Source organism: Caulobacter sp. GW821-FHT11E10, from assembly GCF_058808375.1.
Genome location: NZ_JBXARP010000002.1, coordinates 330,569 through 385,870 on the forward strand (window position 1 = coordinate 330,569; position 55,302 = coordinate 385,870).

The following is a 55,302-nucleotide window of genomic DNA, read 5'->3' on the forward strand; positions in this document are numbered from 1 at the left end:
CGGCTTGCCATAGCGCATCTTGCCGCCGACCAGAACGAACATCAGCCCGACCGGCGCGGCCATCAGGCCAAGATTGCCGCTGTCGCGGAACATCCAGCCCATGCCCAGGAACGCCAGGCCCAGCAGGCCGGAAGCGCCGCGCTTGGGCAGCTCGAAACAGCCCAGCGCCAGACCGGCGGCGGCCAGAACGGCCAGGGGCTGCAAGGTCCGCCAGCCCTGGACCTGCAGGAACAGCAGCAGCGAAAGACGGTCGCCGAGGAGATAGGTCGCGGCGACGCCGACCAGGCCGGCGATCAGCGCGCCAAGGGCCAGCCGGCGCGACGCGCCGGTCAGCAGGAAGGCCGCCGCCGCCACGGTGCAGGCGTGGACCGTCAGCCGGCTCCAGGTGTCGATCGACCAGAGTGAGGGAAATAGGATCGGACTGCGCATCTCGACAACCGCCCGCCAAGCGGGGTCCATCACGGTGACGATGCGGTCGGCGACCGGCAGGCGCAGCAGGCCGGCGGCCGTCAGCGCGACGACCCCGGCCAGACCGGCCCACAGCCAGCGGCGGTCCTCGATGCAGATCGCCACGCCGATGGCGGCCGCTGAACACAGGCCCATGATCGGGTGGAACAGCATGCCGGGAACACAGGCCAGCAGGGCCAGGACCCGCCGCCCCGACAGATAGGCCGCCATCCCCAGCAGGCCCGCCGCTTCGGCCAATCCACGGGGCGTCGCATAGGGCTCGCCAAAGCCGATCACGTCCATCGGACCATACAACGAGGGCAGAGCCACGACGAAGGCCAGCGCCGCCCAGCGCACGGCCGGCGGACGGTCGGCCAGGAAGCGATTGACCAGCAAGACGGCGGCGGCGAACCAAAGGACCAGGGTCAGGGCGACGATCAGCATCGTCCCGCCCGACAGGCCCAGCTCGTGGATCATCCGGGCCAGGACCTTGGTGTAGAGGCTGAACCCGAACTGGCCGTCGTGGACGAACATCAGGTCCTTGCCGACGCCGTGCGGATCCAGCTTGCCCAGAGCGTCGGCGACGTACAGGCGACCGTCGTGGCGGACGCCCTGATAGGGACGGCTGAGCAGGAATAGCCCGAATGCCGCCAAAAGGCCCAGCCAAGGCCCCTTCAGCAAACGGTCGAAGCGGCTCACGACCGCGCGGCGTCGATGCGGGGCGCGCGGAACAGCAGCGCCCTGCGGACGGCGAAATTGAACAGGAAGACGATCCCGGCGGTCGGGATCTTGGCCAGGCCCGGGGTCATGTGCAGCCGCTCGACCCAAAGAGCCATCAGGCCCTGGGTCAGGACCAGGCCGGCCAGGCCCACGCCCAGGAAGCCGATGAACTCGCGGCGACGGTCGGCGATCGGACGATGGTTGAAGACCATCCGGACCGACAGGGCGTAGGCCACGCCGATGCCGGTGGTGAACCCGATGGCCGAAGCGGCGAGGTAGTTCACGCCGAACTTGGTCAGGGCCAGCAGCAGGCCCCAGTCGACCGCCAGGGCGGCGGCGCTGGCGAAGCCGTAGAGGATCAACTCACGCAGCCCCTCGGGCAGACGCCGCCAGAGCTGCGCGAGCAGGTTCATGATCAGGCGGCGACCTTCTTCGGGACGGCGCGTTCGCTGCGCAGGGCCTCGCGGGCCCCGGAAACGCCAGCCTCGCTGTACTCGGCGTCCTCGTTGACCGCCCACACATCGTGGACGATCTCGCCGGCGATGATGTTCTCGGCCGTCAGCAGGCCGGTCATCATCGCGTGGTCCTGATTGTTGTACTTGTGCATGCCGTTGCGGCCGACGAGGTGCAGGCCCGGGAAGTGCAGCTTCAGATCCAGGCGGATCATGTTGATGTGCTCGGCATAGGAGTCGTCATAGACCGGATAGGCCTTGTGCTGGCGCACCACGCAGGCGTCGTAGACCTCGTCGGGGTTCATCAGGCCGATCTTGGCGATCTCGCGCTTGGCCTGGGCGACCAGGTCCTCGTCCGAGGTGGTCCACAGGCCATCGCCCTCGAAGCAGAAATACTCCAGGCCCAGGCAGGTCGAGACGCCGTCCGGGATCATCTCGGGCGACCACGAGCGGAAGTTCTGCACGCGGCCGACCTTCACCGACGGGTCGTGGATGTAGATCCAGTTGTCCGGCAGCTCCTTCTGCGGGCGGCCGATCAGCACGACCGTCAGGAAGTCACGATACATCAGCTCGCCGGCGTGGAAGATGCTGATCGGGGTCGGGCTGACCGCCTGCATCAACTCGCGGATCGGAGCCGAGGAGACCACGTCATTGGCCGTATAGATCTCCTTCTTGCCGTCGGCGCAGGAGACCGAGACGGTCCAGATCTTGGCCAGCTTGTCGTAGTGCAGACCATCGACCTTGCGGCCCATGTGGATCTGGCCGCCCAGGGTGGTGATCTTTTCGGCGCAGGCCTCCCACATCATGCCGGGGCCCTTGCGGGGATAGCGGAAGCTTTCGATCAGGGTCTTGGGCGAACCGTCCCCCGCCTTGGCCTTGACGCCCAGCGAGCGCTTGACGCCGTCGATGATGGCGGCGGCCAGGTCCAGGCCCTTGATGCGCTGGCTGGCCCAGTCGGCCGAGATCTCGTCGCAGCTCATGCCCCACACCTTCTCGGTGTAGGTCTTGAAGAAGATCGAGAACAGCTTCTCGCCGAACTGATTGCGGACCCACTCGTGGAAGGTGGTCGGATTGGCGATCGGCTTCAGCTTGGCCCAGCCGAACGAGGCCATGCACTTGGTCGCCGTCCAGACGCCCAGGTTGGCCAGGGCCTCGAAGGCCTTCAGCGGATAGGCGTAGAACTTCTCACGGTAATAGATCCGCGACAGGCGCGGCCGGTCGATGAAGTCGTCGGGCAGGATCTCGTTCCAGAGGTCGACGATCTCCTTGCTCTTCGAGAAGAAGCGGTGACCGCCGATGTCGAACTTGAAGCCCTTGTAGTCAACGGTCCGGCTGATGCCGCCGACATAGGTCGGGTCCATCTCCAGCACGGTGACGCCACGCCCGGCCTTTGCCAGGGTGTAGGCGGTCGTCAGGCCCGCCGGGCCGCCGCCGATCACCAAGGTTTCCACGTGCTGGGCCATACGCCCCCCTCTCGCGCCACTCGGGCGATCCCATTTCAGTACAGGATGGGGCGGGATGGTTAAGGCGGCCTCCCCGGGCGTGGTGAATCCGCGTTAATTGTGAATCCGGGACGATAGGTCGCGGAGACCGGCGCCGGTACGCCTTTCGATCCTGGGCGGACACTCGCGAAGTCGCCTCGCCGACACTCCCGCGCATCCTTCCGGACGCCGAGCGCGTTGTGACGCCTGAGGGACTTCACCCGGCGAGGAACAAAAATGGCTCGTCTCATCGTTATCGGCCTGGCCATCAGCGCCATGGCCCTTCCGACCTTTACGCCCACCGACGCGGACGCCGCCTCGTGCCGCAGCCGCAAGGCGACGGGCACGGTGATTGGCGGTCTGGGCGGCGCCCTGGTCGGCAATGCGATCAAGCGCGGCGGCACGGGCCTGCTGATCGGCGGCGTCGGTGGCGCGCTGGTCGGTCGCCAAGTCGGCAAGAGCGGCTGCCGCAGCACCCGCACGGTTTACTACGACTCCGCCCCGCGCGCGTCCGCGCCGCGAGCCCAGCCGCAACCGGTGCGCCAAGTCTATTACGACCACATGGGCAATCCGGTCGCCAGCGGCGAGGTCCGGGACGGGACCTTCCAGCAGGTCTCCGCGCCCATGGCCGCGAGCGGCGGCGCCTGCCGCAACGCGACGATCTCGTACTACGACGATCGCAGCCGCCTGACGAAGCGCGACGTCCAAATCTGCCCCCACTGACCTTCGGCGACACCAGGGAAATCAAACGATGATCCGCAAGCCCGTGATGGCCGTTCTCGCTCTCTCCGCCTTCGGTCTGGCCGCGTGCGAGGAGCCGCCCAACGGCATGGCCAATCCCAAGATCTGCGCCGACTTCAACGCCAACAGCAACGCCGGCGCGACGGCGGCCGCCGACCCATCGACGCCGGTGGACGAGTGCACGCGGCGCTGGGCCTATAGTCTGGCCGGCTCGAAGGACAGCGCCGAGGTCGTGGCCGAAGCGGTCATCGCCGCATGCGCCCCCGCCCTCAGCCGCTGGAACCAGGCCTCGCTGGGGCAGGCCGGGCCGTCCAGCGGCGAGCAGGCGCTGAGCCTGACGACAGGCCAGCCGACCAACCCGCTGGCCGAGCACAGCAGCTTCGCCCAGGGCCGCGCCCTGCTCTACGTGGTCCAGGCCCGGGCCGGTCGCTGCAAGCCGCCGCCGGTCACCAACGGCGTCCCGACCGGCCTCTAGGCGCCCGATCTAGGCCGATCTAGGCAAGAGCCGCCCGCTCCCACGCCAGGAACTCTGGCGTCTGCAGGAGGCGCTCGCAGTAGGCGCTGGCCGCGCCGGCGTCGCCATGGTCCGACAGGTCGACGCCATAGGTGCGGAAGCGTGTCGCCACCGGCGTGTAGAAGGCGTCGGCGATCGACCATTCGCCCAGCAGGAACGGTCCGCCCGAGCGCTCGAGCAACAGGTTCCAGCGGTCGACGATCTTGCGCACGTCCTTCTGGACAGCTTCGGAGAGGTCCAGCTTGCGCGGGGCCTCCTCCAGCGCCATCGGGCATTCGCCGCGCAGGGCCTGGAAGCCCGAGTGCATCTCGGCCGACACGGAACGGCCCATCGCCCGCAAGGCCGGATCGGTCGGCCACAGCTTCGCTTCCGGGAACTTCTCGGCCAGATATTCGCAAATCGCCAGCGAGTCCCAGACCACCAGGTCGCCGTCCCGCAGGGCCGGGGCCAGCTTGCTGGGTGAGATCCTGCCGATCTCGGCGGTCGTCACCTCGCCCTGGCGCAGCTCGACCTCGACCTCCTCGAAGGCGGCGCCCGTATGCTTGAGCGCCAGCCATGGACGCAGCGACCAGCTGGACCACCGCTTGGTGCCGATCACGAGTTCCATGGCGCTCTCCTAGGCTCGCCTTCCCTTGGCGCATTTGCCGGGTGGCGTTTCGGCTTAGCGTGCGTCTAAGGTGGCCTCAACGATTAGAACAGTTGTTTGAGGGAGAGAGCTCATGGCGGACACCGCCACGCCGGCGCCGCTCATCGCGCCTGTCTCGACGGCCTATCGCCGCTACGCGCTCTGGGTGCTGCTGATCATCTACACCCTGAACTTCCTGGACCGGCAGGTGGTCAACATCCTAGCCGAGCCGATCAAGCAGGAGCTGGGCCTGGCCGATTGGCAGTTGGGCATGATGACGGGCCTGGCCTTCGCCATCTTCTACACCGTGCTGGGCATCCCGATCGCCCGCCTGGCCGAGCGCAAGAACCGGCCGATGATCATCGGCCTCTCCGTGGCGGCCTGGAGCTTCTTCACCCTGCTCAGCGGCTTCGCCCAGAACTTCTGGCACCTGATCCTGGCCCGCATCGGCGTGGGCGTCGGCGAGGCGGGCTGCACCCCGCCCAGCCACTCGCTGATCACCGACTACGTGCCGAAGGAAAAACGGGCCAGCGCCATCGCCTTCTATTCGATCGGCACGCCGCTCGGGACCTTGGTCGGCATGGCCATGGGCGGGGTGGTCGCCGACGCCTATGGCTGGCGGGTGGCCTTCATGGTCGCCGGCGCGCCGGGCGTGCTGTTCGCCCTGATCGCCGCCTTCACCCTGGTCGAGCCGCGCAAAAAGCTGGCGGCCGACCTCGCCGCCCGCGCCTCGCAGCCGATCAGTTTCGGCGCGGCCCTGGCGGTGCTGATGGCCAAGAAGACCTTCTGGCTGGTGGCCTTCGCCGCGGCGATCAAGGCTTTCATCGGCTATGGCCATGCGCCGTTCACCGCTTCGTTCTTCTTCCGCAACCACACCGCCGAGCTGGCCAGCCTGGCGGCGATGTTCGGGCTGAAGTCGGCGGGCTTCCTCGGACTGGCCCTGGGCCTGATGGGCGGCACGGCCGGGGTGATCGGGGCGTGGCTGGGCGGCGTCATCGCCGACCGCTACGGCGCCAGGGACATCCGCGCCTATGTCGTCGTCCCCGCCTTCGCCTCGCTGCTGGCGATCCCGTTCTACATCACGGCGATCAACCTGCCCCAGGCCGTGCCCGCCATGGCCCTGCTCGTCGTTCCCGTGCTGCTGGGCACCCTGTGGTACGGCCCGGTCTATGCGACCGCCCAGAGCATCGTCGATCCGTCGATGCGGGCCACCGCCTCGGCCCTGCTGCTGTTCATCATCAACCTGGTCGGCCTGGGCCTGGGGCCCGTCGTCGTGGGCCTGATGAGCGATTTCTTCGCCGGGCCGCTGGGCCTGGGATCGGCCGAGGGCGTCCGCTGGGCGCTGATGGTTTCGGCGGGCCTGGGCCTGGTGTCTTTCTGGCTGTTCTGGCGGGCGCGCCACACGATCGCGGGCGACATGGTGAGCTGAAATCGACGTCCATTCGGGAGCGCCGGAGGCCTGAATTTAGCCTCTGGCGCTTCGGCTTCCGCTGCGTCTACAGTCCCTTCAAGAAATAGAACAAATGTTTGAAGGGAGAGTTTCAGGATGGCCGACGCGCGTGCGTCCGGCGGCGAGCCGCCGCTTTATTCGAACGGATACAAGGCGACGGTGCTGGGGCTGCTGCTGGCCACCTACACCTTCAATTTCATCGACCGGACGATCATCGCCACCATCGGTCAGGCCATCAAGGTCGACCTCAAGCTGACCGACACCCAGCTGGGCCTCTTGGGCGGTCTCTACTTCGCCCTGCTCTATACGCTCCTGGGTATCCCGATCGCCCGTCTGGCCGAGCGCTGGAACCGGGTGAGCATCATCTCGCTGTCGCTGGTGATCTGGTCGGGCTTCACGGCCCTGTGCGGCTCGGCCTCCAGCTTCGCCCAGCTGGCCCTCTACCGCTTCGGCGTCGGGGTCGGCGAGGCCGGCTGCTCGCCGCCCAGCCACTCGCTGATCAGCGACTATTACGAGCCCAAGAAGCGCGCCTCGGCCCTGTCGATCTATTCGTTCGGCATCCCGCTGGGCACGATGTTCGGCGCGGTGGCCGGCGGCTGGCTGGCCCAGGAGTTCAGCTGGCGCGTGGCCTTCGTCATCGTCGGCCTGCCGGGCATCATCCTGGCCCTGATCGTCAAGCTGGTGGTCAAGGAGCCGCCGCGCGGCCACTCGGAGATTGTCGAGCGTCCGCTGGAGGCTGAGGACGTCGTGGTCGAACCGGCCGCCAAGCCCGCCTTCTCCCTGGCCGTGGAGTTTGCCGAGCTCTGGGCCGTCACCAAGATCCTGTTCGGCAAGTGGCCGGTGCTGCACATGGTGCTGGGCGTGACCATCGCCTCGTTCGGCTCCTACGGCTCGGGCGCGTTCGTGCCGCCCTATTTCGTCCGCACCTATGGCCTGGGTTTGGCCCAGGTGGGCCTGATCGTCGGCCTGGTCGGCGGTTTCTCGGCGGGCATCGGCACCCTGGTCGGCGGCTTCCTGACCGACTGGGCCGGGAAGAAGAGCCTGAAGTGGTACGCCCTGACCCCGGCCATCGGCCTGATCGTCTGCACGCCGATCTATATCAGCGCCTATCTGCAGACCAACTGGCAGACCACCGCCCTGATCCTGCTGATCCCGGGCATCTTCCACTACACCTACCTGGCCCCGACCTTCGCGGTCGTACAGAACTCGGTCGAGCCGCGCCGCCGGGCGACCGCCACGGCGCTGCTGTTCTTCTTCCTCAACCTGATCGCCCTGGGCGGCGGACCGGTCTTCACCGGCTGGTTGATCGACCACTTGGCCCAGTTCAACTTCAACCACCCGACCTCGAGCGGCATCTTCCCCGCCCTGTTCGGTTCGTTCGGCGATCCTGGCGCGGCCAGCTTCACGACCAGCTGCCCCGGCGGTCTCGCGCCCAAGGGCTCGGCGATGGAGCTCGCCCGGGCCTGCGCCGGCGCCACGGCCCGCTCGACCCAGCAGGGCATCATCGTCTCGCTGTGCTTCTACGCCTGGGCCGGCGTGCACTACGCCCTGGCCAGCATCGGGCTCGTGAAGCACATGAAGGAACGGGCGGGGGCTTAAGCGAACCAAGATCCTCCCCTTTTGGGGGAGGTGGCCCAGAGGGTCGGAGGGGGCAGCGCGGCAGACGTCCAGCTAGCCCCCTCAGTCGCTCCGCGACAGCTCCCCCGAAAGGGGAGCATCTCCCTCGCGCGAGCTAAGTAATAACCCTCTTCCCTTGACTCCCGGGGCGGTCGGGCCGAAACGGCCGCCCCATGATCAGCCGCTATGCCCGCCCCGAAGCCGCCGCCATCTGGTCCAGCCAGACCAAGTACAAGATCTGGTTCGAGATCGAGGCCCACGCCGCCGACGCCATGGCCGAGATCGGGACCATCCCGAAGCTCGCCGCCGAGACGATCTGGGAAAAGGGCCGCGACGCGGTCTGGGACAGCGACCGCATCGACGAGATCGAGCGCGTCACCAAGCACGACGTCATCGCCTTCCTGACCCACGTGGCCGAGATCGTCGGTCCCGAAGCCCGCTTCCTGCACCAGGGCATGACCAGCTCGGACGTGCTGGACACCTGCTTCGCCGTGCAGCTGAGCAAGGCCACCGACCTGCTGCTGGAAGACGTCGACCTGGTCCTGGCCGCCCTGAAGCGCCGCGCGCTCGAGCACAAGATGACCGTCTGCGTCGGCCGCAGCCACGGCATCCACGCTGAGCCGCTGACCTTCGGCCTGAAGCTGGCCGGCTACTACGCCGAGTTCCAGCGCGCCAAGGAGCGCCTGGCGATGGCCAAGTTCGAGATCGCCACCTGCGCGATCTCGGGCGCCGTCGGCACCTTCGCCAATGTCGATCCGCGCGTCGAACAGCACGTCGCCGACAAGATGGGCCTGGCCGTCGAGCCGGTCTCGACCCAGGTGATCCCGCGCGACCGCCACGCGGCCTATTTCGCGGCCCTGGGCGTCGTGGCCTCGTCGGTCGAACGCCTGGCCACCGAGATCCGTCACCTGCAGCGCACCGAGGTCCTCGAAGCCGAAGAGCCGTTCGATCCGGGCCAGAAGGGCTCGTCGGCCATGCCGCACAAGCGCAACCCGATCCTGACCGAGAACCTGACCGGCCTCGCCCGTCTGGTCCGCTCGGCCGTGATCCCGGCGATGGAAAACGTCGCCCTCTGGCACGAGCGCGACATCAGCCACTCGTCGGTCGAGCGCGGCATCGGCCCCGACGCCACCATCCACCTCGACTTCGCCCTGCGCCGCCTGGCCGGCGTCATCGAGCGCTTCAACATCTATCCCGACAACATGGCCAAGAACCTCGACAAGCTGGGCGGCCTGGTGTTCTCGCAGCGTGTCATGCTGGCCCTGACGCAAGAGGGCGTGTCGCGCGAGGACGCCTATGCGGCGGTCCAGGGAAACTCGATGAAGGTGTGGCGCGGCGAGGGTCGGTTCATCGACTTCCTCAAGGCCGACCCGGTGGTCTCCAAGGCGCTGTCCGACAGCGTGCTCGAGGAGCTGTTCGACTACGGCTATCACACCAAGAACGTCGACGTGATCTTCAAGCGCGTGTTCGGGGAACAGGGCTAAAACGCCCAATGGTTCGCAAGGCGGGCTTCCCGGCGGTCGTCGATGCGAACACTCGCGTCCTGATCCTGGGCAGCCTGCCGGGCGAGGCCTCGCTGGCTGTCCAGCAGTACTATGGCAATCCCAGGAACGCCTTCTGGCGACTGATGGAGGGCGTGCTCGGCGCCTCCCTCGTTCCCCTGGCCTACGAAGCGCGGTTGGCGGCCTTGCTGGCCCGTGGCGTCGGCCTTTGGGACGTCATCGCCGAGGCCGAGCGCCCCGGCAGCCTGGATGCGGCGATCCGCGATCCGGCGGCGAATGATCTGCTCCAACTCATTGAGACCCTGCCCGCGCTACGAGCCGTCGCCTTCAACGGCGGCACGGCGGCGAAGCTGGGTGGGCGGCTGATCGGGGAGCGAGTCGCAACGATCGCCCTGCCCTCGTCCTCTCCGGCCCATGCGGCGAGGACGTTCGCGCAGAAGGCCGAGGCGTGGGCGTTCCTAAAACCACTCGTCATCCCGGCCGAAGCGTAGCGTAGAGCCGGGACCCAGGGGCGGCGCGCGAGGCCCCTGGGTCCCGGATCGGCCTATCGGCCGTCCGGGATGACGAGGGATTTTAGCTGGTGGGTTTGGCGGCCTTCCAGTTCACAACGTGATACACCGCATTTCCCGCCCCCATGTTCCGCAGCGCATGCGGGCTGTTGCTAGCGTTGAACACCACTCCGCCCGGCCCGACCTTTTTCCAGACCCCGTCCGACAGCACCTCGACCTCACCCTCGCGGATGATGACCAGCTCCTCGTTGGGATGGGTGTGGGGGGCGTGCGAGCTGAGTCCCGGCTTCAGGGTGGTGACGTGGATCTCCAGCTCGTCCAGCGTCGCGGTCGGCGCACGAACGACCTGGGCGTAGGCGCCTACATCGGTGTCGTGGGGCTTGAGTTCGTCCCAGCGCCAGACCGACGGGCCGATCAGGGCCGGCTTCGGCGCCTGGGCGACGGCGACACTCGCCAAGGTCAGGACGGCGGCGCCGAAGGCGATGGCCAGGTCTCGCTTGGTGATCATAGGCATCCTCCTAGAACGTGTACGGCTTGCGCTGCAGGCGGCTCAGCAAGGCGTTGGCCGCCTCGTCGCCGATGAACCGCTCGGTCTTCGGGTCCCAGTGCAGGCGGCGGCCGGTCTTCATGGCCGCGTGATGCAGCAGGCAGGTCGAGCATCCGCGATGGCCGACCTCGGCGGTCGCGGCCGGCGGCTTGCGGCTACGGATCGAGTCCAGCCAGTCGCCGTGCTGCTCCTCGGACCGGCGCAGGTGGATCTCGTTCGGCCCGATCGTGCTCTCCAGGATCTTCGGATTGCTGGCGCTCAGGCCCGGCGTCGGCTTGGCGCCGGCGGTCGGGTCGCTGCTGGTCACGCCGCTGTCGCGCGTCACGAAGATCCAGCCCTCGGTCCCGATGAACTTCACCCCGTTGGGGAAGTCGCCCGAGATGTCCATGGTCACGCCATTGGCGTAGCGGGCGTGGGTCAGGAACTTGCCGTGCACGTTCCACAGGCCGCTGGTCGGGAACTCGGCCGAGCCCCAGATCTCGACAGGGCCCGAGTGCTCCATGTCCATGCCCCAGTGGGCGGTGTCGACATGATGCGAGCCCCAGCCGGTGATCATGCCGGCCCCGAACTGCTCGCAGCGCAGCCAGCCCGGCCGCTCGAACGAGTCCTGCGGATGCACGCGCATCTCGGTGTAATAGGCCTCCGGCGTCGAGCCGAGCCAGGCGTCGTAGTTCAGGTTGGGCGGGATCGGCTGCCGCGGCGCTTCGGGGCCAGAGGGATCGCCCGGCAGGCCGACCTCGACATGCTTCAACTGCCCGATGCGGCCGTTGCGGACCAGCTCGCAAGCGCGGCGGAACTGCGGCCAGGGTTTGTCCGAACGCTGCTGCGAGCCGATCTGCAGGATGCGGCCGCTGGCGGCGACGGCGTCGGCCAGCTTGCGCCCCTCGGAAATGGTCAGGGCCGCCGGCTTCTGCAGATAGACATCCTTGCCGGCCTTGACCGCGTGGACGCCCAGGATGGCGTGCTGGTGGTCGGGGGTGGCGATGATGACCGCGTCGATGTCCTTGGCCGCCAGAACCTCGTGATAGTCGGCATAGGTCCGGGCGCTGTCCCAGGGGCGGCCGAACTTCTTGGAATAGGTCTCGTCGACCAGTTGCTTGCCCAGCGCCAGGCGCTTGGAGTCGACGTCACAGACGGCCAGGATCTGGGCGTGGTCGTATTTGAAGGTCTCGGCCATGTCGTGGCCGCGGGCGATGCGACCGACGCCGATGACCCCCACATTGATCCGGTTCGACGGCGCGTTCTGGCCAAGCACGGTGGCCGGCACGATGGTCGGAAAGGCGATGCCAGCGCCCAGGACGGCCCGGCGGGAAAGCTTGCTCATGGTCATCGCCCTCACCCCAGGACCGGCTTGGAAGCGGCCTTCTGCGCCGTCAGCACCAACTCGGCGGCCAGCAGGGCCTGATCCTGGTCCTGGGCGGTGGAGGTGCGCTCGACGATGTCGTTGACGAACTGCGGCCCGAACGGCAGGGCGACCTGGTTGCAGTCGATGTAGCGGGCCTGTTTCCGGTCGACGATGAGCAGGTGATTGCCGCCCGGTCGCCCCGTGGGGTCGATGTACTTGCGCAGCTCGATATAGCCCTCGGTCCCGAGGATGAAGAGCCGCCCGTCGCCCCACACGCCCAGGCCGTCGGGCGTGTACCAGTCGACCCGGACATAGCCCGTGCCGCCGTCGCCGACGACGGTCATGTCGCCGAAGTCCTCGAATTTCGGATGGCCGGTATTGGCGAGGTTGCCGACCTGGCTGGCCACGACCTTGGCGGTCTTGCTGCCGGTGTAGAACAGGAACTGGTCGGCCTGGTGCGAGCCGATGTCGGTCAGGATGCCGCCGTAGCGGGCCTTGTCCCAGAACCAGTCCGGTCGCCCCGTGCCGATCCGGTGCGGCGCCAGGTTGACGGTCTGGACCACCTTGCCGATCGCCCCGGACTGGACCAGTTCGCCCGCCTTGATCGCCGACGGGACCTCAAGGCGCTCGGAATACATGATCGCGTACTTGCGGCCGGTCTTCTTCACCGCCGCGCGGACCTGGGCCAGCTGCTCCAGGGTGATGATGCCGGGTTTGTCGGCCAGATAGTCCTTGCCGGCCGCCATCACCTTCAGGCCTAGCGGCGTGCGCTGGTCGGGGATCGGAGCGGCGGCGACCAGCTGGATCGACTTGTCCTGCAGGATCTCGTCGATGCCCCGGGCCACCGGCACGTCGCCATGCTGCTTCTTGAAGTCGGCCAGTTGCTTGGCGTCGCTATTGTAGGCGTAGACCCACGCGCACTCGCCGCCGCCCCGCTTCACCGCCGCCGTCATGCTCATGATGTGGTAGTGGTCGAGGCCGATCACCGCGAACCTGATCTTGTGTCGAGGGGTCACGACCGGGCCGGGCCCAGCCACCTCCCGCACAGCCCCCTGGGTCGCCGTTTGGGCCATGGCCTCGCCTCCCGCCAAAGCGGCGCCGCCGACGCCGGCGGCCATCAGGAAAGCACGGCGGCTCGCGAAATCGTCCATCATTTCCTCCACGCGCCAGCCTGGCCTGACCACTTGTTGAAGGTGATCAGACCACCAAAATGCGACAGTGGAAATACCCCTGAGGTCGTAGGTCCCCACCCTTTGGTCGCTCGAGCGCCCTGTTCTCACATTACGGGAAATTCATCTGCGCCGCCCGCGCGCTTGGTACAGCATCCGCCCTTCTGAGGGGTTTGGGATCCTACACATGCGCATCTTCCTGCTGGCCGCCGTTTCGACGCTAGCTCTTTCTGGGGCAGCGATCTCCGGCGCGGCCTTCGCCGCCGAAAAGCCGATGTACGGCGCCTGGGGCGTCGACCTGACGGCCCGCGACCCGGCGGTGAAGCCGGGCAACGACTTCAACAAATACGCCAACGGCGCCTGGGAAAAGAAGACGACCATCCCCGCCGACCAGGCCTCGGCCGGCGTCGGCTACGACGTCTACAACCGCTCGCAGGACCAGCTGCGCACCCTGATCGAGACGGCCGACGCCTCGACCCCGATCGGCGCGCTGTACAAGGGCTTCACCAACGAGGCCAAGGTCGACCAGGTCGACGACGCGCCGCTGAAGGTCGACCTGGCGGCCATCCAGGCCGTCTCGTCCAAGGCCGATATGGCCAAGTCGATGGGCCAAGCGCACGGCGGCTTCGGCCCCGACCTGTTCTCGCTGGACATCTATCCGGACGCCAAGAACCCCGAGCTCAACACGCTCTACATCGGCCAGTCGGGCCTCGGTCTGCCTGACCGCGACTACTATCTGACCGACGGCTTCAAGCCGCAGCTGGCGGCCTATGCGGCCTTCGCCGAGCGGGCGCTGAAGATGGCCGGCTACGCCGACCCGGCCAAGGCCGCCGCCGACGTCATCGCCTTCGAGACCGCCGTCGCCAAGGTCAGCTGGCCGGTCGCCGAGCGCCGCGACATCGACAAGGTCTACAACCCCGTCAGCATGGCCGAGCTGCAGGCCTATGCGCCGGAAGTGCCTTGGACCGACTATCTGGCCGCCGCCGGCATCACCGGACGCAGCCAGGTCGTGCTGGGCGAGAAGACCGCGGTCCGCGACCTGGCCAAGCTGTTCGCCGACACGCCGCTGGAAACCCTGAAGGCCTGGCGCACCGTGCAGGGCGTCCTGGAGATGTCGCCCTACCTCTCCAAGCGCTTCGTCGACAGCCGCTTCGACTACATCAAGGTCCTGTCGGGCCAGACCCAGCTGCGTCCCCGCTGGAAGCGCGGCGTGCAACTGGTCGACGGCAGCCTCGGCGAACTGGTCGGCCAAGCCTATGTGACCAAGTACTTCCCGCCGTCGTCCAAGGCCCAGATGGTCGAGCTGATCGCCAATCTGAAGGTGGCAATGGCGGCTCGGATCGAGAAGGCGCCCTGGATGGCGCCGCCGACCAAGCAGGCCGCCCTGACCAAGCTTTCGAAGATGACGGTGATGGTCGGCTATCCCGACAAGTGGCGCGACTATTCGGGCCTGAAGCTCGACGTCGACGACCTCTACGGCAATGTCCGCCGCAGCGGCGCGTTCGAGTGGCGACATACGCTGAACGATCTCGGCAAGCCGGTCGACCACGGCAAGTGGGCCATGACTCCTCAGACGGTGAACGCCTACAACGGCGGGCTGGAGAACAAGATCGTGTTCCCGGCCGGCATCCTGCAGGCCCCCTACTTCGATCCGGCGGCTGACGCGGCCGTGAACTATGGCGCGATCGGCGCGGTCATCGGCCACGAGATCAGCCACGGCTTCGACGACCAGGGCCGCAAGATCGACGACACCGGCAAGCTGCGCGACTGGTGGACGGCCGAGGACGCCAAGCGCTTCGACGCCCAGGCCGGCGTGCTGGGCGGGCAGTACGGCGCCTACGAGCCGGTGCCGGGCATGAAGATCAACCCAGCCTTGACCATGGGCGAGAACATCGCCGACCTCGCCGGCCTGCAGGTGGCCTATGACGCCTACCACGCCTCCCTGAAGGGCAAGCCGGCTCCGGTGATCGACGGCATGACCGGCGACCAGCGCTTCTTCCTGGCCTTCGCCCAGAGCTGGCAGGACAAGTCGCGCGACGATTCGCTGAAGCAGCAGATGGCGTCCGACCCGCACGCGCCGTCGAACTTCCGGGTCATCGGCCCGACGCGCAATGTCGACGCCTGGTACGCCGCCTTCGGCGTGAAGCCCGGCGACGCCTTCTACCTGCCTCCGGAGAAGCGCTCGCGGATCTGGTAGGGACCAAAGAAAAGGGCCGCTCCACGGAGCGGCCCTTGTTCGTTCGGCTTGGACGAAAGGCTTATTCGCCGCTCTTGAGCTGCTCGCGAGCCTGGGCCAGCAGTTCGTCCATCTTCATGCGGACCTCGCCCTCGGACACCGAGACGCCCGAGCCCTTGAGGTCCTCGAAGACCTTGCGCAGCACGTCCTCGTCGCCCGGCTGTTCGAAGTCGGACTTCACCACGGCGCGCGCGTACTCCTCGACCGTCGCCAGGCCCATCAGACCAGCGGCCCATTCGCCCAGTAGGCGGTTACGGCGCGCGGTCGCCTTGAATTCCAGTTCGTTGTCGTGAGCGAACTTGTTTTCGAAAGCCCGTTCGCGGTCGTCGAAGGTGGTCATGAAGGCCCCAAAGTCGTCGAGAGCCTGCCGCGGCCAGACAAACCATCTGGCCGCGGCAGGCTCCAATTCTAAACGTTTAGAGCATGATGGTCGCCGAAACCGGCGTCCAAATTCGGCTATCATGCTCTGCAGCGGGCTGCATATCCCGTGCCGGTCTCCGCCGCAATCGGCGGATAAGCCGCAGGCGACGTTTCCGTTCCCGCGCTAGACCAAAAGCCCCACCCGTGTTTGCGCCGCAGCGCTCATTCAGGTAAGTTCCGAAGGATATTTTTTAGTGAGCGGCCTTGAGTCGAACGCCGCGCGCAGCTATCCGCCGCGCGCGCTTTTCGTTTCTCCGGGAGGTTTTCCCGACAAGGGCTGGGCGCGCGCTTACAGAAGGGCCTCGACGAGAGCCATGACGACCCGCCGCAAGAAGATCTACGAAGGCAAGGCCAAGATCCTGTACGAGGGTCCCGAGCCCGGCACCCTAATTCAGTACTTCAAGGACGACGCCACCGCGTTCAACGCGCAGAAGAAGGCCGTCCTGGAAGGCAAAGGCGTCATCAACAATCGGATCAGCGAGTACATCATGACTCGCCTGAACTCGATCGGCGTCCAGAACCACTTCATCCGCCGCCTGAACCTGCGCGAGCAGCTGATCAAGGAAGTCGAGATCATCCCGCTCGAGGTCGTGGTGCGCAACATCGCCGCCGGCTCGATCGCCACGCGCCTGGGCCTGACCGAGGGTCAGCCGCTGCCGCGCTCGATCATCGAGTTCTACTACAAGGACGACAAGCTCGGCGACCCGATGGTCTCGGAAGAGCACATCACCGCGTTCAACTGGGCCGCGACCCAGGAGATCGACGACATGATGGCCACGGCCCTGCGGGTGAACGACTATCTGTCGGGCCTGTTCAGCGCCGTCGGCATCACGCTGGTCGACTTCAAGATCGAGTTCGGCCGCGTCTACGAGGGCGACTTCTCGCGGATCATCCTGGCCGACGAAATCAGCCCCGACAGCTGCCGCCTTTGGGACACGGTCACCAACGAGAAGCTGGACAAGGACCGCTTCCGTCGCGACCTCGGCAATGTCATCGAGAGCTATACCGAGGTGGCCCGCCGCCTTGGCATCATGAAGGAAATGCCGACCGTCATTCAGGGCGGCGTGCACTAAACCTTCATTCGGAAGTATCGCGACGCGGCGCGTCGCGAGGGGAGAGCCTGTCAGTGAAAGCTACTGTCCACGTGTTCCTGAAGCCCGGCGTGCTCGACGTCCAGGGCAAGGCCGTCGAGAACGCCCTGCATGGCCTGGGCTGGCCGTCGGTGAAGGACGCCCGCGTCGGCCGTGTCATCGAGTTCGACCTGGCCGAGACCGACGCCGAGAAGGCCAAGGCCGAGGTCAAGACCATGTGCGAGAAGCTGCTCGCCAACACGGTCATCGAAAGCTACCGCATCGACATCGCCTAGGGCGACGTGACCTACAGGGGCGGAATTTTCTCCGCCCCGCCCCTTTCGATCGCAGCTTGGCCGCACAATGTTCGGCGAGCAGCGACAAGAGGGAGACCGTCGATGAGCGCGAAGTTCCATCTGGCCGAGGTCAATGTCGGACGCCTACGGGCGCCCATCGACCACCCCATGATCAAGGACTTCGCGGACAATCTCGACCGCATCAACGCCCTGGCCGAATCCTCGCCGGGCTTCGTCTGGCGCCTCAAGGGCGAAGGCAACAACGCCACCGACATGGCGATCGGCGGCGATCCCCTGTTCATTCCCAACCTGTCGGTCTGGGAGGACATCCCCGCCCTGGGCGCCTTCGTCTACCGCAGCGGCCACATCGAGATCATGCGCCGCCGCAAGGAGTGGTTCGAGCACATGGACACCTACATGGCGCTCTGGTGGGTACCCGTAGGCCACGAACCGACCGTTGCGGAGGCGCTGGACAAGCTGGCCCTGATCGAGGCCCACGGCCCGACTCCCGCCGCCTTCACCTTCAAGAGCCCCTTCCCTGCCCCGACCGGAGAACCGGTGGAGCCTGAGCTGGACGCGTGCGCGTAGCAGCGCCTTGCGTCCTTCGAGGCTCGCCTTCGGCTCACACCTCAGGATGAGGCATTCAGCAAAAGGTCCTCATCCTGAGGTGCGTGCTCCTAAGCGCGCCTCGAAGGACGCACAGCCCCCTGACATTCGCCACGAACGGTGCTACAGGCCCGCGCCATGAAAGCCGCCGTCGTCGTATTCCCCGGTTCGAACTGCGATCGTGACTGCAAGGTCGCCATCGAGCGCTCCGCCGGAGCCCGTGTCGAAATGGTCTGGCACCAGGAGACGGCCCTGCCGGACGACCTGGACCTGATCGTCCTGCCCGGCGGCTTCTCGTACGGGGACTACCTGCGCTGCGGCGCCATGGCGGCCCAGAGCCCGGTCATGAAGGAAGTCGTCTCGGCCGCCAACAAGGGCGTCGCCGTGGTCGGCATCTGTAACGGCTTCCAGGTCCTGACCGAGGTCGGCCTGCTGCCCGGCGCCCTGCTGCGCAACGCCGGCCTGAAATACGTCTGCAAGCCGGTCGGCCTCGACATCGTCAACGGCCAGACCCGCTTCACCGCCGGCTACGGCGAGCAGCGCCAGGCGGTCATGACCGTCGGCAACGGCGAAGGCAACTACTTCGCCGACGAGGAAACCCTGGACCGCCTCGAGGGCGAGGGCCACGTGGTGTTCCGCTACCAGGAAAACCCGAACGGCTCGGCGCGCAATATCGCCGGCATCGTCAACGCCGGCGGCAATGTCCTGGGCCTGATGCCTCACCCCGACCGCGCCTTCGACGCCGACCTCGGCTCGGAAGACGGCGCGGTGCTGTTCCGCAGCATCTTCCAGAGCGCCTAGAGCGCACGATCAAAAAGTGGGCTGAGGAGCGCTGTTACACTGTAGCAGCCCGAAAATCCCGAGCCTAAGGTGCCCGCCTCAGTAGGAGGGCCATCCATGAGTCTCGTCTCCACCCTGCGCGCTGGTCTGCTGGCCGCCGTGGCCGTTTCGGCTTTCACCGTCGCTGCCCACGCCCAGACCCCGGCCATAACGCCGGACATCGACGGCAAGTACGTCGCCGCCAAGATCAACCACGACTACGAAAAGCGCGTGGTGATGGTCCCGATGCGCGATGGGACCAAGCTCTACACCGTCATCGTGATCCCCAAGGGCGGCAAGAGCCTGCCGATCATGCTGACCCGCACGCCCTACAACGCCGCCAAGCGCGCCGCCCGCGCCGACAGCCCCCGAATGCTGGGCATTCTGCCCCAGGGCGATGAGCCGTTCGTGGCCGACGGCGGCTATATCCGCGTCTTCCAGGACATCCGCGGCAAGTACGGTTCGGAGGGCGACTATGTGATGACGCGCCCGCTGAAGGGCCCCCTGAACTCGTCCGAGGTCGACCACTCCACCGACGCCTACGACACCATCGACTGGCTGGTGAAGAATGTGCCCGAGACCAACGGCAAGGTCGGCATGCTCGGGTCTTCGTACGAGGGCTTCACCGTCGTGATGGCGCTGGTCAATCCGCATCCCGCCCTGAAGGCGGCGGCGCCGATGAGCCCGATGGTCGACGGCTGGATGGGCGACGACTGGTTCCAGTTCGGCGCCTTCCGGCAGGTGAACTTCGACTACTTCACCGGCCAGACCACCGCGCGCGGTTCGGGCGAAGGCGTCCAGCGCCAGGGCTACGACGACTATGCCAACTTCCTGCGCGAGGGTTCGGCCGGCGACTACGCCAAGAACCACGGCCTGGACAAGCTGCCCTGGTGGAAGAAGGTCAGCGAGCACCCGGCCTATGACAGCTTCTGGAGCGAGCAGGCCCTCGACAAGACCATGGAGAAGACGCCGCTCAAGGTGCCGACCATGTGGATCCAGGGCCTTTGGGACCAGGAGGACATCTGGGGCGCCGTGCACGCCTATCCGGCGCTGGAGTCCAAGGACACCGCCAACGACAAGAACTACCTGGTGCTCGGGCCCTGGCGGCACAGCCAGGTCAATTACGACGCCTACAACCTGGGCCCGTTCAAGTGGGACGGCGACACCGCCCTGCAGTTCCGCCGCGACGTGCTCAAGCCCTTCTTCGACCAGCACCTGAAGGACGGTCCGAAGGCCGATACGCCGCCGGTGCTGATCTACGACCCGGGCGCCAACAAGTGGAACCGTTACGCCAGTTGGCCGCAAGGAAAGAGCAGGAACCTCTATCTGGAACCCAAGGGCGGACTCGGCTTCGAGGCCCCTGCGGCGGCCAAGGGCGCGGAGGCCTATGACGAATATGTCTCCGACCCGGCCAAGCCGGTGCCCTACCTGCCCCGCCCGGTGCGCTTCGCCGACAGCGACCGCTGGAAGCAGTGGCTGGTCACCGACCAGCGCGCCGTCGACGGCCGTCCCGACGTCCTGACCTATGTCACCGAGCCCCTGACAGCGCCGCTGAAGATCGCCGGCGTGCCGAAGGTCAACCTGACGGCCTCGACCAGCGGCACGGACAGCGACTGGGTGGTCAAGCTGATTGACGTGTTCCCGGATGAGGTCCCCAGCCAGCCCGAACTGGGCGGCTACCAGCTGGCCGTCGGCATGGACATCTTCCGCGGCCGCTATCGCGAGGGCTTCACCGAGGGCAAGGCGCTGAAGGCCAACACCCCGCTGAAATACCAGTTCATCCTGCCGACCGCGAACTACACCTTCCAGCCGGGTCACCGGATCATGGTGCAGGTCCAGTCCAGCTGGTTCCCGCTCTACGACCGCAATCCGCAGACCTTCGTGCCGAACATCTTCTTCGCCAAGCCGAGCGACTACGTGAAGGCGACGCAGCGCGTGTTCCACGCGGGCGACACGGCCAGCTTCATCGAGCTGCCGGTTGTGGACGCGAAATAGATACAACAAGGGCCGGCGGGTGACCGCCGGCCCTTGCTCTACGGAGAGACATTCAGTCGGTCAGCGTTCGCCGCGCCTGAGGTTCTCATCCTGGTTGGCCTGACCGCCCGGATTGCGGCCCTGTTCGTTCGGGGCGCGCTCCTTCTGGCGCTCCTGGCCCTGCTGTTGCTGCTGGCCCGGCGCTCGGCGCTGTTCGTCGTTCTGCTGTTGCGGGTTCCGGTTGTTGTCAGCCATCGGGCTTCTCCTTTTTCACCGCGCGCTCACTCATGCGCACCCAGACTAAACGAACCCGGACTCGCGCCGTTCCTCCGGCCAAGCCGCCTTATTTCCGGCTAAGCTTCAGGATTCGCACGGGTTTCTCGATGATCTGACCCTTCATGTAGGGATCGTCGGCCTTCTTGACCGTGGGCGTGTCGTGGATGGCGCGGACGACGTCCATCCCCTCCACCACCCGGCCGAAGGCGGCGAAGCCCTGGCCGTCCTTGTTGCGCGCGCCGCCGTGGTCGAGGGCGGGGTTGTCACCCAGGCAGATGAAGAACTCCGAGGTCGCCGAGCCCGGCGTATCCCGCGCCATCGAGATCACCCCGTCCTTGTGCAGGATACCCGTGGCCCTGGTGGTCTCGTGGGCGATCGGCGGCAGCCGCGTCCCGCCATCGCCCAGCCCGCCCTGGATCACGCTGATCGTGGCCGGGTTGTTGTCGTTCTTCGGCGAGACGGTCCGATAGAAGGTCCCGCCGTCCAGCAGCCCCTTGTCGGCATAGGCCAGAAAATTGCCGGCCGTGATCGGCGCGCGCCGCAGGTCCAGGGCGATGACGATCACGCCCTTGTCGGTGACCATCAGGACCCGCGTCTCGCCGCCCGGGCTCGCCGCCATCAGGGGCGTCGCGGCCAGAAAGGTCAGGACGGCGCGGCGCTGGATCATCGAAATCTCCCAATCGATCGCCCCACCATGGCGCCGTTCGCCACTTCGACAACGAAGAAGTCCCCACGAGCTGTGGCGGAATCTGATCGGTCGGGTTAGAAGGCGCGCCCATGAGCACGCCCCAAAAGCCCATGGCCGAATTGGCCGCCGAGTTCGGCCTGAAACCCGCCGAATATGACGTCGTCCTGAAGCGACTGGGCCGAGAGCCCAATCTCGTGGAGCTGGGCGTGTTCTCGGTGATGTGGTCCGAGCACTGCTCGTACAAGTCCTCGAAGAACCAGCTGAAGAAGTTCCCGATCAGCGGTCCGCGCGTGATCTGCGGTCCGGGCGAGAACGCCGGCGTCATCGATATCGGCGACGGCGACGCGATCATCTTCAAGATGGAGAGCCACAACCACCCCTCGTACATCGAGCCCTATCAGGGCGCGGCGACGGGCGTAGGCGGCATCATGCGCGACGTCTTCACGATGGGCGCGCGGCCGATCGCCTTGCTGAACGCCCTGCGCTTCGGCGACCCCAGCCATCCGAAGACCAAGCGCCTGGTCGACGGCGTGGTCGCCGGCATCGCCGGCTACGGCAACTGCGTGGGCGTGCCCACGGTCGCCGGCGAGACCAACTTCCACAAGGGCTACAACGGCAACATCCTGGTCAACGCCATGTGCGTGGGCCTGGCCCGCACCGACAGCATCTTCTATTCGGCGGCGCCGGGCCCGGGCCTGGCGGTCGTCTATTTCGGCTCCAAGACCGGCCGCGACGGCATCCACGGCGCGACCATGTCGTCGGCCGAGTTCTCCGAGGACTCCGAGGAGAAGCGCCCCACCGTGCAGGTCGGCGACCCTTTCGCCGAGAAGCTGCTGATCGAGGCCACGCTGGAGCTGATGGCCACCGGCGCGGTCGCCGCCATCCAGGACATGGGCGCGGCGGGCTTGACCTCGTCGTCGGTCGAGATGGCCGGCAAGGGCGGCGTCGGCATCGAGCTGAACATGGACATGGTCCCTCAGCGCGAAGAAGGCATGTCGGCCTACGAGATGATGCTGTCGGAAAGCCAGGAGCGTATGTTGGCGGTCCTGAAGCCCGGCCGCGAGCAGGACGGCCACGCCATCTTCGAGAAGTGGGGCCTGGACGCCGCTGTCATCGGCTACACCACCGACACCGGCCGCCTGGTGCTGAAGCATCACGGCGAGACGGTCTGCGACGTGCCGCTGGCGCCGCTGTTCGACGATGCGCCGCTGTACGATCGCCCCTGGGTCCAGCCCAAGCTCGACCCACGCCTCGACCCCGGTCAGATCCCCGCCCCGATCAACTGGAACGAAGCGGTCCTGAAGATCGTCGGCTGCCCCGACATGGCCTCCAAGCGCTGGCTGTGGGAGCAGTACGACCGTCACGTGATGGCCGACACCCTGGAGGACAGCGCCACCGGCTGCGACGCCGGCATCGTGCGCATCCACGGCTCGGGCAAGGCCATCGCGGTGACCAGCGACTGCACCCCGCGCTACGTCCAGGCCGACCCCTATGAAGGCGGCAAGCAGGCGGTGGCCGAGGCCTGGCGCAACCTGACGGCCGCCGGCGCCCTGCCGATCGCCATCACCGACAATCTGAACTTCGGCAGCCCCGAAAAGCCCGAGACCATGGGCCAGATCGTCCGCGCCACCGACGGCATGGCCGAGGCCTGCCGCGTGCTGGATTTCCCGGTCGTGTCGGGGAACGTCAGCCTCTACAACGAGACCAATGGCGTCGCCATTCCGCCGACCCCGACCGTCGGCGCCGTGGGCCTGCTGGACGACTACGACCTGCGCACCGGCTTCGGCGGCGTGACCGAGGGCGACACCCTGGTGCTGATCGGCGAGACCCACGGCGAACTGGGCGCCTCGATCTATCTGCGCGAAATCCTGGGCCGCGAGGACGGCGCCCCCCCGCCGGTCGACCTGGCCGTCGAGCGCAAGAACGGCGATTTCGTCCGCGGCCTGATCTCCTCGGGCCTGCTGGCGGGCGTCCATGACCTGTCGGACGGCGGCCTCCTGATCGCCGCGGCCGACATCGCCCTGGCCAGCAAGGTCGGCGTCACCCTGAACGCCACCAGCGCCGCCCACGCCCACCCCTATCTGCTGGGCGAGGACCAGGCCCGCTACCTGATCGCCACGCCCGATCCGGACGCGGTGCTGGAAGCGGCCAAGGCGGCCGGCGTCCACGCCAATGTCGCCGGCGTCGCGGGCGGCGAGGCTTTCGCGTCGACGGGCCTGTTCAGCCTCTCGCTGGACGCCCTGCGCGCCGCGCACGAGGCCTGGATGCCGGGCTACATGAACGCGCCGAAGGCCTAGCGCGGGGCTCTAGCTACGCCGTCGTCCGGCTTAGCCATCCAGCGTGGCGGGGAGCGACCTTGACCCCCGCCACGGCGTGCATAGGGTCGCGGCATGACCCGTACGATCCTCGCCTTGCTCGCCGCGCTCGCCCTGACGATCCCTGTCGCCGCCCGGGCGGCCGAGTGGCCGACGAAGGAAGGCGACTTCACCGTCAGCGGCTTCGTCTTCAAGTCGGGTGAAAAACTGGCCGAGGCCCGGCTGCACTACACGACGCTCGGCACGCCACACCGCAACGCCAAGGGCGAGATCGACAATGCGGTGATGGTGCTGCACGGCACCGGCGGCTCGGGCAGGAACTTCCTCGTCCCGGTTTTCGCCGACGAGCTCTACGGGCCCGGCCAACCGCTCGACATCACCAAGACCTTCGTGATCCTGCCCGACAACATCGGTCATGGCGGCTCATCGAAGCCCAGCGACGGCCTGCGCATGGCCTTTCCGCATTACGACTATGACGACATGGTCGCCCTGCAGCACAAGCTCCTGGTCGATGGCCTGGGCGTGACGCGGCTCAAGCTGATCCTCGGGACCTCGATGGGCTGCATGCACGCCTTCGTCTGGGGCGAGACCTTTCCGGGCTTCGCCGAGCGTCTGGCGCCGTTCGCCTGCAACACCGTAGCGCTGGCCGGCCGCAACCGGATGTGGCGCAAGATGGCGATGGACGCGATCAAGGCCGACCCGGCGTGGATGGGCGGCGACTACACCACCCAGCCCATGGCGGGCATCCGCACGGCGGCCGACCTGCAGATCCTGGCCGGCGCCAATCCGATGGCGCTGCAGGCGCAGTACCCGACCCGCGAGGCGACCGAGAAGGCGCTGGAGCAGTCCTTCGCCCGCATGGTCGGCGGATACGAAGCCAACAACGCGCTCTACTACATCGACGCATCGCGCAACTACGACCCCTCCCCGGGCCTGGAGAAGATCACCGTGCCGGTGCTCTGGGTGAACTCGGCCGACGACTTCATCAACCCGCCCGAGCTTGGCCTCGCCGAGCAGATGGTCAAGCGCATGCCCCGTGCGCGCTTCGTGCTGATCCCGGCCTCGACCGAGACGCGCGGCCACGGAACCCATACCTCGGCGAAGTTCTGGAAGGCCGATCTGGTGAAGCTGCTGGCCCAGTAGGCCGGCCGAAGCCCTAGGCCGCGTGGGTCCGCCCCGACCAGCGGGCCACCGCCTCCAGCAGCTTGGTCGGATTGATCGGCTTGCCGAGGTGATCGTCCATGCCCGCCGCCAGGCAATTGGCGATCTGTTCGGGCAGGACATTGGCGGTCATGGCCACGATCGGCGTCGCCGCGCCGCGCGCGCCCTCCATGGCCCGGATCTCGCGGGTGGCGGTCAGGCCGTCCATCACCGGCATCTGCACGTCCATCAGCACCAGGTCGTAGTGACCCCGGCGCATGGCCTCGACGCCGGCGACGCCGTCATTGGCGGTTTCCACCTCGACGCCGAACGGCTCCAGCATCGCGCGGATCAGCTCGCGATTGACGGCGTTGTCCTCGACCAGCAGCAGCCGCACCCCGGCGTCGGCGTCCAGCGGCGACATCTCCGCCTCGACGGTCGGCGTCAGCTCGGCCAGCGGGCCTCGCACCTCGAACCAGAAGGTCGAGCCCTGCCCTTCGACGCTGTCGATGCCGATCCGGCCGTCCATCCGGTCGATGATCCGGCGCGAGATGGCCAGGCCCAGCCCGGTTCCGCCGAACCGTCGCGACACCGCCGCGTCGGCCTGGGAGAAGCGGTCGAAGATGTTCTCGCGATGCGCGGCGGCGATGCCAATGCCGGTGTCGGTGACCTCGCATCGCAGCATCGCCTCCTCGCCCTCCACCGTCTGGCGCAGGGCGACTGTGATCCCGCCCTGGGCGGTAAACTTCACGGCGTTGGACAGGAAATTCAGCAGCACCTGGCTCAGGCGCGGGCCGTCCAGGCTCATGGGGCGCAGGTCGGCGGGCGTCTCGACCTTCAGGCTCAGCCCCTTGGCCACGGCCCGCTCCTCGACCAGGGCGGCGCAGGACGAGGCCATGGCGGCGGGGTCGAACGGCCCCGGATCCAGCTCCAGCCCGCCGGCCTCCAGACGCGAGAAGTCCAGCACGTCGTTGACCACGCTGAGCAGGGTGTTGCTGGCGTCGAGAATATGGCCGACCTGGCGCGCGGCGGTCTTGGTCAGGTTGCGTGACCGGCGCAGCACCTCGGCGAAGCCGATGATCGCGGTGAGCGGCGTGCGCAGCTCGTGGGTCATGTTGGCCAGGAAGTCGGACTTGGCCGCCGAAGCCGCCTCGGCCAGCACCAGGGCCTTGGCGATATCCAGTTCCAGCTGTTTGCGATCGGTGATGTCGCGCGAGGCCACCAGCAGGTAGTCCGAGCCGTCGCCGAGGCGCGAATAGGTGCTCTCGATCCAGACCGAGCCGCCGTCCTTGCGGAAGCTCTCATAGGCGGCCACCGCGGGTGGGCCGCCGGGCTCCAGCGTGCGCACCAGCCTCTGCACCCGGTCGAAGTCCGCCTGGCTGACGATCGCCGTGGGCGGCAGGGCCATGAACTCGTCGACCGTGAAGCCGGTGATCCGCTCGATGCTGGGCGAGCTGTAGATCCGCTCGCCCTTCGGCGACCAGAGGGCGATGTGATCGGCGAGGTTGTCGGCCAGCAGCCGATAGAGGCGCTGGGCCTCGCTCAGCTTGGCCAGGGCGTCCTCGGCCTCCAGGCGACGCTCGTCGGCGGCCTCGATGGCTGTCTGTTTGGCGTCGACGCTGGCGGTCAGGTCGGCGTGCATCCGCTCCAGCTTCATCCTCTGGCTCGTCAGCCAATAGGCCAGCGGCGTGGCCACGATTAGCGAGATCAGCAGGGTCGAGAACGGCGTGTAGGCGCTGGGGTCGCGCAGCAGCAGGATGTTGACGACATAGTCCATCACCATCGCCGCGCCCACGATGAGGCCCACCGTCGGCGCGGTCCTGAAGATCCGGGTTCTCACGATGGCGAGCTTGATCGCGGGCTCCTCAAGTCGGCGGACTCACGGTGGACTTCGCCAGATTAAGGAGAGATGAGGGCCCGGCGCCACCCCGGCGACAATTCGCCGCGCCGTGGAAATCCCGGTGAAACTTAGGTCTAGCGCCCTGAAGACTTGGCCACGTCGTCCAGGTTCTTTTCCAGCGCCAGGCTCGACTGGACCACGGTCGCCACCGAACGCTTGAAGAAGTCCTGCGGCACGGTCGCGAAGTCGTCGGTGGGCTTGTGGTACTCGGGATGGTCCTCGACCCCGAAATAGATCCACGGCACGCCCTTCTCGGCGAAGGCGTAGTGGTCGGATTGGTTGGTCCAGTTGTTTTCCTTGCCGTCGGCGTCGGTGTCGTGGCCCAGCTTCAGCGTAACCGGCGCGGTCGCCGCGACCTTGACCAGGATCGGCTTAAGGTAGGGGAACGGCCCGGTCCCCGAGACATAAAGCTCGTTCTTCTGGTTCTTGCTGAGCATGTCGAAATTGATGTTCAGCGCTATGCTTTCCAACGGGACAGGCGGCGCGGCCACGAAGGCCTTGGCGCCGCGCAGGCCGCCCTCCTCGGCGTCGACCACCGCGAAGATCACGTCGTGCTTCGGAGGCTTGGCCTTGAAGGCCTCCGCCACCGCCAGCAGGCCCGCCACGCCCGAGGCGTTGTCGTCGGCGCCGTTATAGACCTCGCCCCCCCGCACGCCGAGGTGGTCGTAATGCGCCGAGACGACCAGCGCCTTGCCGGGCTGCGTCCCCTTGATACGCGCCACCAGATTGGTCGCCTGCACCGCGGAGCCATCCCGCTTGGCGAAGCTAAAGGGCTGCTCGAACTTGTCACCGATCGGCGACAGGCCGATTTCGGCGAAGCGCGACAGGATATAGGCCCGCGCCTTCTCCGAGCCCGGCGTGCCGACGCCCCGCCCCTGCATGTCGTCGGCCGACAGCGTGCGAACATCCTCGACAGCCTTGTCGCCCGGTCCGGCGAAGGCCGGCGCGGCAAACGCTGCGGCAGCGACGACGGCGGCGACCAGCGCCAAGGGGCGGAGAGCCGAACGGCGAGAAAGATGGGTCATGGCCTTTACATGCCGTGCGCCGCGCCGCGAATTCAATTAAATCTCCGAAATCTTGTCGCGAAGTCTTGCCGAACGTCTCATCCGCATACGTCGTTCTTAAGGAATCACGGCCACATAGACCCTCCAAGGATCGGAGCCCTTCCCGTGCCCATGTCCCATGCCGAGCTCGAGGCGCGCCTCAACGCCGCCTTTCCTGATTCCGAGATCGTGCTGACCGACCTGGCCGGCGACAACGACCATTGGAAGGCCCGCATCGTCTCGCCCGCCTTCAAGGGCCTGCCGCGCGTGCGCCAGCACCAGCTGGTCAACAAGGCCCTGGCCGACGTGCTGGGCGGCACGCTGCACGCCCTGGCTCTCGAAACCCTGGCCCCGGCCGACTAGAGCATTTTCCGATCCGAACGGATCGGTGGAATGCTCTAGTTATTTGTTTTAACGCATTTTCTGACGACGAACCGGTATCCACTTCGTCGGAAAATGCTCTAGGAGCCCCGGCGTTGCGCTATCGTCCCTTCGGAGCCTCCGGCATGGCGGTCTCGGCGCTCACCCTGCGCCTGGCCGACAGCTCACGCCTCCGGGCCAACGACTGGCGCGCCCTGGTCTTCACGGCGCTGGAAAACGGCATCAACAGCTTCCAGGTCGACGGTGACTCGCCCGAGCTGCTGAAGGGCGCCGGGGAAGCCTTCGCCTCGGTGGATCGCCACCTGCTGTTCCTGACCTGGCGCGTGCGCGGCGACGCGGCCGCGCTGGGCCAGCAGGCCGTGGACGGCATGCTCAATTCCGCCTTCGACGGGCTGTCGCTCAGCTATCTCGACCTGGTGCTGATCAACGATCCGCTGGCCCCCGCCTTGCCGCCCGCCTTCGAGGCCGGGCTGCGCTCGCTGCACGAGAGTCGGGTCCTTCGCGGCGTCGGCGTCGCCAGCCGAGGCGACATCGACCCCCGCCTGTTGGCCAACGAGATGGTCACGGCCATCTCCTCGCCCTTCAACCTGTCGTCCGGCTGGGCCGAGCGCCACCGCATCCGCCATGCCATCAAGCAGGACTTCGCGGTGATCGGCGAGGACTTCTGGCCCCAGGCCCTGCGCGAGGGCGGCGAGATGGCCCCGCCCAAGCCGTCGCTGTGGCGCCGTCGCTCCGACCCGCTGGCCGACGTCGGCGGCTACGAGTTCCTGCACAACACCATGGGCTGGAGCGGCGAGGACATCTGCCTCGGCTACGCCCTGACCGAGCCCTCGCTGTCGTCCGTGCGCATCACCGCCGACACCCGCGCCGAGGTCGAGCGCCTGGCCGCCGTGGTCGAGCGCGACATGCCCAACGGCGTCTGCGCCCAGATCGAAATGGCGCGCTTCTCGGCCCAGGAACGCGAGAAGGCGACTAGTCGCACCTGACCCGCTCCCTCTTGACCCCGGGGCCCACGGCGCCTAGCTGAAAGGCTTACGCCCTAGGACTATCTCCATGACCGACGTCGCCTCCTCCCCCGCCCTGGACTTCATCGCCAAGACCGTCGCCGACCATCCCGTGGTCGTCTTCATGAAAGGCGTGCCGGACCAGCCGCGCTGCGGCTTCTCGTCGGTCGTCGTGCAGATCCTCGACCATCTGGGCGTCGAGTTCGTCGGCGTCGACGTCCTGCAGGACGATGACCTGCGTCAGGGCGTCAAGACCTTCACCGACTGGCCGACCATCCCGCAGCTCTATGTGAAGGGCGAATTCGTCGGCGGCAGCGACATCATCCGCGAGATGTTCCAGTCGGGCGAACTGAAGACCCTCCTGGTCGAACAGGGCGTGCTTTCGGCTTGAGCCGACTCTTCGTCCCGCCTTCGGACGCCTATTCCCTGACCTTCGAGCCCAAGGCGTCGGACATCGACGCCAACGGCCACGTCAACAATGTGGTCTACCTGGCCTGGGCCCAGGACCTGGCCATCGCCCATTGGGAAGCCTGGGCCAGCGCGGACGAGCGCGCGCCGTGGAGCTGGATCGCCCGTCGCCACGAGATCGACTACCGCCGCGAACTGCTGCCCCATGAGGTCGCCACGGGCTACACCTGGGTCGGCGAGCTGAAGGGCCCGCGGTTCGAGCGCTATGTCCGTATCGACGGCCCGGACGGCGAGATGTGCGCCCAGAGCCGCACCGACTGGGTGCTGATCGACATCGCCGCCAAGCGCCCCGCGCGGGTGTCGCCCTGGATGATCGAGCGGTTCACGCCGAAGGGATGACGTTTAGGCCTGCGACTTGGCGGGGCGATAGATCTTCAGCATCCGAAAGTCGCCGCACTTCGAGCATGTGCCGAGCGTGTAGCTGGTCCCGGCCGCGCCGTACCGAATCCCGCCCACCGAGGCGAGCGACTTCTGGTGGCCGCACTTGGTGCATTGGATCTTCCACTCGCGCGACTGCCGCGCGACGTCCTCGAAGAAGCCTTCAATGGCCTTGCGAACCTTCTCGAACATTTTTGTCCCTCAGCGTCGCGCGGTCGATACAGAATTGGCGATGACGATCCGCTCGCCAGCGGTGAGGCCAAGCTCCGCATAGCTGAACACCAGATCGATCGCGGCGCCCGCGCCCTTACAGGTCTCCAGCCGCCGCCGCGCGAAAGCCACCACCGCGTGGCCGTCCCTTCGATCGACCCGGAACGCGAAATCGGCCTTGGTCGCGCATCCCTTCGAAGTCACCCGTATCGTCAGGACCTCGGCCCCCGCCTCCGCCGCCAGCAAAGGCTCCAGCTCGGGCCAAGTCTCGCTGGGCGCCGCGCGCAGCAGCACGGGCGTGGTCGCGCATCCGGCCAGTGTCAGGGCCGCTCCGGCGAGTACAAAACCTCTGCGTGAAACCGCGCCTGTCATCGACCTCTGTACGAACCGCCCGACTTGCGGTGAAGATCGCCCACCGCTGGCGACCTGACCAGCCCTCGGAGCCCTCCGGGCTTCGGTGTTTGAACATTCGGAGCGCGCGCCGCGCTCCAGGGGAGAGTCTCGTGCGTCTTCGGTTCGCTTTCCTGGTCGCGTCCCTGGCCAGCGCCCTGACTACCCCGGCCTTGGCCGCGCCCGGCTACAAGACCCTGGACGCCGAGATCGACCGGCTGATGGCCGCCGGCAAGATCCCAGGCGTCGCCATGGCCGTCGTCGACAAGGGCAAGGTCGCCCATGTCGTGGCCAAGGGCGTGCGTAACGAAAAGGGCGATCCGCTGACGCCCGAGACGATTATGTACGCGGCCTCGATCACCAAGACGACGTTCGCCTACTACGTCCTGATGCTGGTCGACGAGGGCAAGCTGGACCTGGACAGGTCGATCGCCGAGTACCTCCCCAAGCCCCTGCCCGACTATCCCCGATATGCCGACCTCGGCGTCGACGAACGCTGGAAGACGATCACCGCGCGCCGCCTGCTGACCCATAGTTCAGGCCTGGCCGACCAGCGGTTCTATGACCCGGAGAACAAGTTCCGCTTCAACCTCGAGCCGGGCAGCCGCTACGCCTATTCGAACGAGGGCATCAACCTGCTGCAGTTCGTCATCGAGCAGGGGCTGGGCCTGAAGGTCGGGGACGAGATGGATAGGCGGCTGTTCAAGCCGCTGGGCATGACCCGCTCCAGCATGATCTGGCGCGACGACTTCAAGACGAACCTGGCGGACGGCCAGCACGCGGACGGCAAGTGGGAAGCCCACGACGACCGCTCCAGCGTCAAGGCGGCCGGCTCGCTGGACACCACGATCACCGACCTGTCGAAGCTGGCGGCGGCGATGGTCTCGGGATGGGGCCTTTCAGCCAAGGCGCGGGCCGAACTGGCCAAGCCCAGCTTCCCGATCGTCAGCCGGAGCCAGTTTCCGCCGTTCCTGATCAAGGACAATCCCGACAACGCCAAGGCGGGCCTGGCGGCCGGGATCGGCGTGGTGGTGTTCGACGGGCCCCAGGGCCACGCCTTCTTCAAGGGCGGCCACAATGACATCACCGACAACCACATGGTCTGCGTCGAGAAGGGCAAGCGCTGCGTGGTGCTGCTGACCAACAGCGGCGTGGGCCAGAAGGTCTTTCCATCCCTGGTCAAGGCGGCGCTGGGCGACCTGGGGACGCCGTGGAGCTGGGAGTACGGCGAGGTCCCGTCGACCGCGCCGTAGAGCCCCCGCGCCGCGCCGGATCAGTCGAAGATGTCGAAGAGGTCGAAACGCTTCTTCTTGTGATGACCGTACGCGCCCTGGCGGTGACGGTCGTCGTCATCGTGGCGCCGGTGGTCGCTCTTGTGGTCGCCGTAGTGATCGGGACGAGCGTAGGCGCGCGGCTGGCCTTGAGCGGCCTGGGCCTCCTCGCGCTCGATGACCATCAGCTTTTCCAGCTCGCCGCGGTCCAGCCAGACGCCACGGCAGCGCGGGCACATGTCGAACTCGACGCCGGCGCGCTGCACGGCCTGCATGGAGCCGTCGCAGTTGGGGCACATCAGAAGGGGCATGTGGAACCTCCGGTCCAAAAACATGGATCGGGTGTCCTCGACGAGAGGCGGCGCCTTTGGGGAGGGGGGCTAGGCAGCCGGACCCAGACATCGAGAACACCCGATGCGGTCCGACATCACAAGCGCTTGCATCGCTTGCCAGAGGGGCCCGGTCCCGCCTGATCAAGGTGGGATCTGCACAGGAGGCTTTCAAGGGGGCTCCTCCCCTTAAGGGGGAGGTGGCCCGTAGGGCCGGAGGGGGCAGCGCGGCAATGCCGGATTAGCCCCCTCAGTCGGCTTCGCCGACAGCTCCCCCAACAGGGGAGCATCAAACAAAAAGGCCCCGGATCGCTCCGGGGCCTTTCCGTATGGGTTCGGATCCGACGCTTACGAAGCGTAGAATTCGACGACCAGGTTCGGTTCCATCTTCACCGGATACGGAACTTCCGAGAGTTCCGGAGCGCGGACGAAGGTGGCCGACAGGCCCTTGGCGTCGACCGAGACGTACTCGGCGAAGTCACGCTCGTTCGAGGCGACCGCTTCGAGGACCAGAGCCATGTTGCGCGACTTTTCGCGGACCGCGATCACGTCGCCAGCCTTGCAGCGGTACGACGGGATGTTCACGCGCTTGCCGTTCACGGTCACGTGGCCGTGGTTGACGAACTGGCGGGCGGCGAACACGGTCGGCACGAACTTGGCGCGGTAGACGATGGCGTCCAGACGCGACTCGAGCAGCGAGATCAGGTTCTCCGAGGTGTTGCCCTTGCGGCGAGCAGCTTCCTCGTAGGTGCGCGAGAATTGCTTCTCGGTCAGGTTACCGTAGTAGCCCTTCAGCTTTTGCTTGGCGCGCAGCTGCAGGCCGAAGTCCGAAACCTTTTGCTTGCGGCGTTGGCCGTGCTGGCCAGGACCGTACGAGCGTTGGTTGACCGGGGACTTCGGACGGCCCCACAGGTTTTCACCCATGCGGCGGTCAATTTTGTACTTGGCGCTATGGCGCTTAGACATAGGTCACTCTTTTAGTTCGATCCGTGCCGGCTCCCCTCGAAAGAGGTGCGATCTCAACGGCGGCTTCGGGTCAATCCGTCATGCGTTTTCCGCGCCGTCCGGCGAGCCGGCGGCGTGAAGGCGCGGTTTATGAGGGAGAGAGGCCGGGGAGTCAATGTGCTCCCCCCGCCTCCGCCGGGCCTAAGGCCGCGACAACGGATTGCGTACGCGGACCCGGCCGCCGCGCTCCACCCCATGGGCGTCCAGCGGGAAGCGCAGTTCCACGCCTTCCGGCAGGAAGGCCCGGCACATGTCGGGGCGCTTGCGGGTGAAGGTGAAGGCGGTCAGGCCATCGCGGCGGGTGCTCTCGACGGCGAAGTCGTCGGGCTGGGTGCAGCCGTTCGAGGAGACGCGGACCACCAGATCGTCCTTGTCCACCCGCGCGGCCTGCAGCGGCTCCAGTGGTTGGCCGTCACTCCGGGTCACCGAGATGTCGGGATGGTCGTCGGCGTCGATGATCACACAGGCCGAAGTGCTCAGGCCCAGAACGATGATGGCGGCAAGCGGTGCGAACTTCATTGGTTTCCCCTCCCAGTCAGCTTGACCGTGAAAGGAGGGTTCGCCGCCTGAACCCAGGATGAATTACCGAAAGTTCACAGGCGGGCGGCGTGAAACGCCACGTGATCGCCGATGAAGGTCGAGATGAAGAAGTAGCTGTGGTCATAGCCATCCTGCCGCCGCACCGTGACCTTGCGGCCGGCCCTGGCGGCGGCGGCTTCGATCCGTTCGGGCTTCAGCTGGCTTTCCAGGAAGTTGTCGGCCAGGCCCTGGTCGATCAGGATTTCGTCGAAGCTGGCCCCCGCGCCATCCTCGATCAGGGCGCAGGCGTCGTGGGCGCGCCAGGCGGCGCGGTCGGGGCCGAGATAGGCGGTCATCGCCTTGTCGCCCCACGGGCAGTTCAACGGCGAGACGATCGGCGAGAAGGCGCTGACCGACTTGAAGAGGTTCGGATTGCGCAGGGCGATGGTCAAAGCCCCGTGCCCGCCCATCGAATGGCCGAAGATTCCCCGTCGCGCCGGGTCCAGCGGGAAGGCGGCGTCGACCGCCATCAGCAGGTCGCCGGTGACATAGGCGTACATCTTGAAGTGCGGCGCCCACGGGGCCTGGGTGGCGTCGACATAGAAGCCGGCGCCCTGCCCCAGATCGTAGGCCGGGTCGTCGGCCACGCCTTCGCCGCGCGGGCTGGTGTCGGGCGCGACGATCGCCACGCCATGCTTGGCCGCATAGGCGTAGACCCCCGACTTCACCGTGAAATTGTCCTCGGTGCAGGTCAGGCCCGACAGCCAGACGAGATAGGGAAACGGCCCCTCGCCATCCGGCGTCCACACCGTGAACTTCATCGGCGTGCCGGTGCTGGTGCTGGCGTGCCGGCAGTAGCGCAGGGTTCCGCCGTGGACGCGAGAGGTGGAGAGGGTTTCGACGGTCATGAACTAGAACGTCACCACGGTCCGGATGCTCTCCCCAGCATGCATCAGGTCGAACGCTTCATTGATGCGTTCCAGCGGCAGGACATGGGTGATCATCGGGTCGATCTGGATCTTCCCGTCCATGTACCAGTCGACGATCTTCGGCGTGTCGGTGCGGCCGCGCGCGCCGCCGAAGGCCGTGCCCTTCCAGACCCGGCCGGTGACCAGCTGGAACGGACGGGTGGCGATCTCCTTGCCGGCCTCGGCCACGCCGATGATGATGCTCTCGCCCCAGCCGCGATGGCAGGCCTCAAGCGCCTGGCGCATGACCGTGGTGTTGCCCGTGGCGTCGAAGGTGTAGTCGGCGCCGCCGTCGGTCAGGGCCACCAGGTGGGCGACGATGTCGCCGTCGATGGTCTTGGGATTGACGAAGTGGGTCATGCCGAACTTGCGGCCCCATTCCTCGCGATCGGGATTGATGTCGACGCCGATGATCATGTTGGCGCCGACCAGCTTCAGGCCCTGGATGACGTTGAGGCCGATGCCGCCCAGGCCGAAGACCACGGCGTTGGCCCCCGGCTCGACCTTGGCGGTGTTGACCACCGCGCCGACGCCCGTGGTCACCCCGCACCCACAATAACAGGCGGTCTTGAACGGCGCGTCGCGGCGGATCTTGGCGACCGCGATCTCGGGCAGGACCGTGTAGTTCGAGAAGGTCGAGCAGCCCATGTAGTGGTGGATGGTCTGGCCCTTGTAGGAGAAGCGGCTGGTGCCGTCAGGCATCAGGCCCTTGCCCTGGGTGGCGCGGATCGCCGTGCAGAGGTTGGTCTTGCCGCTGAGACAGCTTTTGCACTGGCGGCACTCGGGCGTGTAGAGCGGGATCACGTGGTCACCGACCGCGACCGAGGTGACGCCCGGGCCGACCTCGACCACCACGCCCGCGCCCTCGTGGCCCAGGATCGAGGGGAACAGGCCCTCGCTGTCCAGGCCGTCCAGGGTGTAGGCGTCGGTGTGGCAGACGCCCGTGGCCTTGATCTCGATCAGCACCTCGCCGGCGCGGGGACCTTCCAGGTCGACCTCGACGATCTCCAGGGGCTTCTTGGCCTCGAAGGCGACGGCGGCGCGGGTCTTCATAGCGAGTCTCCTGGAGAGCGAACCGGCGCAATCTGCCGTCGAAGCCGCGCCGGGTCGAGCCCGCAGGCGGCGAAAGCGCCAGCCCATTTTTCCTTCGCCATCGTGACCGCTGTCCAGGCGTGCCCTAGGGTCCGCCCGCCTCGCCGCCGGAGCCACCGATGACCAAGACTCTCAACGTCGCCCTTCTCGGATACGGCATGGCGGGGAAGGTGTTCCACGCGCCGCTGATCGCGGCCACGCCGGGCCTGACGCTGCGGACGGTCGTCACCTCGCGGACCGATGAAATCGCCGCCGATCACCCGGGCGCAACTGTCGTCGCCGATGTGGCCACAGCCTTGGCCGATCCGGCGATCGACCTGGTGGTCGTGGCCACGCCCGACGCGGTCCACGCCGAGCATGGCCGCGCGGCCCTGGCGGCCGGCAAGGCGGTGCTGATCGACAAGCCCTTCGCCACCACCCTGGCCGACGCCCAGGCCCTGGCCGAGCAGGCCCGGCACGCCGGCAAGCTGCTCAGCGTGTTTCACAATCGCCGCTGGGACAGCGACTTCCTGACGCTCCGCGCGCTGATCGCCGACGGCGCCTTGGGCGAGGTGACCCAGTTCGAGTCCCGCTTCGACCGGTTCCGACCGATGGTGGCCGACCAATGGAAGGAAAAGGCCGGCGCCGGGACCTGGTTCGGCCTGGGGCCGCACCTCGTCGACCAGGCCCTGCAGCTGTTCGGCATGCCGCTGGGCGTCTATGCCGATTTCGCCCGCCAGAAGGACGGCGGCCAGGCCGTCGACTACTGCCACGTGATCCTGCGCTATCCGCGCCTGCGGGTCATCCTGCACGCCTGCCAGCTGGCCCCTGTCAACGACCTGCGTTTCGCGGTCCATGGAACGGGCGGCAGCTTCATCAAGTACGGCCTGGATCCGCAGGAGGCGGCGCTGGCTTCCGGCCAGGTTCCCGGCGGCGGGGGCTGGGGCGTCGATCCGCGTCCGGGCGCCCTGTCCCGCGTCGCGGACGGCCAGGCCCGTCCTGCTGAGTTCGAGAGCTTGCCCGGCGACTACCTGGCCTTCTACGCCGCCCTGCGCGACGCCTTGAACGGCGTGACTGAGAACCCGTCGAACCCTGCCGACGCCCTGGCGACCATGACCGTCATGGACCTGGCCATGCGCAGCGCCGAGGCGCGGCGGGAACTGGCGGTCTAGACCTTCACCACCGCCGGGAAGCGGAACGCGCCGCCCAGCATTTCCGGACGCGGCAGATAGGCCCGCAGATACAGGGCGAACGGACCGGACCTGGGCGCGGGCAACCAGTTGACGCTCTTGTCGCCGCCCGGGTCGGCGCGGCCGATCCAGATGTCCAGCGTCCCGTCGGCGTTGCGCTTCAGGCCCGCCGTCCGATCGCCCACCGTGTAGCGCTTGATCGGATTGTCCGTGAAGAAGAACTGGCCATCGGCCGTGGCCTCGTACATCGACAGCGACCAGAAGCCGTCCAGCGGCAGTTGGGCCGGCATGGTCAGGCGGTAGAGGCCGTCGCCGGTGAAGTTGCCGGCTCCGTCGTCCCCGACCGCCTTCATGTACATGGCCTCGGCCACGGGCAGAGCACCCAGGCCCTGCAGTGCGACGATGGCGCGATAGAGGTAGTCCTGGCCGTAGTCGCCGAGATTGGCGCGCGGATAGGACCAGCCGTTTACGAACGTCTGCCGTCCCTTGGCGAAGACGGTGATCATCCGGGCCTCCTCGGCGCCCGCGGCCGCGGCGGCCTCGTCATACGGCCCCGCGCCCAGGAAGGCGGCGGCGCGGCGCAGAATCCTCAGGTCGGTCGAGGGGGCCGGGTCGCTGGCCAGCAGGTTGCGCGCGGTCGCGAAATAGTCGGCCGGCTTGGCGTCGCGGGCGGCATGGGTCGCGACAGGACCGCCGGCGGGACCCTTTAGCACGAAGCCGTCCTGGGCCTTGTGCGCGGCTTCCAGGTCGGCGCTGCCATCGGTGAGCGTGCGGATCAGCAGCCAGGCGTGCGGCGTGGCGATCCGGGTCGAGTTCGGCCCGGTCGACGCTTGCCCCGGCCCGACCAGGGTGAAGGTCCCGCCCTCCCCGCCAACCGTGCGCGAACCCAGGACGACATTGTTGTTGGTGAACATGTCCATCACCGCCACAGAGTAGTAGCGCTTGCCCAGGGCCGGGATGGTCAGGGTCACCGGCCCCTTGGTCAGGTCCAGGAAGGCCGAGGAATAGAGGGTGTCGTTGTTGGGCGTGGTCACCCAGCGGGCCGTGTGGTCCGACAGGGTGCGGGTGTGGTTCAACGTGTTGATCGCCGCGCCCGGCGCCTTCAGCAGCCGCGCCCGCGTGGTGGCCATCTCGATCAGCGGCAGGGCGTAGAGATAGGCGTCCCGTGCACTGGTCGCGTCGCCTTCGGCGGCCTGTGCGCCCCTTGGGGCCAAGGTGGGCGCAAAGCCTAGCGCGCCCGCCGTCAGCAGCAGGTCCCGACGGTTCATCACACCCTCCCCAAACATTTGTTTGGAGTGAGTTTGAGCGCGGGAAGCGCGACAGTTCAAGCCAGCGGATTCAGTCCTCGGTTTTGGCGGCCTTCTGGGCGGCCAGCTTGGCGAGGACGCGGCCTCGCCCCTTGCTCAGCGCGGTGATCACGCCCCGGAAGGTGCGGACCTCCTGATCGCTCAGGCGGGCCCGGGCCAGCGGGACGCGCAGGTTGCGGACCATCGAGGGCTTCTTCTCCGGCGGATGGTAGAAGCCCGCCTTGTCCAGCTCGCCCTCGAGGTGCTCGTAGAGGCCCAGCAGCGTGGCCTGGTCGGCGGGCTCCTCGACATTCTGCTCGAACTTTTTCCAGGGCCGGTCGTCCTGGGTCATCTTCCATTCGTAGGCGTTGATCGACACCGCCTGGGCCAGGTTCAGCGAGCGGAAGCGCTCGTCGATCGGGATCGAGACGATGGCCTGGCACAGGGCGATGTCGTGGGTCTCCAGCCCGGCCCGCTCGCCGCCGAACAGCAGGCCCACGGCGCGGCCCTGGTCGACTTCCTCGGCCAGGTGGCTGGCGCTCTCACGCGGCGTATAGACCGGCAGGCGCGTCTCGCGCGGACGCGCTGTAGTGGCGTAGACCAGCTTCAGGTCGGCGATGGCGGCTTCCAGGCTGTCGAACACCTTGGCGTCGTCCAGCGGCCACGAGGCGCCCGAGGCGCTGGCCCAGGCCCGCTCCTGCGGCCAGCCGTCACGCGGCCGCACCAGGCGCAGGTCGTAGAGCCCGAAATTGGCCATCACCCGGGCCACGGCGCCGATGTTCTCGGCCAGCTGGGGCTCGTTGAGGATCACGCAGGGCGGGACGGGCTTGGCGGCGGCTTCGTCGGTCATCCGCGTCCTTTGCCGCCGAGACGGCGCCGGATGCAAGAGACTCTCTTCGCTCGCCCGGGCAGCCTAACCGCCAGGGCCGCGTTGAACCGGGATGTCCCGCCGCGTCTTCCTGACCGCCCTCCTCGCCCTGCCCGTGCTCGCCGCCTGCCGCGACAAGCCGATGCTGGGCCAGGCGGAGCCGACGATGAAGCCCCAGCGGCTGCGCAAGCGGATCGAGGCCATCGCCGCCCGCGCCGCGCCGGCGGACCTGGGCGTTGCGGTCGAAGACCTGACGACTCGCCAGCTCTGGACCTTCAACGGCGATCGCCCCTTTCCCCTGGCCGGGGCGGCGCGAGTCCCGATCCTGGCGGCCGTGATGGCCGAGGCGGCCGCCGGACGCCTGCCCCCGAGCGAGGTGCTGCCGGTGCGCGATGTCGACCTTTCGCCGCCGCCCAGCGCCGTGGCTGACGCGTGGCCCGGTCGCCAGACCTGGCGCGTCGACGAACTGGAAGCCCTGGCGCAGGCGGGTGACGCCACCGCCCTCGATATACTGGTCAAGCGGATCGGCGGACCGGGTGGTGTCAACGGCTGGCTAGACGTCCAGCGCATCGATGGCATCAGCATCGACCGCTACCAGCGCCAGCTGCGCACCGAGGCCCTGGGTCTGGCCTCGTTCCGCGCCGGCTGGAAGGAAGACGCCGCCTGGACCAAGGCGGTCGGCGCGGTGCCGACGCTCCAGCGCACCCGGGCCGAGCGCGAGCGTCAGGTCGATCCGCGCGACACGGCCACGCCGGTCGGCATGATGAGGCTGCTGGAGGCCTTCAACTATCGCGAACTCTTTCCCAGGCCGGATCGCAAGCGCCTGCTGGGCGACGACCCGGGCTATCTGGCCGCCATCCTACCGAAGGGCGCCGCGCTCTGGCAGGCGGCGGGATCGGCGCGGCCGGATCTCGGAATTACGCCCGCCAGCCACGCCCTGGCCTTCATGGAGCTGGCCGATGGCCGGCGCATCGCCCTGGTGATCTTCCTGGCCGCATCCAAATCCGACGCGGCGCGCAGAGAGGCCTTGATCGCAGACATCGGCCGGGCGGTGCTGGAGGAGTTCTAGCCCCGCCGCACGCGGGCCAGGGCTTCCAGCAGCTGCGCCGGATGCAGGGGCTTGGCCAGATGCAGGTCGGCCCCCGCGGCCTCGGCGGCGGCGACGTGCTCCTCCATGGCGTTGGCGGTCAGCATGACGATCAGGATCGGCGGCTCGCCCGTCGCCTTCTCGCGCGCACGGATGGCGCGGGTGGCGCTCAGGCCGTCCATCACTGGCATCTGCATGTCCATCAGCACGGCGTCGAAGCTGGCGCGGTCCAGCGCATCGAGCGCCGCCTGGCCGTCCTCGACCATGGTCAGGTCCACGCCGAACGGCTGGAGCACGATCTCGACCACCTTGCGGTTGGTCGGATGGTCCTCGGCGACCAGCACCCGCATGCCTTCCAGCGAAATCTCGTGCTCTTCCTCGGCCTTGACCTCGGCGGCCTCGCAAGGGCGCAGCGGCAGCACGACCTCGAAACAGGCGCCCTCGCCCGGGATGGCCTTGGCGGATATCTCGCCGCCCATCATCTCGGCCAGGGCCGCGCAGATCGACAGGCCAAGGCCGGTCCCGCCGAACTGGCGCGTGATCGACTGATCGGCCTGGACGAAGCGTTTGAACAACCGGTCGCGGACGGCGTCGTCGAAACCGACACCCGTGTCCCGCACCGCGAAACGGACGTCCTCGCCGACCCGATCGACCTCCAGCGAGACCTCGCCCTCGGCGGTGAACTTCACGGCGTTGGCCAGCAGGTTGGACAGGATCTGGCTGATCCGGCCCGCATCGCCCTCGTAGGTTCCGGCCGTGTCGGGCGCGACCGCCCAGCGGAAGGTCAGTTGCTTGGCTTCGGCGGCGGCCGCGTGCAGCTCGGCCATGCCCCGCACCAGCTGGGTCAGGTCGAACGGCGCGGGGGTCAACTGGAACTCGCCGGCCTCGATCTTGGAGACGTCCAGGATGTCGCCGAGAACCTGCTCCAGCAGGCGTCCCGACGAGGATACCAGGGCCGCCAACTCGCGCCGGGCCTCCGGATTCTCCTCGTCGGCCAGGCGGTCGCCGATGGCGATCACCCCGTTCAGGGGCGTGCGCAGCTCGTGGGACATGTTGGCCAGGAACACCGACTTGGCCTGGTTGGCGCGCTCCAGCTCGACGGTGCGTTCAGCGACGCGAACCTCCAGCGAGCGGCGGAGCTCCTCGTTGCGCTCGCGCTGGCCGCGCAGCGCGCGGGCCAGGGAGCCGATCTCGTCGGGCCGTTGCTCGATCGGCTCGGCGGCTTCCGGATCGCCGATGCGTTGCGCCTCGGCCAGGGCCTTCAGCGGCGCGGCCACCATCTGGTTGGTCAGGCGGTACAGCAGCAGCACCTGCAAGGCCACGCCCACGAAGCCGAACAGCAACACCCACGAGGCGGTCTTCAGGGAAGACCAGACGATGTCGCCTGACGGGAACGTCATCAGGAACCACCAGCCGGGCTCGATCAAGCGACCATAGGCCACCAGGCGGTCGCCCTTGGGAGACAGCACCGTGCCGACATTCTGCTTCTGGGCGCGGATCGTCTGGACCAGGCGCTTGAGGTCGTTCTCGGCCTCGAACTTGCGCAACACCCCGACATCGACGACGCCGTTGCGGGCCAGGCCCTGGGCCGCCACCAGCTCGCCGTCCTCGGCCACGATCAGGTTCTGACCGCCCGGCAGGGCCTCCGCCACGGCGCGCAACAGATAGGAGTCCAGCGAGAGGCTGGTGCCGAACGCCCCCATGAACTGACCCTTGTAGTAGAAGGGCGTCATGCAGGCCGCGTTCAGGCCGCGACCGCTGGGGTCGGAAATCAGCCGCCGCAGCTTGGTGCATTTCATGACCCGGTCCGGATTGTTCTCCGGCAGGGTCAGGAGGGTCATCTCCTCCTGGGCGATGTTCAGGGTCGGCGGGGCGTCGCGGCGATAGTACTGCAGCTTGTCCAGGCGGTTCGGCCCGAACATCACCAGCCGCGTCTTCGGCGTGAAGAAGTAGAAGTTGTCGTAGTGGCGGATCTCGGCCTCGCCCGTGGCGGCCACGACGTCGGTGGCGGCGACGAACAGTTCCTGCTCAGGCAGGCTCATGGTGTCGGCATAGGGCAGATAGCCGCCGACGCCGTAGACGTAGCGATTGCCGATCCTGGCGCCGTCGAACAGTCCGGGGACCGAACGGCGCGTGCCGTCGCCCTTCTCGGGAAACAGCCGCTCGAACTGTGCATGGATTTCCGGGTCGTCGCCCATGGCCAGGCGGCGTGTCAGGCCCTCGCCGGCCGCGTCGTGCACCTTCACCAGGTCCGAGAACAGGCGATCCTCGGTCTTGACCCGCTCGCCGACATATTCGGCGAGGTGGCGGGTCTGGGTGTCGGCCGCGCTTTCGCGCACGAAGACGAAGGCCGCCGCCGTGGCGACACCCGTTACGGCGATCGACAGGATCGCCACCATGGTCAGCAGCCGCCGCGCCAATGGCGCGGTCACCCCCGTGATCGGTCCTGAACCGTTATTCAAACCTGCTCCCTGGCCCAGCCCCCGGGCCAATGCCGCCTCAAACCGTAACCTCGAAAAGCAAACTTGACGGTAACAGCCAACCGACCCGCTTTTCCGTCGCGACGCAACAGTCTATAGCCTCCCGGTCCGCGCCGCTTCCTGGCCCTGTGCGCCAGATCGCCACAGGCGCGCCACCGCCAGAGGAACATCCCCGCAATGGCCAAGATCAAAGTTGCTAACCCCGTCGTCGACATGGACGGGGACGAAATGACCCGGATCATCTGGAAGCTCATCAAGGATAAGCTGATCTTCCCGTATCTGGATCTGGAACTGGACTACTACGACCTGTCGGTCGAGAACCGCGACGCCACCGACGATCAGGTGACCATCGACGCGGCCAACGCCACCAAGAAGCACGGCGTCGCCGTCAAGTGCGCCACCATCACCCCCGATGAGCAGCGCGTCACCGAGTTCAATCTCAAGAAGATGTGGAAGTCGCCGAACGGCACGATCCGCAACATCCTGGGCGGCGTGATCTTCCGCGAGCCGATCATCTGCCAGAACGTGCCGCGCCTGGTGCCGGGCTGGACCCAGCCGATCATCGTCGGCCGCCACGCCTTCGGCGACCAGTACAAGGCCACCGACTTCCTGTTCCCGGGCAAGGGCACGCTGTCGATCAAGTTCGTCGGCGATGACGGCGAGACCATCGAGCACGAAGTGTTCAAGGCTCCGGGCGCCGGTGTCGCCATGGGCATGTACAATCTCGACGAGTCGATCCGCGACTTCGCGCACGCCTCGTTCGCCTACGGCCTGAACCGCAACTATCCGGTCTACCTGTCGACCAAGAACACGATCCTCAAGTACTACGACGGTCGCTTCAAGGACATCTTCCAGGAGATCTTCGACGCCCACTACGCCGACCAGTTCAAGGCCAAGGGCATCCACTACGAGCACCGCCTGATCGACGACATGGTCGCCTCGGCGCTGAAGTGGTCGGGCGGCTACGTCTGGGCCTGTAAGAACTACGACGGCGACGTGCAGTCGGACATCGTTGCCCAGGGCTTCGGCTCGCTGGGCCTGATGACCTCGGTGCTGATGACGCCGGACGGTAAGACGGTGGAAGCCGAAGCCGCCCACGGCACCGTCACGCGCCACTATCGCCAGCATCAGAAGGGCGAGAGCACCTCGACCAACTCGATCGCCTCGATCTTCGCCTGGACCCGTGGCCTGGCCCACCGCGCCAAGCTGGACGACAACCAGGCCCTGGCCGACTTCGCCCACACCCTGGAAAAGGTCTGCGTCGACACCGTCGAAAGCGGCTTCATGACCAAGGACCTGGCCCTGCTGGTCGGCGACAAGCAAGGCTGGCTGACCACCGAAGGCTTCCTCGACAAGATCGACGAGAACCTGAAGAAGGCCATGGCCTAAGGCTTTCGGGCTCCGGCTCGAACAAGAACGCCCCCGGGGAGACCCGGGGGCGTTTTTCGTTTCGGAGCTGGCGGCCGACGGTGTGAGCGGTTTCGGCGCCCGCCACGCCCTCCTCCAAGAAAAACGAGTCTGTTCTTACGAACAGGCTCAGCGCTGGACCATCGCCCCCGCGAAATCGATCACGCACATCGAGCCCCACTGCCGGTGCCCGCCGCACGAGACGCCGGCGGCGCTGTAGCTGGCCGTGAAGATGTTGCGGCGGTGGCCGCGCCCGGCCACGCGGCTGTCGATGACCAGCTGGCGGACGATCGCCCGGGCGTCGTCATAGCCGTACGAGATGTTCTCCGCGCAGAGGCCGGCGAATACGCCGTTGGCGCGCAGACGCCCGCCCAGGCTGCCACTTGGACCGTGGCCGACGTCTCCACGCGGCCCTTGAGCCTGGGCGTGCTGACGCGCGGCGGCGTCCAGGCGCGGATCGCCCTTCAGCGGCTTCAAGGGCGCCTGGCGCTCGAGGAAGGCGATCGCCTCCTCCACCGCCTCGGGCTCCTCCTGCTCGAACACCCAGTTGGGCGCGCCGCGCAGCTCGCGAGCGTACTCGGCCGGATGGGCCCGGACATAGTTCAGCTCGGACAGCACCGCCTCGTCGAGGTCGGCCGCGCGGGCGAAAGCGGGAAGCAGGAAGGCGGTCGCCAGGATGGTGGCCGCAAAAGCGGCGGCGGCGCGCGGGCGCGTCGCGGGACGGCACAACATGTGTCGCAACTCTCGGCACTGAAACGTCCCCCGAGGGCGTTGATACCAGCGCGGCGCCCGAGGCGCGAGGCGCGGTTTGTCGCGTCTGGATACAATTATCGGGCGATAATTGACATATGCAACCAATGCGAATTCAACTGGGCCCGAGCCGATGCGGCTCATTGGGCTCGAGCATCGCCCAAGATCCGTCGAGAACTCCTCCCCGCCGGATCTCCCTCAGCGCCGCTTCCTTCCCCCAAGGAAGCGGCGTTTTCTTTGGCTGGGCCTGACCGGCGCGAGCACTCTTGCGGCCCGGAAGGAGACCTGATCTATCCCCGTCTGACCTTCGGAGGCGGCATGACCCTGCAGAAGCGGATCTGGGACCTGATCGTGCTGGCGATCTTCGTCTTCGCCGCGGCGTTCGCCACTGCTCCCTGGTTCGCCTTCCGCGCCCTCAAGGCCGCCGCCCAGTACGAGGACGTGCAGGCGATCGGCGAGCTGGTCGATTTCCCCGCCGTTCGGCGCAGCCTCACCGGCCAGCTGGTCGCCGACGCCCCGGCGTCCAGGCCGGAAAGGCCGTCGATCTGGCGCGATCCGCTGGGCGTCTTCAGGAAGGCCATCGAGCCGCTCGCGCCGCCCGAACCCAAGGTGGACCGCTACCTGACCGTGGCCGGCGTCTCGGCCCTGACGCGCGGCTATGCGCCCGGCGCGGCCCCGCCCGCGCCGCCGCGCGACGCCTCGCTGGTCCTCCAGATCCGCGACACCGTCCGTGGGCCCTATCCCAGCATCGTCTATTGGGATCCCGATCGCGTGCGCATCGCGATCAAGCGGCCGGACGGCAGCGGCAAGGTCACGATCTTCACCTTCGAGCGCCGCGAACTGTTCACCTGGAAGCTGGTGCATATCCGCCTGCCCGCCGACGAACGCCAAGGCTGACGCCCGCTCGTGATCACCCTCGTCCTCGACGTCCTTTCCCGGGTCTGGCCGTTCTTCCTGCTGGTCGGCGCCGGCCTGGCGCTTAGCCGCCTGCGCCTGCTGGACGCGCGCATGACCCAGGGCCTGTCGGCCTATGTCTACTGGGTCGGCTTCCCCGCCCTGCTGATCCATTCGCTCTCGCGCCTGGGACGGCCTGGGCCTGAGTTGATGCTGGGCCTGGCCGCCTATGCCGGGGTCGGCCTGGCGGTCATGGCCATCATGGTCGCCACCGGTCGCCTCCTGGGCTGGAGCAAGGCCGAGCGCGCAGGGGCGGCGATGGCCTCGGGCGTCGGCAACAGCGCCTTCCTGGCCCTGCCGATCACCGCCGCCGTCCTGGGCGCGGAGACGGCCCGCTTGGTCGCCGGCGCCGTGGCCGTCGACTTCGTGATCCTGGCCGCCACCGGCGTGGGCCTGCTGGGCTGGGCCGCCGGCCGATCGGTCCCGCGCTCGACGCTGCAAGCCTTCCGCAACCCCGTGGTCGCCGCCGCCCTCGCCGGACTCGCCCTGGCCCTGCTGGACCTAGCCCTGCCCGAGCCGCTGGACCGCGCCGTCGGCATGGCCGCCGCCTCGGGCAGCCCTGTCGGCCTTGTCGCCCTCGGCGCCGCCCTGGGGCTGCGCGAGACCGAGGGCGAGGCCGCGCCACGCGCCGCCCCCGTGATCCTGGCCGCCCTGGCCAAGCTGGCGCTCTTGCCGCTGCTGGCCTGGCTGGTGATCGGTCTGACCGCCGCCCCGCCCGCCTTCCGGGCCGGCGCGACCCTGCTGGCCGCCGCCCCGACGGCGGTGAATGTCTTCATCCAGACCCGCGCCTACGGTGTCTTCGCCCGAGGCGCGGCGCGGACCGTGGCCCTGACCACGGCCCTCGCCCTGATCACCCTGGCCCTCGCCGCCCTGCTGCTGAGCCCGGCCGTCCATCCCTGAATCCCTGGCCTCGTAGGCCAAGTTTCGAACGCGCCGCGTTTGACACCCCTTCCTCGCCTCGGTAGATGCACTTGCGACTCATTATCGTTTGCATAGAGGCAAGCATGTCCCCCTCCCTTCGCGCCCTCCTCCTGGCCACCGCCGCCCTCGCCGGCGTCAGCATCGCCGGCCTCGCCTTCGCCGACGAGAGAGGGGCCGAAGAGAAAGGGGCCGAAGAGACGGGCGCCGCTGACGCCGCCGTTGAAGGCAATCAGGTGGACAAGGTGGTGATCACCGGCGCGCGCACCCGCACCTCGGCGGTCACGGGCCTGGACATGAGCCTGCGCGAGACCCCGCAATCGGTGACGATCATCGGCCAGGATCGGATCAGGGACTTCGCCCTGACCGACGTGAACCAGCTGCTGGCCCAGGTCACCGGCGTCAATGTCGAGAAGGTCGAGACCGACCGCACCTATTACAACTCGCGCGGCTTCGACATCACCAACTTCCAGGCTGACGGCGTGGGCCTGCCGTTGATCTGGGGCATCCAGTTCGGCGAGCTGGACACGGTTCTGTTCGAGCGGGTCGAGACGGTGCGCGGCGCCAACAGCATGATGACCGGCACGGGCAATCCGTCGGCGACGATCAACTATGTCCGCAAGCGCCCGACCAGCGTGTTCAAGGCCTCGGCGGCCCTGCAGTACGGCTCTTGGAACAATTACCGCCTGGAGGCCGACGTCTCGGGCCCGCTGAACGCCTCGGGGACACTGTCGGGCCGGGTGATCTACGCCAACGAGGATCGCGACAGCTATCTCGACCATTACGGCGTCAATCGGAACGTTTACGGCGCGCTGCTGGCTTGGGACGCCACACCGAAGCTGACCGCCACGGTCGGCTGGTCGCTGCAGGACAACCGCGCCAGCGGCAATAACTGGGGCGCCCTGCCCCTGCTCTACACCGATGGCGCTCGGGTCGACTATCCGCGCTCGGCCTCGACCTCGGCCGACTGGACGCACTGGAACGTCCGCGACCAGACCGCCTTCGCCGAGCTGGCCTGGCGCTTCGACAACGACTGGCAGCTGAAGACCATCGGCACGTTCAAGCGCTTCGAAGAGAACGCCAAGCTGCTCTACGCCTATGGCAATCCGGACAAGGCGACCGGCCTGGGCGTCCTGGGCATGAGCGGCGTCTATCCGTCGATCTACGAGAACTACATCCTCGACGCCTATGCCTCGGGCCCGTTCCAGCTGTTCGGCCGCACGCACCAGCTGGTGATCGGCGGCCAGACCTCGCGGTCGCACGGCCATGAGTACGAGGACTTCTCGCTCGACCCGATCGTCTATCCGTCGGTGCGCGACTGGGGCCGCGCGCAGGTGGCCGAGCCGACCTATCCGGGCGCCTACCTGGCTTCGGACCAGATCGATCGCCTGAGCCGGTTCTACGCCGCCACCCACCTGTGGGTGACCGACAAGCTGAAGATCGTGGCCGGGTTCAACGCCCTGAAGCTGAAGTCCAAGGGCTTCTCGTACGGGACCGACACGCCGCGGGATGAGGACAGGGTCAGCCCCTATGCCGGCTTCGTCTACGACCTGACCGGCAACCTGTCGCTCTATGCGAACTACACCGACATCTTCAATCCGCAGTCGGAAGTCGACATCAACCACCAGACCCTCGCCGCCGCGCACGGCAAGAGCTACGAAGCCGGCTTCAAGAGCGAGTGGCTGAACAAGCGCCTCTACCTGACCGGTGCGGTGTTCACCTCCCGCCAGGCGGGCCTGGCCGAGTACGCCGGCGCTTTCCCGGACACGCTCAAGAGCTACTATGCCGGGGTCGACACCAAGGCCACGGGCTATGAGCTGGAGGCGGTCGGGGCGATCAGCGACCAGTGGCGTGTCAGCCTGGGCTGGACCGACCTGAAGATCGAGGACGAGGCCGGCGACGCCGCCCGCCTCTACACCCCGCGCAAGACGCTGAAGGCCTCGACCACCTACACCATCCCCTCGATCCGCAACCTGACCCTGGGCGCCCAGCTCCGCTGGCAGGACGACGTCGAGGGCATGGACATCGCCCCGGTCCGGCAGGAGGCCTATGGCGTCCTCGACCTGATGGCCGGGATCGACGTGACCGAGCACGCGCGCGCCACGGTCAACGTCAAGAACGCGACCGACAAGACCTATCTGAACAGCCTGATGTGGAGCCAAGCCTACTACGCCGCGCCGCGCAGCGTGTCGCTGCGCCTGGACTACGCGTTCTAGGTCCGGCCGATGGACGCTCGCACCCCGCCCCCTCTCGCCAAGGACGGCCCCACCAAGGACTCTGGCCGGAGCTCCGCCCGGCTGGCCGTCCGGCCCGTGCTCGGCTTCTTCCACCGCTGGGTGGGCCTGTTCATCGCCGGCTTCCTGTTCATCTCGGGCGTCACCGGCGCGGTGATCTCGTGGGACCATGAGCTGGACGACCTGCTCAACCCGCACCTGATGCACGCCCGCGCCGAGGGTCCCGCCAAGCCGCCGCTGGAGCTGGCCACGCTGATCGAGGCCCGCGACCCGCGCGTCCAGGTCACCTTCATCCCGCTCGCGCCCGAACCCGGCGAGGCCTACGCCTTCGGCGTCGACGCTAAGCGGAACCCTGCCACCGGCAAGCTGTTTGACCCCGGCTACAACCAGATCTTCATCGACCCGGCGACGGGCGAAGAGCTGGGCCGGCGCGAATGGGGCGCGGCCTGGCCGATCACCAGCGAGACCTTCGTCTCGTTCCTCTATGTGCTGCACTACACCCTGCACATCCCGCCGATGCTGGGGATCGACCGCTGGGGCGTGTGGCTGATGGGGGTGATCGCGGTTCTGTGGACGATCGACTGCTTCGTCGGCTTCTACCTGACCCTGCCCCCGAAAGGCGGCAAGGGCTTCTGGGGTCGCTGGAAACCCGCCTGGCAGATCAAGACCAAGGCCAGCGCCTACCGGATCAATTTCGACATCCACCGGGCCTTCAGCCTGTGGCTGTGGGGCGTGCTGTTCACGGTGGCCTTCACCGCTTTCTCGCTGAACCTCTACACCGAGGTCTTCTATCCGGTGCTGTCCAAGGTCTCGAAGACCACGCCCGGGCCGTTCGAGCTGCGCGCGCCCGCGCCGCTGGACCAGCCGATCATGGCCAGAAAGACCTATGCCGAGGTGATCCAGACGGCTCGGATCGAGGCCCGCGAGCGCGGCTGGACCGACCCGGTCGGCGGCGCGTTCTACGCCCCGGCCTACGGCGTCTATGGCGTGACCTTCCACCCGCCGGGCGGCGACCATGGCGCGGCCGGGGTCGGCACGCCCTACCTCTACTATGACGGCCAGACCGGCCTGCCCGCCGGCGAGCGCCTGCCCTGGGTCGGGACGGCGGCGGACATCTTCGTCCAGGCGCAGTTCCCGCTGCACTCGGGCCGGATCCTGGGCCTGCCCGGCCGGATCCTGATCTCGTTCACGGGCCTGGTCGTCGCCGCGCTCAGCGTCACCGGCGTCGTCATCTGGTGGAAGAAGCGCAAAGCCCGCGTCGCGCGGCGCGCCCGGGGCTGACAGGACCTGGCGGGCTGCTGACAGTCTTCGTCAGCGGCCCGGCTAGTCTGGGGTCAGGAGGAGACCCCGATGATCAACTACATCACCATCGGCGCCAGCGATCTCGATCGCGCCGGCGCCTTCTATGACGCGGTGCTGGGCGCGCTGGGCAGCCAGCGGCTATGGCGGCAAGGCGACTGGATCGGCTACGGACCTGATCCCGAGCACGCCACGGTGATGATCTGCAGCCCGGAGAACGGCCTGCCCGCCAAGGCCGGCAACGGCATTATGGTCGGGCTGACGGCCACGACCGAGGCGCAGGTCGACGCCTTCCACGCCGCCGCCCTGGCCCACGGCGGAGCCTGCGCCGGCCCTCCCGGTCCGCGTCCAGCCTATGGCGAGGGCTACTACCTGGCCTATGTCCGCGATCCGGACGGCAACAAGCTGTCGGCGTTCCTGAAGAGCTAGGGCCGCATCGTCACGCCTTGGCCGGTCAGCAGGCTGGAGGTCGGCGCGCCGCCGGACTTGCCTTGGTCGCCGGCCTTCCAGCCGGCCGGGCACGGACCCAGCCGGTGGTAGCGCCGCGCCTGGACCACCTTGCCACCGGCCATTTGCAGCGGCTGCAGGGCGAAGCGGACGGTGAAGTCGTCCGCCGCCTTGCGCGTCGTCGTCACGTACAGGCCATAGCGCATGCCGCCGGCCTCGCAGCGTTCGACATGCTCGTCGGCGCTGTCCTTGGCGGGCTTGCCATACGGCCGGCAAGCCTCGCCGTTCACCCGGGGCTCGACGCGCGAAAAGGAGCTGACCAGTTCCGGATGCGCGCAGACCTCGGTGGCGCCCGTCTGGCCACCGGTATCCTCGACGATCTCGACCCGCCACAGCGCAGGCGGCGCCAGGGACTGGTCCTTCAGGGACGGCGGCTTGTCCTCGCCGCCCTTCTGTCCGCAGCCGACGAGGGCCAGAAGCAGGCCGGCGGCCAGGACCGCCCGGCCCCATTGGCGCGTGTTGGAAGTCATTCGGCCCTCCGCCATCGAACTACATTCGTAATTCAATTGAGGCGCTACCGGAGGTTTCGTCAAGGGGCGCCCCGGACATGAAAAAGGGGACGCCTTTCGGCGCCCCCTCATCCATTTCGCGACGGTGGCCGGTCAGCCCGCCAGCGCGGCCTTCACGGCGGCCAGCCCTTCCTCGGCCTTGCTGTCGTCGGGCGCGCCGCCCTGGGCGAAGTCGGCCTTGCCGCCGGCGCCCTGGCCGCCCATGGCCAACACGGCGGCCTTGGCCAGCTCGGCGGCGCTGAACTTGCCCGTCAGGTCGGCGGTGACCGCCACGGTGACGGCGGCCTTGCCCTCCGAGGTGCCGACCAGGGCCACGACGCCCGAGGTCAGCTGCTTCTTGAACTCCTCGGCGACGCCGCGCAGTTCCTTGCCGCCGACGCCGTCGAGGACGCGGGCGATCAGCGCCGTGCCGTTGATGTCCTCAGGACCCGAGGCCGCGCCACCGCCGCCCAGGGCCAGCTGCTTCTTGGCTTCGGCCAGCTCCTTCTCGAGGCGCTTGCGGTCGGCGATCAGGGCGTCGACGCGCGCGCCGACTTCGGCCACCGGGGTCTTGAACTGATCGGCCAGCGACTTGGCCACACCCGCCTGGTCCAGCAGGAAGCGGCGGGCCGCCTCCCCGGTCAGGGCCTCGATGCGACGCACGCCGGCGGCGACGCCCTGCTCCGAGACGATCTTGAACAGGGCGATGTCGCCGGTGCGGGCCACGTGAGTGCCGCCGCAGAGTTCGACCGAATAGGCCTTGGCGTCGTCGGCCAGCGACTTGCCCAGCGTCAGGACGCGGACGCTGTCGCCGTACTTTTCGCCGAACAGGGCCACGGCGCCGGCCTCGATGGCCTCTTCCGGGGCCATTTCCTTGGTCTCGGCCGGGACGTTCTGGCGGATGACTTCGTTGACCTCGGCCTCGATGCGGTCGAGCTCGTCGGCGGTCAGCGGGCCGCCGTGGCTGAAGTCGAAGCGCATGCGCTCGCCATCGACCATCTGGCCCTTCTGGGCGACGTGCGGGCCCAGCACATGGTGCAGGGCGGCATGCACCAGGTGGGCGGCCGAGTGGTTGGAACGGGTGGTGTGGCGGCGATCAGCGTCGACCGAGGCCACGACCTGGTCGCCGACCTTGAGGTCGCCCGACAGCTCGACGCGGTGGACGTAGAGCTCGCCGGCCTGCTTCTGGGTGTCGATCACGCGGCTCTCGCGGCCATTGGCCTCGATCACGCCCGTGTCGCCGGCCTGGCCGCCGCTCTCGGCGTAGAAGCTGGTGCGGTCCAGCAGGACCTCGGCGGTCAGGCCGGCCTTGGCCGACTCGACCTCGACACCCTCGACGAGGATCGCCTTCACCACGCCCGTGGTCTCGGTGTTGTCATAGCCGACGAAGTCGGTGGCGCCGGCCTTTTCCTTGATCGCGAACCACGCCGCGGCGCCGGCCTGCTGGCCCGAACCGGCCCAGTTGGCGCGCGCCATTTCACGCTGCTTCTGCATGGCCGCGTCGAAGGCGTCGGTGTCGACCGTCAGGCCCTTGGCGCGCACGGCGTCCTGGGTGAGGTCCAGCGGGAAGCCGTAGGTGTCGTAGAGCTTGAAGGCGGTCTCGCCGTCCAGCACGCCGCCGGCGGCCAGATTGGCGGTGGCGTCGTCGAGCAGGCCCATGCCGCGGCCCAGGGTGACGCGGAAGCGCTCTTCTTCCTGGCGCAGGGTCTCGACGATCGAGGCCTCGGCGCGGCGCAGTTCCGGATAGGCCTGGCCCATCTCGGCCACCAGGGTCGGCGCCAGGCGGTGCATCAGAGGCTCCTGCGCGCCCAGCAGATAGGCGTGGCGCATGGCGCGGCGCATGATCCGGCGCAGGACGTAGCCGCGGCCTTCGTTCGACGGCGTGACGCCATCGGCCAGCAGGAACGAGGACGAGCGCAGGTGGTCGGCGATCACGCGGTGCGAGGGGGCCTCGGCGCCCTCGGCCTTGACGCCGGTCAGCTCGACGCTGGCGGCGATCAGGCTCTTGAACAGGTCGACGTCGTAGTTGTTGTGCACGCCCTGCAGCACGGCCGCGACCCGCTCCAGGCCCATGCCGGTGTCGATCGAGGGCTTGGGCAGGCTGATGCGTTCGCCGCCAGCCAGCTGCTCGAACTGCATGAACACCAGGTTCCAGATCTCGATGAAGCGGTCGCCGTCCTCATCGGGGCTGCCAGGAGGGCCGCCGGCGATGTGGGGACCATGGTCGAAGAAGATCTCCGAGCACGGACCGCAGGGGCCGGTGTCGCCCATGGACCAGAAGTTGTCGCTGGTCGGGATGCGGATGATGCGGTCGTCGGACAGGCCGGCGATCTTCTTCCACAGGTCGGCCGCCTCGTCGTCGGTGTGATAGACCGTGACCAGCAGCTTTTCCTTGGGCAGCTTGAATTCGCCGGTCAGCAGGGTCCAGGCGTGGTGGATCGCCTGTTCCTTGAAGTAGTCGCCGAACGAGAAGTTGCCCAGCATCTCGAAGAAGGTGTGGTGGCGGGCGGTGTAGCCGACATTGTCCAGGTCGTTGTGCTTGCCGCCGGCGCGGACGCACTTCTGCGAGCTGGCGGCGCGCGGATGGGCCGGCGTCTCGGCGCCCGTGAACACGTTCTTGAACGGCACCATGCCGGCGTTGACGAACAGCAGGGTCGGGTCGTTCTGCGGCACCAGCGGCGCGGACTGGACGACGGCGTGATCGGCCTTGCCGAAGTAGTCGAGGAAGGTGCTGCGGATCTCGTTCAGGCTGGGCATGAGCGTCTCAAGTGTGGCGTACCGGTCCGGCGAAGGGCCGGAAGTCGGGCGCTGCATAGCGCGGTTTTTCGTGAAGGGGAAACCGACTCGAAGATGGGGCCCCGGGATGGGGAGAAAAAGGGCGTGTCAGGCGACTGGTCGTCGACCTCGGCCCAGTTCCCCGTCATCCGGGGCTTCCCGCGCGAGGCCGGTGATTCAGCCTCGATATGAGACTTGATCTTGCTCCGCGCCCGCCGCGGGCGAAGGGTCCCGCGCATGAAGCGCGGAATGAAGAGAGCGCTGTCGGATAGGCCCGCGCGGCCCCCTCCGGCGCTTCGCGCCACCTCCCCCGGGAGGGGAGGATCACAAAAGAGTAGGACGCCTGGCATGGGGTCCAGGCGTCCTGAAATCGCGGCCTTCGCGGCGGTCCGCCGCGGGCGTGTTGAAGGCGGGGAACGCCCGCGAAAGCGGGCGAAGGCCGCGAAACCTTGAAGCCTATTCCTCGTCGCCGTCCTCGGGGCCGCCGACCAGGAGCTCTTCCTCGATCTTCTGCGACGATTTCCGGACAGCCGCTTCGATGGAGGCGGCGATGTCGGGATTGGTCTTCAGGAACTCGCGAACATTGTCGCGGCCCTGACCGATACGTTGGCTGCCGTACGAGAACCACGAGCCGGCCTTGTCGATGATCCCGGCCTTGACGCCCAGGTCGATGACTTCGCCCAGCTTGGAGATGCCCTCGCCGTACATGATGTCGAACTCGACCTCACGGAACGGCGGCGCCACCTTGTTCTTGACCACCTTGACGCGGACGTTGTTGCCGATGATCTCGTCACGGACCTTCACCGAACCGGTGCGGCGAATGTCCAGGCGCACCGAGGCGTAGAACTTCAGCGCGTTACCGCCCGTGGTCGTTTCCGGGCTGCCGTACATCACCCCGATCTTGTGACGGATCTGGTTGATGAAGATGACGATGGTGTTGGCCTTGTTGATCGAGGCGGTCAGCTTGCGCAGCGCCTGGCTCATCAGACGGGCTTGCAGGCCCGGCAGGCTGTCGCCCATCTCGCCTTCGATTTCGGCCTTCGGCGTCAGGGCCGCGACGGAGTCGATCACGACAATGTCGACGGCGCCAGAGCGCACCAGGGTGTCGGTGATCTCCAGGGCCTGTTCGCCGTTGTCCGGCTGCGAGACTAGAAGGTGATCGA

Annotated in this window: 53 protein-coding genes and 1 pseudogene (2 of these 54 only partly in view); 28 read left to right on the forward strand and 26 right to left on the reverse strand. The window is 67.6% G+C overall.

Going from position 1 to position 55,302, the window contains the following annotated elements; all coding sequences use genetic code 11:
- The 3 genes in view from AC1RRV_RS04605 to AC1RRV_RS04615 are tightly spaced (at most 2 nt apart) and all read right to left on the reverse strand, a layout consistent with a single transcriptional unit that may run on beyond the window.
- Positions 1–1,146, reverse strand: the 5' portion of a protein-coding gene (locus AC1RRV_RS04605; RefSeq protein WP_492858402.1) for a hypothetical protein. Its footprint begins 774 nt before the window's first position; 1,146 of the gene's 1,920 nt are visible here — the first part of the coding sequence; the start codon lies at positions 1,144–1,146; its stop codon lies beyond the left edge, outside the window.
- Positions 1,143–1,580, reverse strand: coding sequence for a GtrA family protein (locus AC1RRV_RS04610; RefSeq protein WP_492858403.1), 438 nt, complete (start codon positions 1,578–1,580; stop codon positions 1,143–1,145). Before AC1RRV_RS04610 ends, AC1RRV_RS04605 begins: the two co-directional genes overlap by 4 nt.
- A 2-nt stretch (positions 1,581–1,582) precedes the next feature.
- Positions 1,583–3,082, reverse strand: coding sequence for an NAD(P)/FAD-dependent oxidoreductase (locus tag AC1RRV_RS04615; protein ID WP_492858404.1), 1,500 nt, complete (start codon positions 3,080–3,082; stop codon positions 1,583–1,585).
- A gap of 255 nt (positions 3,083–3,337) precedes the next feature.
- On the opposite strand from AC1RRV_RS04615, the gene AC1RRV_RS04620 reads away from it, so the two are divergent.
- Positions 3,338–3,823: a glycine zipper 2TM domain-containing protein gene (locus AC1RRV_RS04620; protein WP_492858405.1), complete on the forward strand. Its 486-nt coding sequence runs from the start codon at positions 3,338–3,340 to the stop codon at positions 3,821–3,823.
- 28 nt (positions 3,824–3,851) lie between these two features.
- Positions 3,852–4,316, forward strand: coding sequence for a hypothetical protein (locus AC1RRV_RS04625; RefSeq protein WP_492858406.1), 465 nt, complete (start codon positions 3,852–3,854; stop codon positions 4,314–4,316).
- 19 nt (positions 4,317–4,335) lie between these two features.
- On the opposite strand, the gene AC1RRV_RS04630 is transcribed toward AC1RRV_RS04625, so the two are convergent.
- The gene (locus AC1RRV_RS04630; RefSeq protein WP_492858407.1) at positions 4,336–4,962 is read right to left on the reverse strand and encodes a glutathione S-transferase family protein; all 627 of its coding nucleotides are present in this window, start codon (positions 4,960–4,962) and stop codon (positions 4,336–4,338) included.
- 112 nt (positions 4,963–5,074) lie between these two features.
- Between AC1RRV_RS04630 and AC1RRV_RS04635 the strand changes: the two genes are divergently transcribed.
- The 4 genes from AC1RRV_RS04635 to AC1RRV_RS04650 all read left to right on the forward strand — a co-directional run bounded on the left by AC1RRV_RS04635 (position 5,075) and on the right by AC1RRV_RS04650 (position 10,040).
- A complete protein-coding gene (locus AC1RRV_RS04635; protein WP_492858408.1) occupies positions 5,075–6,409 on the forward strand; it encodes a spinster family MFS transporter in 1,335 nt (444 codons plus the stop codon).
- Positions 6,410–6,526: 117 nt separating this feature from the next.
- Positions 6,527–8,029: a spinster family MFS transporter gene (locus tag AC1RRV_RS04640; protein WP_492858409.1), complete on the forward strand. Its 1,503-nt coding sequence runs from the start codon at positions 6,527–6,529 to the stop codon at positions 8,027–8,029.
- A gap of 191 nt (positions 8,030–8,220) precedes the next feature.
- Positions 8,221–9,531 carry an adenylosuccinate lyase gene (purB, locus tag AC1RRV_RS04645; RefSeq protein ID WP_492858410.1) on the forward strand — a complete coding sequence of 437 codons (1,311 nt, stop codon included), beginning with the start codon at positions 8,221–8,223 and terminating at the stop codon, positions 9,529–9,531.
- An 8-nt stretch (positions 9,532–9,539) separates the two neighbouring features.
- The gene (locus AC1RRV_RS04650; RefSeq protein WP_492858411.1) at positions 9,540–10,040 is read left to right on the forward strand and encodes a DNA-deoxyinosine glycosylase; all 501 of its coding nucleotides are present in this window, start codon (positions 9,540–9,542) and stop codon (positions 10,038–10,040) included.
- Between the two features lie 82 nt (positions 10,041–10,122).
- Here the strand turns inward: AC1RRV_RS04650 and AC1RRV_RS04655 are convergent, their stop codons facing one another.
- From AC1RRV_RS04655 to AC1RRV_RS04665, 3 genes are read right to left on the reverse strand one after another with little or no spacing between them, the layout of a single operon-like run.
- Complete coding sequence (locus AC1RRV_RS04655) at positions 10,123–10,566, reverse strand: cupin domain-containing protein (protein ID WP_492858412.1); 444 nt, start codon at positions 10,564–10,566, stop codon at positions 10,123–10,125.
- Positions 10,567–10,576: 10 nt separating this feature from the next.
- Positions 10,577–11,929, reverse strand: coding sequence for a Gfo/Idh/MocA family protein (locus AC1RRV_RS04660; protein ID WP_492858413.1), 1,353 nt, complete (start codon positions 11,927–11,929; stop codon positions 10,577–10,579).
- Between the two features lie 11 nt (positions 11,930–11,940).
- On the reverse strand, positions 11,941–13,101 hold the full coding sequence (locus AC1RRV_RS04665) for a Gfo/Idh/MocA family protein (RefSeq protein ID WP_492858414.1): 1,161 nt from the start codon (positions 13,099–13,101) through the stop codon (positions 11,941–11,943).
- Between the two features lie 205 nt (positions 13,102–13,306).
- Between AC1RRV_RS04665 and AC1RRV_RS04670 the strand changes: the two genes are divergently transcribed.
- Complete coding sequence (locus AC1RRV_RS04670) at positions 13,307–15,316, forward strand: M13 family metallopeptidase (protein WP_492858415.1); 2,010 nt, start codon at positions 13,307–13,309, stop codon at positions 15,314–15,316.
- 61 nt (positions 15,317–15,377) lie between these two features.
- On the opposite strand, the gene AC1RRV_RS04675 is transcribed toward AC1RRV_RS04670, so the two are convergent.
- Positions 15,378–15,695 carry a DUF1476 domain-containing protein gene (locus AC1RRV_RS04675; RefSeq protein ID WP_492858416.1) on the reverse strand — a complete coding sequence of 106 codons (318 nt, stop codon included), beginning with the start codon at positions 15,693–15,695 and terminating at the stop codon, positions 15,378–15,380.
- 394 nt (positions 15,696–16,089) lie between these two features.
- On the opposite strand from AC1RRV_RS04675, the gene purC reads away from it, so the two are divergent.
- From purC to AC1RRV_RS04705, 6 genes and pseudogenes are all read left to right on the forward strand, one after another.
- Positions 16,090–16,848, forward strand: coding sequence for a phosphoribosylaminoimidazolesuccinocarboxamide synthase (gene purC / locus AC1RRV_RS04680; RefSeq protein ID WP_492858417.1), 759 nt, complete (start codon positions 16,090–16,092; stop codon positions 16,846–16,848).
- A 53-nt stretch (positions 16,849–16,901) separates the two neighbouring features.
- Positions 16,902–17,141 carry a phosphoribosylformylglycinamidine synthase subunit PurS gene (gene purS / locus AC1RRV_RS04685; protein WP_492858418.1) on the forward strand — a complete coding sequence of 80 codons (240 nt, stop codon included), beginning with the start codon at positions 16,902–16,904 and terminating at the stop codon, positions 17,139–17,141.
- Between the two features lie 102 nt (positions 17,142–17,243).
- Complete coding sequence (locus AC1RRV_RS04690; RefSeq protein WP_492858419.1) at positions 17,244–17,729, forward strand: DUF3291 domain-containing protein; 486 nt, start codon at positions 17,244–17,246, stop codon at positions 17,727–17,729.
- Positions 17,730–17,889 (forward strand): annotated as a pseudogene (locus tag AC1RRV_RS04695) (hypothetical protein); the annotation flags it as partial.
- On the forward strand, positions 17,886–18,548 hold the full coding sequence (purQ, locus tag AC1RRV_RS04700) for a phosphoribosylformylglycinamidine synthase subunit PurQ (protein WP_492858420.1): 663 nt from the start codon (positions 17,886–17,888) through the stop codon (positions 18,546–18,548). The pseudogene AC1RRV_RS04695 and the gene purQ, both read left to right, overlap by 4 nt.
- Before the next feature lie 96 nt (positions 18,549–18,644).
- Positions 18,645–20,561, forward strand: coding sequence for a CocE/NonD family hydrolase (locus AC1RRV_RS04705; RefSeq protein ID WP_492858421.1), 1,917 nt, complete (start codon positions 18,645–18,647; stop codon positions 20,559–20,561).
- A gap of 60 nt (positions 20,562–20,621) precedes the next feature.
- On the opposite strand, the gene AC1RRV_RS04710 is transcribed toward AC1RRV_RS04705, so the two are convergent.
- Together AC1RRV_RS04710 and AC1RRV_RS04715 are read right to left on the reverse strand one after the other, a co-directional pair.
- A complete protein-coding gene (locus AC1RRV_RS04710) occupies positions 20,622–20,795 on the reverse strand; it encodes a hypothetical protein (protein ID WP_492858422.1) in 174 nt (57 codons plus the stop codon).
- Between the two features lie 88 nt (positions 20,796–20,883).
- Positions 20,884–21,483 carry a peptidylprolyl isomerase gene (locus AC1RRV_RS04715; protein ID WP_492858423.1) on the reverse strand — a complete coding sequence of 200 codons (600 nt, stop codon included), beginning with the start codon at positions 21,481–21,483 and terminating at the stop codon, positions 20,884–20,886.
- A 110-nt stretch (positions 21,484–21,593) separates the two neighbouring features.
- Here AC1RRV_RS04715 and purL point away from each other — a divergent pair, with 110 nt between their 5' ends.
- A complete protein-coding gene (gene purL, locus AC1RRV_RS04720; protein ID WP_492858424.1) occupies positions 21,594–23,801 on the forward strand; it encodes a phosphoribosylformylglycinamidine synthase subunit PurL in 2,208 nt (735 codons plus the stop codon).
- Between the two features lie 93 nt (positions 23,802–23,894).
- A complete protein-coding gene (locus tag AC1RRV_RS04725; protein WP_492858425.1) occupies positions 23,895–24,962 on the forward strand; it encodes an alpha/beta fold hydrolase in 1,068 nt (355 codons plus the stop codon).
- Positions 24,963–24,975: 13 nt separating this feature from the next.
- Here the strand turns inward: AC1RRV_RS04725 and AC1RRV_RS04730 are convergent, their stop codons facing one another.
- Together AC1RRV_RS04730 and AC1RRV_RS04735 are read right to left on the reverse strand one after the other, a co-directional pair.
- Positions 24,976–26,814 (reverse strand): PAS domain-containing hybrid sensor histidine kinase/response regulator, encoded by a 1,839-nt coding sequence (locus AC1RRV_RS04730; RefSeq protein WP_492858655.1) that lies wholly within the window; start codon positions 26,812–26,814, stop codon positions 24,976–24,978.
- 119 nt (positions 26,815–26,933) lie between these two features.
- Complete coding sequence (locus AC1RRV_RS04735; RefSeq protein ID WP_492858426.1) at positions 26,934–27,884, reverse strand: M20/M25/M40 family metallo-hydrolase; 951 nt, start codon at positions 27,882–27,884, stop codon at positions 26,934–26,936.
- Positions 27,885–28,028: 144 nt separating this feature from the next.
- Between AC1RRV_RS04735 and AC1RRV_RS04740 the strand changes: the two genes are divergently transcribed.
- From AC1RRV_RS04740 to AC1RRV_RS04755, 4 genes are all read left to right on the forward strand, one after another.
- Entirely contained in the window at positions 28,029–28,265 is a 237-nt protein-coding gene (locus AC1RRV_RS04740) for a BolA/IbaG family iron-sulfur metabolism protein (protein WP_492858427.1), read from the forward strand.
- Between the two features lie 113 nt (positions 28,266–28,378).
- Positions 28,379–29,269, forward strand: a complete 891-nt coding sequence (locus tag AC1RRV_RS04745) for an aldo-keto reductase family protein (RefSeq protein WP_492858428.1) — start codon at positions 28,379–28,381, stop codon at positions 29,267–29,269.
- 67 nt (positions 29,270–29,336) lie between these two features.
- Positions 29,337–29,678 (forward strand): Grx4 family monothiol glutaredoxin, encoded by a 342-nt coding sequence (gene grxD, locus AC1RRV_RS04750; RefSeq protein ID WP_492858429.1) that lies wholly within the window; start codon positions 29,337–29,339, stop codon positions 29,676–29,678.
- The gene (locus AC1RRV_RS04755; protein ID WP_492858430.1) at positions 29,675–30,094 is read left to right on the forward strand and encodes an acyl-CoA thioesterase; all 420 of its coding nucleotides are present in this window, start codon (positions 29,675–29,677) and stop codon (positions 30,092–30,094) included. Before grxD ends, AC1RRV_RS04755 begins: the two co-directional genes overlap by 4 nt.
- 3 nt (positions 30,095–30,097) lie before the next feature.
- Here AC1RRV_RS04755 and AC1RRV_RS04760 read toward each other — a convergent pair whose 3' ends face one another.
- Positions 30,098–30,325, reverse strand: coding sequence for a hypothetical protein (locus tag AC1RRV_RS04760; RefSeq protein WP_492858431.1), 228 nt, complete (start codon positions 30,323–30,325; stop codon positions 30,098–30,100).
- A 9-nt stretch (positions 30,326–30,334) separates the two neighbouring features.
- On the reverse strand, positions 30,335–30,715 hold the full coding sequence (locus AC1RRV_RS04765) for a hypothetical protein (RefSeq protein WP_492858432.1): 381 nt from the start codon (positions 30,713–30,715) through the stop codon (positions 30,335–30,337).
- 131 nt (positions 30,716–30,846) lie between these two features.
- Here AC1RRV_RS04765 and AC1RRV_RS04770 point away from each other — a divergent pair, with 131 nt between their 5' ends.
- A complete protein-coding gene (locus AC1RRV_RS04770; RefSeq protein ID WP_492858433.1) occupies positions 30,847–31,986 on the forward strand; it encodes a serine hydrolase domain-containing protein in 1,140 nt (379 codons plus the stop codon).
- A 20-nt stretch (positions 31,987–32,006) separates the two neighbouring features.
- Here the strand turns inward: AC1RRV_RS04770 and AC1RRV_RS04775 are convergent, their stop codons facing one another.
- The 5 genes from AC1RRV_RS04775 to AC1RRV_RS04795 all read right to left on the reverse strand — a co-directional run bounded on the left by AC1RRV_RS04775 (position 32,007) and on the right by AC1RRV_RS04795 (position 35,878).
- Entirely contained in the window at positions 32,007–32,315 is a 309-nt protein-coding gene (locus AC1RRV_RS04775; RefSeq protein WP_492858434.1) for a TFIIB-type zinc ribbon-containing protein, read from the reverse strand.
- Between the two features lie 366 nt (positions 32,316–32,681).
- Positions 32,682–33,299, reverse strand: a complete 618-nt coding sequence (gene rpsD / locus AC1RRV_RS04780; protein ID WP_099580201.1) for a 30S ribosomal protein S4 — start codon at positions 33,297–33,299, stop codon at positions 32,682–32,684.
- 180 nt (positions 33,300–33,479) lie between these two features.
- A complete protein-coding gene (locus tag AC1RRV_RS04785; protein ID WP_492858435.1) occupies positions 33,480–33,857 on the reverse strand; it encodes a hypothetical protein in 378 nt (125 codons plus the stop codon).
- Between the two features lie 74 nt (positions 33,858–33,931).
- Entirely contained in the window at positions 33,932–34,765 is an 834-nt protein-coding gene (gene fghA, locus AC1RRV_RS04790) for an S-formylglutathione hydrolase (RefSeq protein WP_492858436.1), read from the reverse strand.
- Between the two features lie 3 nt (positions 34,766–34,768).
- Entirely contained in the window at positions 34,769–35,878 is a 1,110-nt protein-coding gene (locus AC1RRV_RS04795; protein WP_492858437.1) for an S-(hydroxymethyl)glutathione dehydrogenase/class III alcohol dehydrogenase, read from the reverse strand.
- Positions 35,879–36,036: 158 nt separating this feature from the next.
- On the opposite strand from AC1RRV_RS04795, the gene AC1RRV_RS04800 reads away from it, so the two are divergent.
- On the forward strand, positions 36,037–37,068 hold the full coding sequence (locus AC1RRV_RS04800) for an oxidoreductase (protein WP_492858438.1): 1,032 nt from the start codon (positions 36,037–36,039) through the stop codon (positions 37,066–37,068).
- Here the strand turns inward: AC1RRV_RS04800 and AC1RRV_RS04805 are convergent.
- Both AC1RRV_RS04805 and AC1RRV_RS04810 read right to left on the reverse strand, forming a co-directional pair.
- Complete coding sequence (locus tag AC1RRV_RS04805) at positions 37,065–38,354, reverse strand: DUF1254 domain-containing protein (RefSeq protein WP_492858440.1); 1,290 nt, start codon at positions 38,352–38,354, stop codon at positions 37,065–37,067. The genes AC1RRV_RS04800 and AC1RRV_RS04805 overlap by 4 nt on opposite strands.
- 70 nt (positions 38,355–38,424) lie before the next feature.
- Entirely contained in the window at positions 38,425–39,222 is a 798-nt protein-coding gene (locus tag AC1RRV_RS04810) for an RNA methyltransferase (RefSeq protein ID WP_492858442.1), read from the reverse strand.
- A 91-nt stretch (positions 39,223–39,313) separates the two neighbouring features.
- Between AC1RRV_RS04810 and AC1RRV_RS04815 the strand changes: the two genes are divergently transcribed.
- The gene (locus AC1RRV_RS04815; RefSeq protein WP_492858443.1) at positions 39,314–40,309 is read left to right on the forward strand and encodes a serine hydrolase; all 996 of its coding nucleotides are present in this window, start codon (positions 39,314–39,316) and stop codon (positions 40,307–40,309) included.
- Here AC1RRV_RS04815 and AC1RRV_RS04820 read toward each other — a convergent pair.
- The gene (locus AC1RRV_RS04820; RefSeq protein ID WP_492858656.1) at positions 40,306–42,726 is read right to left on the reverse strand and encodes an ATP-binding protein; all 2,421 of its coding nucleotides are present in this window, start codon (positions 42,724–42,726) and stop codon (positions 40,306–40,308) included. The genes AC1RRV_RS04815 and AC1RRV_RS04820 overlap by 4 nt on opposite strands.
- A 258-nt stretch (positions 42,727–42,984) precedes the next feature.
- On the opposite strand from AC1RRV_RS04820, the gene AC1RRV_RS04825 reads away from it, so the two are divergent.
- Positions 42,985–44,196: an NADP-dependent isocitrate dehydrogenase gene (locus AC1RRV_RS04825; protein WP_492858444.1), complete on the forward strand. Its 1,212-nt coding sequence runs from the start codon at positions 42,985–42,987 to the stop codon at positions 44,194–44,196.
- Between the two features lie 147 nt (positions 44,197–44,343).
- Here the strand turns inward: AC1RRV_RS04825 and AC1RRV_RS04830 are convergent, their stop codons facing one another.
- Positions 44,344–44,946 carry a CAP domain-containing protein gene (locus tag AC1RRV_RS04830; RefSeq protein ID WP_492858445.1) on the reverse strand — a complete coding sequence of 201 codons (603 nt, stop codon included), beginning with the start codon at positions 44,944–44,946 and terminating at the stop codon, positions 44,344–44,346.
- A gap of 336 nt (positions 44,947–45,282) precedes the next feature.
- On the opposite strand from AC1RRV_RS04830, the gene AC1RRV_RS04835 reads away from it, so the two are divergent.
- The 5 genes from AC1RRV_RS04835 to AC1RRV_RS04855 all read left to right on the forward strand — a co-directional run bounded on the left by AC1RRV_RS04835 (position 45,283) and on the right by AC1RRV_RS04855 (position 50,798).
- A complete protein-coding gene (locus AC1RRV_RS04835) occupies positions 45,283–45,861 on the forward strand; it encodes a DUF2939 domain-containing protein (RefSeq protein WP_492858446.1) in 579 nt (192 codons plus the stop codon).
- A gap of 9 nt (positions 45,862–45,870) precedes the next feature.
- A complete protein-coding gene (locus tag AC1RRV_RS04840) occupies positions 45,871–46,818 on the forward strand; it encodes an AEC family transporter (protein ID WP_492858447.1) in 948 nt (315 codons plus the stop codon).
- A gap of 104 nt (positions 46,819–46,922) precedes the next feature.
- Positions 46,923–49,052 carry a TonB-dependent siderophore receptor gene (locus tag AC1RRV_RS04845; protein ID WP_492858448.1) on the forward strand — a complete coding sequence of 710 codons (2,130 nt, stop codon included), beginning with the start codon at positions 46,923–46,925 and terminating at the stop codon, positions 49,050–49,052.
- Between the two features lie 9 nt (positions 49,053–49,061).
- Positions 49,062–50,351, forward strand: a complete 1,290-nt coding sequence (locus AC1RRV_RS04850) for a PepSY-associated TM helix domain-containing protein (protein ID WP_492858449.1) — start codon at positions 49,062–49,064, stop codon at positions 50,349–50,351.
- Positions 50,352–50,420: 69 nt separating this feature from the next.
- On the forward strand, positions 50,421–50,798 hold the full coding sequence (locus tag AC1RRV_RS04855) for a VOC family protein (RefSeq protein WP_492858450.1): 378 nt from the start codon (positions 50,421–50,423) through the stop codon (positions 50,796–50,798).
- Here the strand turns inward: AC1RRV_RS04855 and AC1RRV_RS04860 are convergent.
- From AC1RRV_RS04860 to recA, 3 genes are all read right to left on the reverse strand, one after another.
- Positions 50,795–51,346, reverse strand: coding sequence for a hypothetical protein (locus tag AC1RRV_RS04860; RefSeq protein ID WP_492858451.1), 552 nt, complete (start codon positions 51,344–51,346; stop codon positions 50,795–50,797). The genes AC1RRV_RS04855 and AC1RRV_RS04860 overlap by 4 nt on opposite strands.
- A 132-nt stretch (positions 51,347–51,478) precedes the next feature.
- Positions 51,479–54,121: an alanine--tRNA ligase gene (gene alaS / locus AC1RRV_RS04865; protein ID WP_492858452.1), complete on the reverse strand. Its 2,643-nt coding sequence runs from the start codon at positions 54,119–54,121 to the stop codon at positions 51,479–51,481.
- A 474-nt stretch (positions 54,122–54,595) separates the two neighbouring features.
- On the reverse strand, positions 54,596–55,302 hold the 3' portion of the coding sequence (gene recA / locus AC1RRV_RS04870) for a recombinase RecA (RefSeq protein WP_492858453.1). It continues 364 nt past the right edge of the window; the window shows 707 of its 1,071 coding nt (coding positions 365–1,071); the start codon falls outside the window, past its right edge; the stop codon is at positions 54,596–54,598.

What these genes read in the sequence shown, in the direction of transcription:
- AC1RRV_RS04610 (WP_492858403.1), bottom strand. Translation starts at nt 1,580, where the DNA reads ATGAACCTGCTCGCGCAGCTCTGGCGGCGTCTGCCCGAGGGGCTGCGT.
- AC1RRV_RS04615 (WP_492858404.1), bottom strand. Translation starts at nt 3,082, where the DNA reads ATGGCCCAGCACGTGGAAACCTTGGTGATCGGCGGCGGCCCGGCGGGC.
- AC1RRV_RS04620 (WP_492858405.1), top strand. Translation starts at nt 3,338, where the DNA reads ATGGCTCGTCTCATCGTTATCGGCCTGGCCATCAGCGCCATGGCCCTT.
- AC1RRV_RS04625 (WP_492858406.1), top strand. Translation starts at nt 3,852, where the DNA reads ATGATCCGCAAGCCCGTGATGGCCGTTCTCGCTCTCTCCGCCTTCGGT.
- AC1RRV_RS04630 (WP_492858407.1), bottom strand. Translation starts at nt 4,962, where the DNA reads ATGGAACTCGTGATCGGCACCAAGCGGTGGTCCAGCTGGTCGCTGCGT.
- AC1RRV_RS04635 (WP_492858408.1), top strand. Translation starts at nt 5,075, where the DNA reads ATGGCGGACACCGCCACGCCGGCGCCGCTCATCGCGCCTGTCTCGACG.
- AC1RRV_RS04640 (WP_492858409.1), top strand. Translation starts at nt 6,527, where the DNA reads ATGGCCGACGCGCGTGCGTCCGGCGGCGAGCCGCCGCTTTATTCGAAC.
- purB (WP_492858410.1), top strand. Translation starts at nt 8,221, where the DNA reads ATGATCAGCCGCTATGCCCGCCCCGAAGCCGCCGCCATCTGGTCCAGC.
- AC1RRV_RS04650 (WP_492858411.1), top strand. Translation starts at nt 9,540, where the DNA reads ATGGTTCGCAAGGCGGGCTTCCCGGCGGTCGTCGATGCGAACACTCGC.
- AC1RRV_RS04655 (WP_492858412.1), bottom strand. Translation starts at nt 10,566, where the DNA reads ATGATCACCAAGCGAGACCTGGCCATCGCCTTCGGCGCCGCCGTCCTG.
- AC1RRV_RS04660 (WP_492858413.1), bottom strand. Translation starts at nt 11,929, where the DNA reads ATGAGCAAGCTTTCCCGCCGGGCCGTCCTGGGCGCTGGCATCGCCTTT.
- AC1RRV_RS04665 (WP_492858414.1), bottom strand. Translation starts at nt 13,101, where the DNA reads ATGGACGATTTCGCGAGCCGCCGTGCTTTCCTGATGGCCGCCGGCGTC.
- AC1RRV_RS04670 (WP_492858415.1), top strand. Translation starts at nt 13,307, where the DNA reads ATGCGCATCTTCCTGCTGGCCGCCGTTTCGACGCTAGCTCTTTCTGGG.
- AC1RRV_RS04675 (WP_492858416.1), bottom strand. Translation starts at nt 15,695, where the DNA reads ATGACCACCTTCGACGACCGCGAACGGGCTTTCGAAAACAAGTTCGCT.
- purC (WP_492858417.1), top strand. Translation starts at nt 16,090, where the DNA reads ATGACGACCCGCCGCAAGAAGATCTACGAAGGCAAGGCCAAGATCCTG.
- AC1RRV_RS04690 (WP_492858419.1), top strand. Translation starts at nt 17,244, where the DNA reads ATGAGCGCGAAGTTCCATCTGGCCGAGGTCAATGTCGGACGCCTACGG.
- purQ (WP_492858420.1), top strand. Translation starts at nt 17,886, where the DNA reads ATGAAAGCCGCCGTCGTCGTATTCCCCGGTTCGAACTGCGATCGTGAC.
- AC1RRV_RS04705 (WP_492858421.1), top strand. Translation starts at nt 18,645, where the DNA reads ATGAGTCTCGTCTCCACCCTGCGCGCTGGTCTGCTGGCCGCCGTGGCC.
- AC1RRV_RS04710 (WP_492858422.1), bottom strand. Translation starts at nt 20,795, where the DNA reads ATGGCTGACAACAACCGGAACCCGCAACAGCAGAACGACGAACAGCGC.
- AC1RRV_RS04715 (WP_492858423.1), bottom strand. Translation starts at nt 21,483, where the DNA reads ATGATCCAGCGCCGCGCCGTCCTGACCTTTCTGGCCGCGACGCCCCTG.
- purL (WP_492858424.1), top strand. Translation starts at nt 21,594, where the DNA reads ATGAGCACGCCCCAAAAGCCCATGGCCGAATTGGCCGCCGAGTTCGGC.
- AC1RRV_RS04725 (WP_492858425.1), top strand. Translation starts at nt 23,895, where the DNA reads ATGACCCGTACGATCCTCGCCTTGCTCGCCGCGCTCGCCCTGACGATC.
- AC1RRV_RS04735 (WP_492858426.1), bottom strand. Translation starts at nt 27,884, where the DNA reads ATGACCCATCTTTCTCGCCGTTCGGCTCTCCGCCCCTTGGCGCTGGTC.
- grxD (WP_492858429.1), top strand. Translation starts at nt 29,337, where the DNA reads ATGACCGACGTCGCCTCCTCCCCCGCCCTGGACTTCATCGCCAAGACC.
- AC1RRV_RS04760 (WP_492858431.1), bottom strand. Translation starts at nt 30,325, where the DNA reads ATGTTCGAGAAGGTTCGCAAGGCCATTGAAGGCTTCTTCGAGGACGTC.
- AC1RRV_RS04765 (WP_492858432.1), bottom strand. Translation starts at nt 30,715, where the DNA reads ATGACAGGCGCGGTTTCACGCAGAGGTTTTGTACTCGCCGGAGCGGCC.
- AC1RRV_RS04775 (WP_492858434.1), bottom strand. Translation starts at nt 32,315, where the DNA reads ATGCCCCTTCTGATGTGCCCCAACTGCGACGGCTCCATGCAGGCCGTG.
- rpsD (WP_099580201.1), bottom strand. Translation starts at nt 33,299, where the DNA reads ATGTCTAAGCGCCATAGCGCCAAGTACAAAATTGACCGCCGCATGGGT.
- AC1RRV_RS04785 (WP_492858435.1), bottom strand. Translation starts at nt 33,857, where the DNA reads ATGAAGTTCGCACCGCTTGCCGCCATCATCGTTCTGGGCCTGAGCACT.
- fghA (WP_492858436.1), bottom strand. Translation starts at nt 34,765, where the DNA reads ATGACCGTCGAAACCCTCTCCACCTCTCGCGTCCACGGCGGAACCCTG.
- AC1RRV_RS04795 (WP_492858437.1), bottom strand. Translation starts at nt 35,878, where the DNA reads ATGAAGACCCGCGCCGCCGTCGCCTTCGAGGCCAAGAAGCCCCTGGAG.
- AC1RRV_RS04800 (WP_492858438.1), top strand. Translation starts at nt 36,037, where the DNA reads ATGACCAAGACTCTCAACGTCGCCCTTCTCGGATACGGCATGGCGGGG.
- AC1RRV_RS04805 (WP_492858440.1), bottom strand. Translation starts at nt 38,354, where the DNA reads ATGAACCGTCGGGACCTGCTGCTGACGGCGGGCGCGCTAGGCTTTGCG.
- AC1RRV_RS04810 (WP_492858442.1), bottom strand. Translation starts at nt 39,222, where the DNA reads ATGACCGACGAAGCCGCCGCCAAGCCCGTCCCGCCCTGCGTGATCCTC.
- AC1RRV_RS04815 (WP_492858443.1), top strand. Translation starts at nt 39,314, where the DNA reads ATGTCCCGCCGCGTCTTCCTGACCGCCCTCCTCGCCCTGCCCGTGCTC.
- AC1RRV_RS04820 (WP_492858656.1), bottom strand. Translation starts at nt 42,726, where the DNA reads ATGGTGGCGATCCTGTCGATCGCCGTAACGGGTGTCGCCACGGCGGCG.
- AC1RRV_RS04825 (WP_492858444.1), top strand. Translation starts at nt 42,985, where the DNA reads ATGGCCAAGATCAAAGTTGCTAACCCCGTCGTCGACATGGACGGGGAC.
- AC1RRV_RS04830 (WP_492858445.1), bottom strand. Translation starts at nt 44,946, where the DNA reads ATGTTGTGCCGTCCCGCGACGCGCCCGCGCGCCGCCGCCGCTTTTGCG.
- AC1RRV_RS04835 (WP_492858446.1), top strand. Translation starts at nt 45,283, where the DNA reads ATGACCCTGCAGAAGCGGATCTGGGACCTGATCGTGCTGGCGATCTTC.
- AC1RRV_RS04845 (WP_492858448.1), top strand. Translation starts at nt 46,923, where the DNA reads ATGTCCCCCTCCCTTCGCGCCCTCCTCCTGGCCACCGCCGCCCTCGCC.
- AC1RRV_RS04850 (WP_492858449.1), top strand. Translation starts at nt 49,062, where the DNA reads ATGGACGCTCGCACCCCGCCCCCTCTCGCCAAGGACGGCCCCACCAAG.
- AC1RRV_RS04855 (WP_492858450.1), top strand. Translation starts at nt 50,421, where the DNA reads ATGATCAACTACATCACCATCGGCGCCAGCGATCTCGATCGCGCCGGC.
- AC1RRV_RS04860 (WP_492858451.1), bottom strand. Translation starts at nt 51,346, where the DNA reads ATGACTTCCAACACGCGCCAATGGGGCCGGGCGGTCCTGGCCGCCGGC.
- alaS (WP_492858452.1), bottom strand. Translation starts at nt 54,121, where the DNA reads ATGCCCAGCCTGAACGAGATCCGCAGCACCTTCCTCGACTACTTCGGC.